Origin of the sequence: Chromobacterium subtsugae (genome assembly GCF_001676875.1) — a bacterium.
GTDB lineage: Bacteria > Pseudomonadota > Gammaproteobacteria > Burkholderiales > Chromobacteriaceae > Chromobacterium > Chromobacterium subtsugae.
In genome coordinates this window covers 111,911-166,927 of sequence record NZ_JYKA01000001.1, presented here as the reverse complement: position 1 = coordinate 166,927, position 55,017 = coordinate 111,911, and the positions used below count along the sequence as shown (strand labels likewise).

Sequence of the window (55,017 nt, the reverse complement as noted above, 5' to 3'; positions counted from 1 at the left end):
CGGCCGCCGTGGTTTCGACAGCCTGATCCAGATGAGCAGCGGCATTGCCGACGCCGGCATGCGCGCCAGCGGCGCCGAGCGTCCGCTGCCCTTGCCGAACCAGGCGCTAGACCATGCCACCGGCTATTTGCTGGCGGCGGCGGCGATCCGCGGACTGAGCGGGCGGCTGGCAAGCGGCGAAGGCTGCAGCGCCCAGGCCTCGCTGGCGCGCACCGCCCGGCTGTTGACGGCGCATGCCAACCCCGGCGATGCCGGCCCGCTGTCGCCGGAGCGGCCGGAGGATCTGGCTGGCGCTGTGGAAAGCACGTCGTGGGGCGCGGCGCGGCGCATCCTGCCGCCGCTGGCCATCGCCGGCGCGCCCATGCATTGGGCGCATCCGGCCGGAGCGCTGGGGCTGGCCGCCGCCGAGTGGCAATAAGCCTGAGCTGTTGGCGAGGGGCTCCGCGTTCGCGGCGGACGCCGCCCGGTTTCCCTTGCCTGCGGCGGCGGTCTGGCGGTTGCGGGACAGGCGAAAGGCAAGCTGGGCATCCGGGGGAAAACAGGGCAGCCGCGGCGGAATGGAGCGGAACGGCGTCTTCAGGTGAAGGCGTTGGCTTTGCTTAAGGCGGTGTTCAGGTCGGAGTGGTCCAACACCTGGTAGGCCAGGCTGATGGCGATCAGGTCTATCAGGTATTCGCGGTTGAAAATCGGCGAACCTTCCCATTCCGAGTCTTTCTCGCCCAGGATCACGGGCCGGGTGATGATCACGGAGTCGCCCTGGATGCTGTCGACGGCGAAGTCGTCGTCTTCTATTTTCTTGACTAGGTTTTTCAGTTCCATGCTTTGCACCTCAAGCCTGTAGAAGCGCCGGAATTCCCATGCTTTTGTTATTGTCGAGACGGTTTGAAAAAGTGTTGCCCCCATGCCGGCCAAGCAGGCCGAAAGCCATGTGCTGATGGCATGCGGGAAGATACCGTATCCGCCGGGCGGCGGTAAGTACAGAAATCTGTAGTAGATTTCCGGCGGCCGAAACGGACGATAGCCATCGCAAGGATGGCTATCGCGGGCATGCCGGGCTGGCGTCTGCGCTTCAGCGCGCGGCGGCGGGCGCCGGCAGCGGCGCCGGCTTGTTTTCCAGGTACAGGCCGTAGGCGAAGATCGCCACGAAGCTGGCCAGCGGCAGCAGGTAGGCGTGGGCGATGGGCTGCCGGTCGGCGATATAGCCCATCAGGTACGGATAGAGCGCGCCGCCGCTGACCGCCATGGTCAGGATGGAGCCGGCCTGTTTGGTCTTCGCTCCCACGTCCTTGATCGCGAGCGAGAATATCGTCGGATACATGATGGACATGAAGAAAAACAAGCCCATCAGGGCGAAGACCGCCAGCCGGCCGCCGGCGAAGACGACGACCAGCGACAGGACGATGCTGGCGAGCGCATAGCCGGTCAGCAGCCTTTGCGAAGGCAGGCGGGCGATGGCGTAGGTGCCGGCGAAGCGGCCGGCCATGAACAGCAGCATCGCCGCCGACAGCAGCCAGGCGGCGTCCTTGGCGGACAGCGAGGCCTGGTTTTCCATCGCGTAGTTGATGAAGAAGGCGCCGATGCCGACCTGGGCCGCCACATAGAAGAATTGCGCGGCCACCCCGCCGATGAAGCGGCCGTTGCCGAGCAGGGACGCGCCCGGGTCGGAGGCGCGCTCGCTTGCCTGCTCCGCCGCCGGCATGTCGGTGCGGGCGATCACCGCGGCCAGCAGCACCACGAAGGCGGAAATCCACACGTAAACCTGCATCACCGCGCCGTGCTGCGCTTGCGCGTCGCTGCCGCCGATCCTGAAGAAGAGCGCGCCGCCGATCAGCGGGCCGACTATGGTGCCGAGGCCGCAGAACGACTGGGCCAGGTTCAGCCGCTTTTCCGAGCCGCGCGGGTCGCCCAGCAGCGTCATGTAAGGATTGGCGGTGGCCTCCAGCACGCCCAGGCCGCAAGCGAGGATGAACAGCGCGCAAATGAAGCCGGCGAAGCTGCCTTCGCGCAGCGAGGGGATGAACAGCAGCGCGCCGGCGGAAAACAGCAGCAGGCCCGCGATCAGTCCCTTTTTATAGCCGTAGCGCTTGTTGATGGCCGCCGCGGGCAGCGCGATGACGAAGTAGGCGGAAAAGTAAGACAGCTGCAGCAGGCCGGATTGCGCCTTGCCGATGTGCATGGATTCCTGGAAGTGCTTGTTCAGCACGTCGAGCAAGCCGTAGGACATGCCCCACAGGAAGAAGGTGCAGGTCACCAGGAAGATGGTTTTCCTCAGCGCGGGGTCGGGACGGTTCATAGGCGGGCTTCCTTGGCGGCCGGAACGTGAAACAGGCTGGAGCCGGAGGTGAACTTGCTTGCCGCCCATGCCGCGTCGAATTTGGCCAGGCTGTCGTCGATATCGTGGTTGGAGGCGAACAGGCCGCGGTAGATGTCGGACGGCAGGGTGGCGGCGCCGATTCCCAACTGCGCGCAGCGCACGCATTGTTCGACCGATTTGATGGCGGCGGCCATGATGATGGTCTTGTAGCGGTAGCGTTCGAGGATGGCCTGCGATTCGCTGAGGATGGCGAAGGCGTTGCCGGTGGATTGTTCGATGCGGTTCACATAGGGGGCGGCGTAGCTGGCGCCCACCATGCCGGCCATCAGGATCTGCCGGGTTTCGAAGATGGTGGTGGCCAGGGTGGCGATGCCTTCCTTTTCCAAGGTGGCGATCGCCTGGAAGCCGTGGCGGATCGCCGGGATCTTGATCACCATCCGCGGGCTGATTCGCGCTAGCGCGCGCGCCTGGGCCAGCATGCCCGGCAAGTCGTCACGGGTGACCTGGGCCGCCACCTGGCCATCCTGGATGTCCAGCAGGGTTTCGATGACGGTTTGCGCCGGCAGGTCGGCCGCGGCCAGTATCGCCGGATTGGTGGTTACCCCGGCGAGAACGCCCAGCGCTTGCGCATTGCGGATGATGTCGAAATCTATCGTGTCCAGCCAAATCTTCATTCTCAACTCCTGTCGCCTATTAAAAACGGATAGATGTTTTTCGAGCTCAGCTTGCCCATCACGAAGCCAAGCTGGCAAAGCGTGCGGCAATTCAGCTTGTCCTTGATGTTCTTGATGTGCTTGTTGACCGCGTCGCTGGAAATACCCAGATTGAGCGAGGCTTCCTGGCATGAATTGCCGCTGGTCAGCTCCTTCATCAGCTCTACCTCTTTCTTGGTCAGATAGGCGTTGTTGTATTCCTCGCCCAGGTAGATCCGGGAAACATCGCGCCGATTGATCAGCTTGTAAAAATCCAGCCCGACGATTTCATTGTTGACTTCGCCTTCCTGTATCGAAGCCAGGCTTTTCTTGAAATCCGGAACATAGATTCTTTTCTTGCCGGCATCGCTGATCATGTCCTGCATTTTGTATTTGAACAGGGAAATGAACTGGTGCAGGATTCCCATTTTGCTCATGATGTAGTTGTTGTTCACGCTGTTGTCATTGATTGAGCCGAAATGAAAGAAATCGGTGTAGTCGATGTGCTTCTCGATCATGGTGATGCCGTTGTCTATGCCGAATTGGCTGGCGGCGGAATAGATAGGTTCGCGGTTGAGCCAGTTCCAGAAGACATGGCCATCGGAGAAACTCAGCGGATTGTTCTCGAAAATGGCGTGCTGGTACATGTCGTTGCGCCAGTAGTGGGTGATCCAGTCTATCGAATTGGTCAGCACCACTCTGGAGTTGTCTTTGAAGTGCCGATCAAACGTGAAGTAATCTATTTTCAGGATTTTCAGCGGTTTGGTGAATTCAATAATATGATTGGTGGCAGTGAATGACGGATTGGTGGCGTAGAAGGCATCGCTTTGAAAATTGATGTTTTCCATGGAAATCCCATTTCATCAGTGTGCGCGAATAGCTTGTTTGGATAGCTGGTTTTCCGCGGCAAAAGCCGAATCATGAGCCGGGAGGCGGCAAGCGTTGCGCAGGCGATCTACAGTGCGCGCGGCGCCGAATAAAGTACTTTTAAGTATTATTTTTGTAATGAATTTCAACTTGGCCTGAATGAAGGTTCAGAACCGGTATATTAACATTAAAATGATAAATGCATCGGCAGGCGTTTCGGGCGGCCGGCCATGGCGGGAGGGGCGACCGGGCTGCCGATGCGCCGCCGTCAGTGTTGGTCGGCAGGGCTAGCGGGCCTGAGGAGGGCAGGGCGCCGGGCGCGCCGCGGCGTATTGTCGGCGTTGCTCGCTTGTCAGCAGCGCGCGGGCTTTGGCATCCAGCTCGGCCTGCATCAGAAACAGCCTGGCCATCGCCTGGGCGTGCACTTCCGCCAGCGCGCGCACCCGCGCTTCGTCGAAAGGCTCGGTTTCGGCGGCGCGGCGCAGGTCTTCATGCGAGCGCGCCGCTTGCTTGGCCAGCGCGCGCCGCGCCGGCGCTTGCGCCTGCGACAACTCGAATAGCTTGTCCTCTTGCGCCTCGGTCAGCTTGATGCCGCGCAGCGCCGCCTGCGGCAGTCCTGGGACGGCCAGCCAGCCGGCGCCGTGCAGCGGCGGCAGAGGCGGGCATTCGGCAGGCTGCTCGTCGCCGGCCGGTTCATGCGCCATCACCCCGGCGGCCAGCGCCGCCGCCGCCATTCCCGCCGCCAGGCGGATGGTCCATCGTTTCTTCGCGGTCTGCATTTGCATTCCCTCCAGTCTGGCCGGCCTGCCGAAGAAGCCGGCCGCGCCATGGAAGCCATTGTTTCCCGCGCCGGCGTTAAACGGCGTTAGCGCCGGTGTAAATCGGGGTAAAGGATTGCCGCCGCCGCGGGGGCGTGCCTTAATATCCGCAGCATTGCGATCATGAGGCGCGGTTTGACATGAATGTGCTGCTGGTGGACGACGACATCGAATTGCTGGAGCTGCTGCGCGACTACCTGGCGCGCGAAGGCTTCGCCGTGTCCTGCGCCCACGACGGCCCGGCCGGCGTGGCCGCGGCCTTGTCGGGGCGGCATGACATCGCGGTGCTGGACGTGATGATGCCGGGCATGGACGGCATAGCGGCGTTGTCCCGCATCCGCGCCGCGAGCGCGATGCCGGTGATCATGCTGACCGCGCGCGGCGACGATGCCGACCGCATCGCCGGGCTGGAGCTGGGCGCCGACGACTATGTGCCCAAGCCATGCACGCCGCGCGAACTGGCGGCGCGCATCCGCGCCATTCTGAAGCGTGTGGCAGGCGCGGCGCAGCTTCCGGCGGCGCCGGCCATCGTGGCCGGGGCGCTGACGGTGTGGCCGGCGCTGCGGCGGGTGGAGCGCGGCGGGCAAGCGGTGGAGCTGACCAGCACCGAATACAATCTGGTGGAGGCGCTGGCGCGCCACGCCGGCATGCCGGTGTCCAAGGCCGAATTGTCGCAACAAGCGCTGGGCCGGCCCTTGGCCCGCTTCGACCGCAGCATAGACGTGCATATCAGCAGCATCCGCCACAAGCTGGGGCCGCTGGCGGACGGCAGCCCGCGGATCCAGACCGTGATCCGCAAGGGTTACCAATTGATAGCCGGTTGACGCGATGGGCCGCCTGTTCTGGAAGTTCTTCCTGTTTTTGTGGCTGGCGCAGCTGCTCACCATGGGCGGCGTGGCCACCGCGGTGTGGCTGGGCCATCCTGATCGGCCCCGGCCGGCGCTGGCCGCCGGAGAGGGGCCGCCGCCGGATGCCGGCCCCCCGGCGCACGGCCCGCCGCGGCCGCCGCGCCATGGTCCGCCGCCTGCCGGCCTGTCCATGCTGTTGCTGCCCTTGCTGGCCGGCAGCATCGCCAGCTTGCTGTTCGCCGCCTTGTTGGCCTGGTATTTCGCCAAACCCATCCGGACTATGCGGGCCGCGTTCGACGCGGCGGCGACAGGACGGCTGGATGTCCGCGCCGGCGCCGCGATGGCGGGGCGCAACGATGAGCTGGCCGATCTGGGCGACGATTTCGACCGCATGGCCGAGCGGCTGCAAAAACTGTTGGACGCGCAGCGCCGGCTGCTGCACGACGTGTCGCACGAACTGCGTTCGCCGCTGGCGCGGCTGCAGGCGGCGGCCGACCTGACGCGGCAGCAGCCGGAGCGCGCGGCGGAGTTCATCGACCGCATCGAGCGCGACACGGCGCGGATGGATGCGCTGGTGGGCGAGTTGCTGACCCTGGCGCGGCTGGACGCCGGCATCGCCGACGGCGTGGAAGAGACGTTCGATCTGGCCGAGATGCTGGCCGATATCGCCGCCGACGCCGGTTTGGAGGCGGAGGCCAAGGCCTGCGCCATCAGCGTGGATTGCGCCGGGCATCTGAGCGCGCGCGGCAGCCGCGAGCTGCTGCACCGCGCCATCGAGAATGTGGCGCGCAACGCGGTGCGCCATGCCGAGGACGGCAGCCGGGTGGAGATCGCCGCCCGCGCCGACGCCGGCCGGCTGCGCGTCAGCGTGTCCGATCGGGGGCCTGGCGTGTTCGACGGCGACCTCGCCGCCATTTTCGAGCCCTTTTTCCGCAGCGGTTCGCGCCCTCCCGCCGCCGGCTACGGCCTGGGCCTCGCCATCACCCGCCGCGTGATCCTGGCTCATGGAGGCAGCGTGATGGCGGCCAACCGCGTCGGCGGCGGCTTGACGGTCACCATCGACCTGCCGTCGGCCGGCTAGCCGGCTCTCGCCCGGCTGGATTTTCTCCAATCCGGTCCGGCGAAATGTTTATCCTCATCCTCTCACTTTTTTCGTTTTCTTTATGCGGAACGCGGTTTACTGCATCAGTGGCCGGCGCGCGGCAGCAGGGCGGGCGCCGGCATCGACAAACGATAATAAGGCGCGGGGAGCGGCCGATGCGCGGCGTCCGGGCGCCGAAAGGGGGTGGGCATGGGAGTGGCGGCCTTTTTCCGGATGTTGGCTCGGCGCGGCGGCGCGGCCCCGCGCGAACGCGCCGCGCTAGGCTTCAAATTGACCCTGACCTGCGCGGCGGCGGAGTTGACCAGCCTGCGCAGGCAGGTGATGCGCGAGCTGCGAAGCCGGGGCCTGTGCGCGTGCCGCATCGTCAGCATGCCGGCCTGCGCCAACGACCGCGCCTGCCTGCAGATCGTGCTGAGCGGCTCGGCGCTGGGGCCGCAGGCCTGCAATGAGCTGGCGCTCAGCATCAGCAAGCTGCCGGAGATAGACCGCATCCACTGGGGCCGCGCCGCGCTGCGGCCGCATTGACGCGGCCAGTCTGGCGCGCGGCTAAGGATGGGCGGCTGCGGGCAGGCGCGCTGGGGCGCCAGTGGCGCAATCAAGCCGTCTTGCGGCCATGCTATGCTGTCCAGGCTGCGGCGGCATGCCGCAGCCCGCGACCGTGCCCGCGCAACCGGCACTCGTGTTCTGGATACACCGCATGAGCAAAAGCATCATTTCCGACATGGATGGCGTGATCTATCGGGGCAAGCAGCTGATCCCCGGCGCGCGCGAATTCATCCAGCGCCTGATCGACACCCGAACCCCTTTCCTGTTTCTGACCAACAACGCCGAGCAGACGCCGCTGGATTTGCGGCTGAAGCTGGAGAGCCTGGGCATAGGCGGCCTGACCGAAGACAACTTCATCACCAGCGCGATGGCGACGGCGATGTTCCTGAGAAGCCAGACCCGCAAGGCGATGCCCACCGCCTACGTGGTGGGCGGGGCCGGCCTGATCAACGAGCTGTACAACGTCGGCTTCTCCATTTCCGAATCCCATCCGGACTACGTGGTGGTGGCCAAGTCGCAGACTTTCAGCTTCGAGCAGATCAAGAAGGCGGTGCGCTTCATCGACCAGGGCGCCAAGTTCATCGGCACCAACCCGGACATGATCGACCCGATCGAAGGCGGCGGCTACGAGCCGGCCGCCGGCACGCTCTTGGCGGCGATAGAGGCCGCCACCGGCAAGAAGCCCTACATCGTCGGCAAGCCCAATTCGCTGATGATGATGCTGGCCACCCGCAAGCTGGGCGTGCATCCGGAAGAGGCGGTGATGATAGGCGACCGGATGGACACCGACATCGTCGGCGGCCTGGAGGCCGGCATGAGCACCGCGCTGGTGCTGTCCGGCGTCTCCAGCCGCGAATCGATGGAGCAATTCCCCTATCAGCCGGACTACGTGTTCGACAGCGTCGCCGACATCGACCCGCAAGCCTTGTGACGGCGCGGTTTCGGATGGCTGCGCTGGCCGCTGGGTTCCGGGGCGGCACCGACAATATCGGGAAGCCCAGGCCGATGCCGGGACGGCCAGCGTACACCCCGCCACCCGCCATGCCGGATGCCGCGCCAGGCTTGTGGTCGCCAGCGCGGCGTTCTGGCCGCAGGCCATGCCGCCGGGTCTGGGTGGCGCTGCCGGCGCTCGACTCCTGCGGGAGCATCTGTAAGCCGCGGGCGCTATTCGTACCAGGCCGACACCCGGTTCAGTTCCGCCAGGACGCGGGGAGCGATCTTCAGCGTTCTGAGCGGATCGCCGGCGCCGCCGTAGACGAAGTCGTGGGCCAACAGCAGGCGGTCCATCACGCAGGGCAGGCCCAGGCCCAGGCCCAGCGGCGGCACCGCGCCGGCGTCGCAACCGGTGATATCGCGGACGCGGCGGCGGTCAAGCAGGCGAACATGGGCGCGGTCCAGCAGCCGCGCTAGCTTGTCCCAGTCCACGCCGTTGCGGCCGCCAGACAGGATGCAGGCGAAGATGTCGCCGTCGGCCTCCACAATCAGCGTGGGCGCGGTCTGCGCCATGGCGATGCCGAAGTGGGCGGCACCCTCGCGGGCCGAGCGCAGCGGCGCGTCGTGCTCCAGCAATTCGCCGCCGTGGCGCGCGGCCAGCGCGGCGAAAGTTTGCGGATTCCATTTCATGGCATGTTCCCGCATCGTCACACCATCAGGATGCGCAGACCCAGCAGCAGCATCAGCGCGCCGCCGCAGCCGTCTATCCATCTGGCCTTGCGGTGCAGGCCGCCCAGGACGGCGGGCTGGGAGATCAGCAGCGCCAGCAGCGCGTACCAGCCAAAATCCAGCCCCATCGCGGTGACGATCAGCAGCGCCTGGCCGCTGGCTGGCATATCGACGGTGACGAACTGGCTGAGCAGGGCGACGAACATCACCGCCAGATGCGGATTGGACAGCGACACGGCCAGGCCGGTGCGGGCGGCTTTCCAGGCGGACGTCGGCGCGGCGGCGGCGGTGGTCGCGCCGGCGGCCGCGCGCGGACGGGCCGCCGCGCGCAGGCCCTGCACGCCCAGCCACACCAGATAGGCGGCGCCCAGACCAGCGATGATTCGGAACAACAGCGGGTGCGCCGCCATCAGCAGCGCCAGGCCCTGGGCCGCGGCGAGCGCGTACAGGCCCACGCCCAGCGCGTGTCCCGACGCGGCGGCCAGGCCGCTGCTTCGTCCGCCGCGGGTCGTCTGCTGCAGCACCATCGCCAGGCTGGGGCCGGGGGACATCGCGCCCAGCATGCACACGCCGGCGAATTGCAGCCAGATCGTCCAGGTCATAACTTTCTCCTTGTTTGATGACAGTCAGGACAAAGTCTATGGCGTGGACGCGGCGGGCAGAACCGCCATGGCCTGATAGCCGCTATGCGTCTCCCGCATAGTTGCTGACGCCGTGGATGGAGTGGTGCAGCGCGTCGAAAACGTGGCCGCGGAACCAGCGGTGCGCCGGGTCCTTGTCCGCGCGGCCATGCCACAGCAGCCAGTAGCGGTAGGTGTAATCGATGAAGGGCATCGGCTTGGCGCATACCGGGAATTGGCGCTGGAAGCGGACGGCCAAGTGCTCGGGCAGCGTCAGCAGCATCTGGCTGCGGGAGACGATGCTCAGCGCCGACACGAAATAGGGGGTGGCGATGCGCACCTGGCGGGCCAGACCGTTTTGCGCCAGCTGCACGTCGACGAAGCCGTCCTTGTCGCTGGCCGAACTGACGCGCGCGTGCGGCCAGGCCAGGTAGTCGTCCTGTTTCAGCGCGGACTTGCCGCGCAAGGGGTGGTCATTCGCCATCACGCACAGCGGCTGATCCTGGCCCAGCGACTTGCCGTAGATGTTGTCCGGGATTTCGTCGGCGATGGTGGAAACCAGGTCCGCGCTGCCATCCACCAGCATGTCGAAACGCCCGGCCTGCCAGGGCAGGAATTTCAGGCGCATGTTCGGCGCCTGCGGCAGCACCTGGTCCAGGATGTCCGGCAGCATGTATTCGGCCAGGTAGTCGGAGCCGGCGAAGGAGAACTCCCGCTCGCAGACGGCCGGATCGAACTGCGGCGGCTGGTATAGCCGCTCCACCTGCTCCAGCACCGTTTTCAGTCCCAGCCGCAGCTCTTCCGCCCGCTCGGTCAGCACGAAGCGCTGTCCCTCGCGCAGCAGCAGCGGGTCGTGGAACTGCGCCCGCAACTGCACCAGGTGGCGGCTCATCGCCGATTGGGTCAGCCCCAGCTTGTCTGCGGAGCGGGTGAGGTTGCGGGTTTCCAGCAGCGCTTCCAGCGAACGCAGCAGGTTCAGATTCAGAGGCAGTGGCATGGGGCATCCGTCAGGCATGGGCACGCCGTGGCGGCGGGCCCGGTTTGTAGGCCGAGCCCCTGGATTGTCGGATGAGAGCAGGATTTTGGGAATAGCCGGCGCGGCGGCGCGCCGGCCTGGAGAGGGGCTCAGCCGAAGATCAGCCGCCCGGCCATCGCCACGAACATGCCGCCCAGCAGGCCTTTTTGCAGCTTCGCCGTCGAGCGGCTGGTTTTCAGGCGGCGTGCGATGCCGCTGGCGGCGAAGGCGTAGGCGGTATCGAAGCACAGCCCGACCGCGACCAGGATGGCCGCGAGCAATGCGAACTGCGGCAGCGCCGCGCCATACGCCGGCGACACGAATTGCGGCAGGAACAAGGCGCAGAACATCAAGGCCTTGGGATTGAGCAGATTGGTCAGAAAACCGCGCGCGATCGCGGCGCGGCCCGATTCCGCCACTTGAGGCGCGTTTTCAGCCGCAGGCTTGGCGCTCACGACTTTCCACGCCAGCCACAGCAAGTAGCCCGCGCCTATCCAGCGCACGGCGTTGAACAGCAGCGGGTGGGTGGCCATCAGCGCGGCGAGGCCCAGGCCCGACATCATCACGTGCAGGAAGCGCGATGCGGCGATGCCCAACGCGGTCATGAGGCCGGCGCCGGCGCCGCGGCTGGCGGAGGTGGCCATCACCAGCGCCATGTCCGGCCCCGGCAAGACATAGACGGCGACCAGGGCGGCTAGGTATAGCGACAGCAGGGAGAGTGGCAGCATGGCGGGTTCCGGCATCAATGGCGATAGGCTTAGTTTGCCCGCGGCATGCTGAAATTGCTTTGCTTTCCCTTGCGCTGTCACGCTAAATTTAGAAAGACTCTTTCTAAATTTTGGTTTTATGTAAATGAATCTTCCAAAATCAGAGCTTGATGATGTGGATCGCGCCATGATGGCGCTGCTGCAGCGGGACGGCAGGCTGTCCAATGCGAAGCTGGCCGAGCAAGTGGCGTTGAGCGAAACGCCGTGCTGGCGCCGGCTGAAGCGGCTGGAGGCCGACGGCTATATCGAGGGCTATCAGGCGGTGCTGAACCGCAAGAAGCTGGGCTACGGGGTGCTCGCCTTCGTGCAGGTCGGTTTCGGCAGCCATACCGGCGATGCGCCGCTGCGTTTCGAGGCGCAACTGCAGGCGATTCCGGAGGTGTTGTCCTGCCACAACCTGACCGGCGAGTGCGATTACCTGCTGCAGGTGGTCGCCGAGGATCTGGAAGCGTTCGGCGTTTTCGTGCGCGACGTGCTGCGCGAGCTGCCCGGGGTATCGTCGATCCGCTCCAGCTTGTCGCTGCGCGAGGTGAAAATGTCGGGCCGGCTGCCGGTAGCGGCGGATCGGCGCGGATGAGGGCATTGGGCCATGCGCCGGGCGGCAGGGCCGTGACTGGCGGGCGTTAGCCTGGCCTGTTTTAAGCTTGCGCCTAAGGCGCGGGCATCACCGCGTAGCCTGGCTTTTCCGCGCCGACGCGGATGTTGGCGATCACCAGCTGCACATTGGGGGTGCGCTTGATGAAAGACTCTATCCCGGCCACCGCGCGGCGCGCGCGGGCGCAGCCTTCCACGTAGACGAAGCGGCGCTGCACGGTGAGCCATAGGCTGGCGTCGGCGAAACGGCGGCTTTGAGAAAAACGGCGCCGCAAATCGGCGGCGATGTCGGCGTCGTACATGTAGGCGTTGGGCTTGGCGCATTGTTTGGCCAGCCAGCAGCTGGTGCCGCGCTCGATGCGCGAATGCGCTTGCTGTTTCATTTCCGCCTCGGTGGCGAACGGGCCCTGCGGCAGCGGGCAAGCGGCTATCCGGCCGCGCGCCTGGAAGAAGGGGTCGTCGAACCAGTTTTTCAGCGGCGGCGAGGCGAGAGCGGCGGAGGTCGCCGCAAGCAGGCCGCCGGCCAGGCCCAAAACGAGGGCGCGTAGAGAAGCGGCGTCAGCGAAAAAGCTCCTGGGGCTTTTGCCGCTTTTGTTAGCATTCCTGGCGAGAAACATCATGGGGCGCAATGCCAAAGTACCGGATTTCAGCCGTGTCAGTGGAAAGCATAGCCTGGTTAGCGCCGGGCCGCTTCCTTGTCCCGCGCATGATCGCGCGTGGGAGGGCGGAGCCGCGGCCGCTTTCGCCTGCTGGCGGTAGGTCGTCTGAGTTGTCTTTTGGGATAGATGCAAGATGGCTGCTTTCCCCTTGAGCGCGGCTGCCAAAGCCCCTTGTCCGCGCCGTGGCGCATTGTGTTTATGACGCTAAGTTTCTTCTAAGCCGCTCTGGTTATGCTTCGGAGCAGAGTTTGGCCGCTGCCGCGCAGGCGCGGCCGATGTCTTTGCGATCGTCGTCAGGAGGGGAGCGATATGTTTTCACTGGATATGCCAGGGCGGTGGGCTCAGGCGGCAGGCGCGGCGGTTCTGATGTTGGCGCTGACTGTGCCGGCGCAGGCTGGCGAGCTGAAAAGCTTGATGAAGGATATGAAAACCGCGATGAACGGCGCGATGGGCAGCGCCGACGTCAACGAGTTTTCCAATTGTCTGCAGCGCTTGCGCCTGGATGTGGACCGCGCCGCGAAACTGCCTTATCCCGATAATCCAACCGATTATCGGGAGGGCATGCGCACTTTGAGCGTCGATTTGAACAAGGCGGAACAGTTCGCCCGAGCGGGCAACCTTGCGGCGGCGAAGCAATCGCTGCAAGCCGCCAATCAGACCAAGAAGCGCTATCACCATTTGCTCAACTGAAACGGGGGGACATCATGTCGGACAATGCTCGCTATCCGCTTTCCGTCAGCTTGTTGCACTGGTTATTGGCCTTGCTGGTGTTTTTAAATTTCGCGCTCGGTTACTTGCTCGATGACGAAGAGTCGCTGCTGGCCGCGCATAAATTGATCGGGGCCTGGATTTTATTGCTGGCGTTGGCGCGGGCCGCGAACAAGATGCGCTTGCGCAAGCGCTTGCCGGCCTCGCTCAATCCGCCCGGCTCCTGGCCGTATCTGGCGGAAAAGTGGGCGCATGGCTTGCTGTATCTGTGCATGCTGGGAGTGCCGCTCTTGGGGTGGCTGAAAACCAATGCTGCGGGTCACGCCGTGACGTTGTTCCCCGGCTTGGATTTGCCGGCGCTGGCGGCGACAAACCGCACTCTGTCGCACTGGTTCGGCGGCATGCACGAAAGCTTGGCCGCCTTGTTTGCTTTGTTGATCGGGCTGCATGTCGCGGCGGCGCTGTGGCATCGCATCAGCCATCCCGGCTTGGGGCAGGCGCGGATGCTGCCCATGCGCGGCGTGAAACGCTGAAGCGGAACGCGTTGTCATGGATGATGTCAATTACACGCTTTTTGAATGGCTCAACGCGCCGGCTTTGCCATCTGGTTGCTTGTTGGCGCTGGCCAAATTTTTAGGCGAATACTTGATTGCGCTGATGCCGCTGCTGTTGGCCGGCTGTTGGCTCTGGGGAGGGGCCCGGCAGCGCAAGGCGGCTTTGGAGGCCCTGGCGGCGGCCTTGTCGGCGCTGGGGCTTAATCAGCTGATCGCCTGGCTGTGGCCGCAGCCTCGGCCTTTCATGCTGGGGCTGGGACATTGCTTTCTCAATCATGCCGCCGATGCCTCGTTCCCGAGCGACCATCTGACCTTGTGGTGGTCCGTCGCCGCCAGCTTCTGGTTGGGGAGGGCGATGCGAAACTGCGGATACGGTTTGCTGGCGGCCGGCTTGCCTATGGCTTGGGCCAGAATCTATCTGGGCGTGCACTTTCCGCTCGATATGCTGGGCGCGGCGGCGGTGGCCTGGTTCAGCGCCTGGGTTGCGTATCGATTGGCCTGGCGGTATTTGCCGCCTGTTTATTGCGCGGCATTGGCGATGGAGCGTCAGCTGTCCAGCTATTTTTCCTCCCATTCCGGGAGTGTTAAATAATCTTTGGCCAACTAAGCCGCCGCTAAGTCTGCGTGGCTAATCTGAAAACAGCCCCAACGGCTTGGGCCGGCTGGTCCGGCAGAACGATGCAGTTTAAATGGAGAAAACCATGTCTATCGCTCCCATCGCGGCAACGGGGCCGCAAGCTTTGTCTCCCGTGACGTTCCGCGGCGCAAACGCAGCCGCGGCCTATCAGCCTGCCGCTGCCAATGGCGCGCCGGCGCAGGATCAGGTCCGCATCAGCAGCGCGGGCCGCGCCAAACAACAGGAAGAAGCCGCCGAGTCCGCCGCCCAAGCCGCGCAAGAGGCGGCGAGCGGACAAAGCTGATCGCCGGCTCGGCGGGCGCGGAGGTGTCGTCATCGTCCGCCGCCCCGCCTGCGCTGCTTGCGAATGATCGACATGTTCTTGTCGCACGCACTGGCGCTGTTTGAAGCGCATCCTCCGTTTTTGCTTCTGTTCGCGCGATGCGCTTGGCGCGGCCATGGGGCGCATCTTATTTTTTTACCCTTGTTTCTGTTGTCGCTGGCGGTTGCCTGTTCCGGCTGCGCGGCGTGGATTGCGCAGCGGTGGAGAAAAGGGCATGTGCCGCGCCGGGAGACTGAGCGTGGCAGAACGCGCAAGCGCTGAATCCCGGATCCCGTTTATGCGATGGCGCAATGACGCTATATGCTGAAAGAATCCAGCGGCCTGCTGTGAAATCAATGTGCAAGCTGGGGCGCCGCGCAACTGTCGAAAGGGGACGCATGAGGGTTTTGTTGATAGAAGACGATCCCATGGTGGGCGAGGCTGTCGTGTCGGCATTGCGGGACGCCAGCTACGCGGCGGACTGGGTGCGGGACGGCAAGCGCGCGCTGTTGGCTTTGGAAAATCATGTTTATGACTTGTTATTGCTGGATCTGGGTCTGCCTGGCCGAGATGGCATGGATGTGCTGGCTGCCGTGCGCCGAGGCGGCAATCCGGTCCCCGTGCTGATCGTCAGTGCCCGCGACAGCCTGGACGACAGACTGAAAGGCTTGGATGGCGGCGCGGACGATTACTTGCTCAAGCCCTTCGACATGGCTGAGCTGCTGGCGCGGATGCGCGCGGTGGCCAGAAGAAAAAGCGGCCACGCGGCCGCCTGTCTGGGGAACGGCGTGGTAACGCTGGACCCGGCCACTCGCGAGGCAAGCGCCGCCGGCGCCGATCCCGTTTTGCTGTCCAATCGAGAATTTTCGCTGTTGCAGGCGTTGTTGGCGCGGCCTGGCGCCATTCTGTCGCGCGGAGAATTGGAAGAGCGCATCTATGGCTGGGGCGAAGAGGTGGAAAGCAATGCGGTGGAGTTTCTGATTCATTCCCTGCGCCGCAAGCTGGGCAGCGCCGTGATCAAGAATGTCAGGGGAATGGGATGGATGGTGTCCAAAAGCGCCTGAGAGATTCGCTGCAGCTGCGGCTGCTGGTTTCACTGATCGCAATGATCCTGCTGTTGACGCTGGCGGTGGGCGGCGTGTCTTATTGGTCGGCTTTCAAAGAAGCCAACGACATGCAGGACGGCATGCTGAATCAGGCGGCATGGCTGCTGGACCAAGAGCGGGTGCCGCCTATCGAGACCACGGCCATGCACCCGGTGGTGTTGGAAAACGAGTCTAGGGTGCTGATTCAATTTTTAGCCGCGCATCAAGCCGTGCCGGGCCGGCTGCCGCTCCCAGCCGATCTGCCGAATGGATTGCAGACCTTGCAATTGAACGGCGAGCCTTATCGCGTGCTGGTGAAAACGCTATTCAACGGGGTTCGCGTGGCGGTGGCGCAGGAGCGGCATATTCGAGACGACATCGCGGCGGACGTGGCGATGCGTACCGCCTTGCCGCCTTTTTTGTTGCTGCCCTTCATGATCTGGCTGGTCGCGCGCCTGATCAAAAACATGTTGCGGCCCATAACGGAATTATCTCGGGAAATCGATCTGCGCCAGGTAACGGAGTTGCACTCCGTCGAGGAGGAGCGTTTGCCATTGGAAATCCGTCCCTTCGCGGTGGCGATCAATCGCCTGCTGGACCGAGTGTCGCAGAGCGTGGACAGTCAGCGGCGCTTTCTGGCCGATGCCGCGCACGAGCTGCGTTCGCCGATGACCGCCTTGTCCTTGCAGGCGGAGCGCTTGGCCGCGATAGATCTGCCGGACAATGCCCGGGAACGCATGGCGACTTTGCGTTGCGGCATTGAGCGCAGCCGCCGCTTGTTGAACCAGCTGCTGACAATGGCGCGGGTGCAGACTACGGCCGCTCCGCAAGCCGGCATGGCTGCGCCGGTGTCCATCCAGGCGGTGTTTCGCAGCGTGTTGGAGGACTTGATGCCCTTGGCGGAAGCCAAGGGCATTGATATCGGGGTGGAGGATGGGACGGATGTCGCGGTGAAGGCTTCCGAACTGGACCTGGCCACGGTGGTGAAAAACTTGGTGGACAACGCCATCCGCTATACGCCATCTGGCGGCAAGGTGGATTTATCCGCCGGCGTCCTGCCCGATGGCGTTTTTTTGGTGGTGGCCGACAATGGCCCCGGCATTCCGGAGCCCGAGCGCGAACGGGTATTCGATCCGTTTTACCGAATGCTGGGGACTGAGCAGCAGGGGTCCGGGCTGGGCTTGGCTATCGCGCGCGAGGTGGCTGGCAGGCTGGGCGGCAGCATCGCCCTCAACTGGAGCGAAGAGGCTGAACGGTTGGGTTTGAAAGTGGTGGTGAAATTGCGGGCTGATTGACTGAGCCGGAGGCCGGCGGCGCGGCTTGATATTCCCCGCATCCGCCAAGCCCGGTCAGCGTTTGGCGGGGGTGGTGTTTACCCTAGTGCCGACGCCACTGTAGGGCGGCAAAATCAGTGAAAAAAGAGCCTTGCCACTCAAGGCTCTTTGCATTTGCGCGGCCATGCTGAGCAAGGACTGCGGAGCATCGTGACTGCAAAAATTTTTGGATAAGCCGGCGAGCGTTAGTCCATCCAGTTCGAATAAAATGTTAGGCGCGCAGCCAATAGCAAAGCTTAGCAACTGACTTTTCATGCTGTGGGTGTGACATATCTGACTCATGGTTTGGTAGCTCAACTCTCCTAACCCAAAGTGGAAACCACAATAGGTCTCTGCTGTCTGCTTTCGTCGCTATGCGTACATTTTTTTTCATACTGTGGTCACAGGCACCGAACTGAATGAAGTTTACTTGCGATTCAATTAGAGAGCATTTATTTGGGCCGCCTGATTGGCTTGGATAGTAAAGCTGAAAGACATCATTCTCCCAAAAACAGATGGGACAAATATCGTAGGAACCAGGTGGCCCTGCGAAAACCTCGTAGCCACAGCATGGGCAAGTGAACATTCAACATCCAATAAAATCTTAACAACAAACTAGAGGGGCCGATTTCCCGCTGCGGGCAGTGGAGGTTGTAGGAGGCCAGGTTCTGGCCGATGGGTGCCATCGACCGGTTGTGTCCAATCGACTGTTTCCAGATGGATCGGAATGGGCCGTCACGTTATCGTGGCTGCCCGTTTGTTACTTCAGTCATTTGTTGTAGCACTCGCCCATTGAGCGAGAAAGCTATCAATCTTTTCTTCGATGTGGCTTTCTACGGTGCGCAGGCGCAGGATGGGAATATTGCTCTTCGTCAGGATGCTGTTCTTCAAGGCATCGCGCATTGCCTGCTCAGGCCGGTCGTGAGAGCCGCCATCCACTTCAATCACCCCCAGCGGGGTTTTGCCCACTTTGAAATACACTACGAAATCACAGCTGGCGCGGTTGCGCATGAACGCCAGCTCGCGCTCCGTTAAAGCCGGATTGAGTGAAGAGGCGACCTGGTTCAGCCGGATCTGGGCGTGGCATGTCAATGTCCGGTATGGCTCCTTGGACAGAGCTTCACGCAACAGTTGCGCCACGATTTGCTCGGATTGGAAGCGCGAGTCTTCGGGGCGTAGCCTGGTCTGGAGTCGTGCCAGTGACTGGTCAAATTCCCGGTACAGCAGATCAAACGCTGATACCACCGGGGCCCGCGCAATTTGTCCGTCCTCCGCGTAATACTCCACATAGCGAATCAAGGCCGCGATATGGCCGTTGTTTGCGGTAAAAACCTCATCGCCGGTCACCAGGGTGAATCGGCTCTTGGCCCGCGACACCGCCACATTGACCATGCGCGGATCATCGACAAAATCCAGTCGTTCCTGATTGTGGCGCTTCTTGTCCAGCACGGTGGAGAAGACGATTTCGTCACACTCCCTACCCTGGAATTTGTGAACGGTATCTTTGACGAAATCCCCGGGCAGGCAGGTACTGGAGAGCTTGACCTGTGCTCTGAAGGGGGAAATGAAACCGCGGCCGTCCTGGTCCCATTCGATGGACTCGCCTTTGCCGTCCAACACCTTGAGCAAGGAGTCCAGTTCTCGCTGATTGGTGTTTTCCCGGGTGTGGTTGCCCTTGGCGGTCAGCACCAGCCGCAGGGGTGCCTCGCCCTTGTCCTGGGTCATTGGGATCAACTCATTGCCATAGAATTGCCAGTTGCAGAACTGGATGATCCTGGGATGGCAGCGGTAGTGCTCTTTTAGCAAAGTCCTGGGTACGGCATCCTTGAACACGGCGATGCAGGAGTCCAGCAGGCTGTATCGCTCGCAATCATAGGCGTCGGCGGGGGCCGGCAGGTCCAGCTTCACGGGAATGTGCGCCAGCTGTCGACTGTCGCCGACGATGATCAGGTTCTTTGCACAACCCAGCGCCAGAATGCCAGGCACGATGTCCTGCTGAGAGGCCTCGTCGATGATCACGTAATCGAGGATCGTTCCTGGCGCGATTGAGTTGACGATGGAGTGCGTGCTGCTGCCGACAATTGGAAAGCGCTTCACGAAGTCATCGAAATGATTGCGGTATGTTTTTGCGTCGAAGGTATCTGATCCTCGATCTTGAGTATGCAGATGTTGCTTCAGATAGTGCATTGAACTTATCGTCAATTCTTGCAACAGGGCAGTGAAATTCCCGCGCGCCAGCGATTCGCGACAAGTCTGCAGAGCCGCTTCCTTGTCTTTTAGCGCCTTGTCGTAGTAATGCATCTGCAGGGCATGGAAGAAGGACAGGCGATCATCGAGCTGGGCGAAAGGCTTGGTACGGAAAATCTTGAAGTTGAATAGCAATTCAAAGCGGTCTCTGAGCCGGACGCGCTGTTCGCCAAGATGGGATAGATAAGCCATCAGGTCCGCCGTTTTGCGCGGGGACAAGCCGTATTTGTCCAGGGGAACGGATACGTATACTCCGCTGTCTTTCTGCCAGTGTTGCAGATAGCGCCGCTCGATGTTCAGCTCGTCGATTTCCGCCTGTAGCTGGGCCGCTCGGTTGTGATCGTGCAGGTGCTGTTTCAACCGCGCCAGCATCTCCTGGATCTCGGCCATTTCCGGTGCAGCTTCGGGTTCAGCTGATGGCCAGGGAGGCTGGTTGGCGAAGAAGTTGTCCCGATTCTCCTGGCTGCCGAGCTTGGCGACCAGGTGGTCAAGGCTAAACCTTTCCAGCTTGTCGTAGACGTTTTCCACCGCCGCATTGTTGTTGGACAGCACTGCAACTGTTTTCCCACGCAGCAGGATATTGGCCAGAATGTTGAGGATGGTTTGTGTCTTGCCGGTGCCCGGTGGACCCTCAATCACACTGATTTGCGCGCTGAAGGCCTGCTCAACAGCCGCCAGCTGGCTTTCATTGACACCAAACGGATAGATCAGTGCTTCTCCCGGCGCTTGCCTTCCGTTCTGACCCGTGCAATAGGCGTGCAAAGCGGTATCGGCGCAGGAAGGGAGTTTTTCCAGTTGGCGAATGACATTGGCTGCGATGGTTTGTTGGTCCGATGAGCTGGCGCGGTCCCGCCGGGCATGCGCAACGTTTGCAAAGTAGCGAAAGACCGAGCTTTCCTTCAGCGCGGTCTGTGCGACGAAGCTGATGCTGTCCAACTTGTGCAGATAGGGCTTGGCTGTGCCCGGATAGTAGACAAGGGCATAGCGCTCGCCGTAGACCATCGCTTTTTCTATAGGCTTGACGACGCTACTGTTGCGCTTCTTCAGCAGCATCTCGCCCAGCTCCCGGGTAGGCACTATGCGGCAATCGCTGAGCGGGCGCGTGTAGGTTTTCTTGGATGGAAAATGGCAGGTCAACTTCAGAGCTTCGTCTTTTTTACTCCAGGCAATTGTCCAGTCGCTGATTTGAGCGGTCTTGTCTTCGCCATCTACATGGATAGAAACCATACGTCCCTTATTCGTCCACGAGCGGCATCCGAATGCGTCTTCGCGCCAAGCATCGAATGTCGTGATTTCTTTATAAGGGCGCTATCATGCCACCATTTAAATTCAGACGACATGGATTTGTTGTCGGCAGGATGCAATAAGTGTTGCAGGATTGCTTTGGTGGGCTTCTTGTTGGCTGGGGAAGGTTGGCTCCATGCCTGTTTGGTGTAGTCCGCTAGCTGACGAAAATTCGCTAGGTTTATTTCGGTTGACTCATATCTAGACAGGCAGAAGGCGATTCAATTTCAAAATTAATGGTGATTGGAAGGGGCTGAGAGGGGGCGTTGAGATAGGGATAGGCAAGGGCGTAACCATCAATGGCTACGCCCCCGAGTCGGTGTTTTTTCAATTATGCGCACAGAGTTTTTACTAACTCTGAAAACTGTAGGGAAGCAAAGTTAGTGAAAAAAGCCTTCCTTGTCTGGTAAGGCTTTTTTCACTTGCATGAACACTTGTGGCAGAGGTTCGTGTGCAGATTTAGTGGAAAAATCCTACTTTTCCGCGAAGATCCTGGAAAATACGTAATATATTCGCCACGAGCGAATCCATGTGTTGTTAGCCCCAAGCGATGGCACCCGGTTCGGGGCAAGTCCACGAAGCTTGGAGTCTAGCTCGGATGTCCGCCAGCGACTGTGTGATCAGCAACTCGCCATCGCGGAATACCGTTTGCAGCGCGCCACTATCAAATTGCTCCAAGGTTTGCTGTTCGTAGAGGACATACTGGTTTCCTTCTTGCTCTACCCGCAGCAGGCCCTTGGCCGACTTCTTGGTGCCATCGTCTGTAGCCGGGTCTTTGTAAATGTCCACGCACTCGCCGTCTACTTCGGCATAGATGGCCTTCATCGCGTAGCCAAAAGTATCGCGGGACAGCATGTTGTAGGTGAAAGAGCCGATGCCGAAGACGACATTGCAAGAGGCGAAGCCTTTGTCCGCCAGGCGCAGCATGATGTCGCGGCCGCGCTGCAGGGTAATGGAGTCGCCATAGATCAGTCCGACATGCGAATCCAGCACCTTGTAGCCGCGTTCGGTGACCGTGCCGCCGTAAATGTCCCACAGGCATTCCACTGCGCCCTTGCGTTCCGCATCGGTAATGCGTTGTCCAGTGGCGATCACCTCATACCCGCCAGCTTCGGCATCTGCTCGAACCTCATCGTCGGCATAACCGGTCAGGATGCGTACCGGGTCGCCGGAGTCGGGTCGGAACACCACTTTGCACATGCCCAGCGCGTTGGCTTGTCGAGCCAAAATGTCGGATTTCAGTTCCTTGGCGATGACGGTGATGACATTCCAGAAATCGAAGGTGTCGCTGACTAAGGAGACCATGCCGACAGGATAGTCCTGGGTCACGAACTCGCGAATCACCTCGCGTTCCGCCAGGCGGCGCAAGGATTTGGCGTCCAGGTGGGCATGTGCCGGATCGCGAGCCAGCCGCTGCTGGGTCAGCAGGATGCGCAGCGCCATCACGCTGTGCTCCGATGCCGGGATGGAGCCGCCAACCAGCTCTTGATCGGCATTGGCGCCGTAGAAGTCTTCCAGATAGTCGATGGCCGGAATGGTGTCTGTTCCGGTGAAGGACAGCAAGTGGCCGGCGCCGCTGCGCATGGCGTCGTGCACGCCGCTCATGCCGCGCATGGAAAAGTCGTGTCCTTGCCAGTCGACAAATTCTTGCGGCGCGCCGGTCAGTTTGGCGAAATAGCTCAACAGTTTGCGGAATTCGAAAGCGATGGTGGCGACAGTGGAGGGCTTCCACGATTCGCAGCTGAACAAGGTTTCGAAATACGTGGCTACCCAGGGAAAGCTGGGGTGAGTGTTGATGAAGACAATAGGGGGCACCTTGATGTCTACGCGAACACCCTCCGGCAAAGAGCGGATTTCCAGCGGCAGATAGCCTAAGTCATGCAAGGCTTCCAGCCGGTTGACGGGCACCGCCTCAGGGCCTAGGGCCGTATCCATGCGGCGCTGAAACTTTCGTACGGCGGCAGTTTTGGGTTTGGCGAAAAACTCCTTCTGAAACAGCTCTTGCAGGTATTCCTTGATAAAACCCTGCAGGCCGAACCACACCACTTTGTTGTCGAACAGTTCCGGCAGCACCGGCGCGTACTTGGCGGAGCGCGGCGTGAAATTGGCCACTAGCTTGGTGGTTTCTTGCGGGTACATGGCGGGGTGGCCGGTTTTGTAGAAGTCGGCAAGATTGAATGGAACCAGGGCGTTTTTTTCAGCGATAGGGGTGTTTGTGTTCATCTCAGTTTCCAATATCAGGTTTCAAACCAGCTGGCAGCGGTTGTCTTGGGTCCAGTTGTTGCGCGTGAAGATGCCGTGGTAGCAGGACAGCAGAGGCTCCAGGCCCTTGCTGAAAATGCCGTGCGTCACAAAGAGATAAAGCGGATGGTCTTGGTTCTGCGTTTGCTGTTGCGTGGCCAGGGCCGCGGCCAACTCGGTGAAGGTGCGGCCTCCATCGCAGATATCGTCCACCACCAGTAGGGGGAGATCAGGCAGCGGGGAGGCGATTTGGGTGCCGGTGATGGCGCCGGTGCGGGTATCGCGGATTTTGTCGGCGAAGACCACGTCCAGCGCCAATGATTTGGCCAGCTTCAGCACACGCTTGCGCGCGCCGGCATCGGGCGCCACCAGGGCGACAGGGCCGATTTGCTGGATGACCTCACGCAGCGCGGGCAGAGGATCTTCGATTTCGACGCGGTCCAGCAGCGCCGACACCACATCGCTGTGCGGGTCTTGAATCACTACGCGCTGGTATTGCTGGCTATTGATCAGCTGACAAAACACTTTGGCGCTGAGCGCTTCGCCCGGATTGGCCACCCGGTCCTGGCGCGCATAGGGCACATAGGGCAGACGCAGGGTGATCGGCGTGCCGGGATAAGCGTGGTGCAACGCGTCGGTTACTAGCAGCAGGGTCATGATGGCTGCCGAATCCGGGAGGTGGGCATCAATCAGCAAGGCTTCGCCGGGGACATCGGTTTCGACCGTGACGTGTACTTCGCCTCCGGGAAAGACCAGGCTTTGCAGCGATACCGGCAGCCTGTGACTGCCGTTTGCAATCTTGAATATTTTCACTTCACGCTCCACTTAGTTGTTTTTATCGACTAACTAGGTTGCAGTGTACTTCTTCTTAGTTGAAAATAGCAACTATGTGTGAAAGAATTTTGGCACTGCCGCAACAAGCAGGGACATATGCCGCTATGGCTCCATATCAGAAACCCGATGTCAGCGTGGATATCGTGCTGCTTACCCTGTTCGACAACAAACTGCAGGTCGCCTTGCACCGTCGGAACAGTGCGCCATTTCAGGATCGTCTGGCGCTGCCGGGAGGGTATATCCATGTGGATGAGGACCTCACTCTTGAAGAGGCGGCTATTCGCACGCTGCGGCAGAAAACGGGGCTCAGTCCCCGTTATCTGGAACAGCTGCGCACCTTTGCGGGGCGGGACCGCGATCCTCGCGGCTGGTCCGTCGCCATTTCCTATGTGGCGCTGATGCCGGTAGAGGAGCTGCAATCGGCAGGAGAGGGAGTGTTCCACTTCTATGAGGTGGACCAGCTCCCCGATTTGGCATTCGACCACGCGCAGCAGGTGGCTGAGGCAGTGCAGAGGGTGCGCAACAAGGCCAGCTACTCCACGCTACCGTGCTGGCTGCTGCCAGAGACATTTACGCTGACTCAACTGCAGCGTGTATATGAGCAGATTTTCGGCGAAACCGTATCACGCGGCACCTTCCGTTCCCGGCTGGGGATCAGGGTTGGCGAGGTGCAGGCCGGTGAAGCTGCCGATGACGCAAACATACTGGTGGCTACGGAGGATTTCTTGGGCGGGAGCCAACGGCCTGCTCGCTTGTTCAGGGTGAATCAGCTGAGCCTGTTCCGGCGGGCTTGGTGGTAGTCCGGAAGTGCTTTCTGAATCGCCTCCGTTTTCTAGATTTTGCATAAGGCAGGAATGCCTACACCTGTAGGGAAGCAAAGTTAGTGAAAAAAGCCTTCCTTGCCAGATAAGGCTTTTTGCACTTTCTTGTCAGCGTAGCAAGACTGATCAGGTGCAGAGTTCCTGAAAAAAACCAACTTTTCTGCGTAGTTGTTGAAAAAATCTGTTGGTCAAGGTGTCCCGAATCCTGAAATGGGTGCTTTGAACAGGATTTTTCCGTTGAAAGCACCCTTCATCTGGCGGTACGCGTCATGCTGTCGCGAGGTTTGCTGAAACGGTTGGGTTGTTTGGGGAGCAGATCAGTGGGTAGATCAGCCTAACCTCACTCTCACGTGGGGCGGTGATGTGCTGTCGTGTGATGCCTACTTGGGGAGTCGGTTGCTGCGGATCTTGATCGTGCAACTGGATTCAGGTTAAATCGCATCATGAAAAGACGAATGAGATGCCAAGAGGGGCTCGTATGAACAAGAAGACGAAAAATTTGCGAGCAATAGACTTATATTCGGGTGTCGGTGGATGGGCGCTTGGATTGAGACTAGCCGGCATCGAGATAGTTGCATCATATGAGCGCAGGGGTGTCGCTAACGAGACAAATTTCAAGAATAACCGGCATCAGGCCCAGACTGTCGATATCCGGCGTCTCGACCTCAATGAGCTGCCTAAGAATATTGACATTGTCGTCGGTAGTCCTCCTTGCACTCAATTCTCTTTTTCCAATCGTGGTGGCAATGGCGACATTGAGGATGGTCTTCAGGATATCATCAAGTTCCTCGAAATCGTTGATCATGTGAAGCCTAAGATGTGGGCAATGGAGAACGTGCCCCGTGTTGCCAAGATTATCGAAACTGAGCTCCTACCTAAGGGACGTCTTCACCGCTTCAAGCATCTAAATATTGTTCCGCACACAATCAATATGGCGGATTTCGGCGTTCCTCAGAAGCGCTTGCGCTGCATTGCGGGCAATTTCGATTTCAATCTGTTGTCATCATATGTGCCAGAAGTACCGAAAAAGACGTTTGGGCAAGTCATCAGGGCACTGGCTTCCGATTCGATCGTCGATCCTGTTTATGGTCTGCAGCTCAACAGGCAGCATCTCCGTGACCATGTTGCAGAAGAGGTGTTGAGTGCTGAGGAAGTGCGCATAAACAAGGCAGCAAAGGTGACTCACCCAGTGTACAACTGCATGTCTTTTCCAGATCGGCTAGACCGACCGGTACGCACGATCACCGCCACATGCACACGTGTTTCCCGGGAGAGCATTGTCATTGAGGATCCCAACAGAGCTGGTGCATATCGCCGGTTGACCATCAGGGAGCGTGCATGTCTACAGGGGTTTCCTGTCACATTTCAATTTTATGGGGAGACTTATGGACAGCGCCAACAGATGGTGGGCAATGCTATTCCGCCTGTCTTCACTTTTTATCTTGCGCAGGCACTCAAGAATGTAAGTGCTGATAAGCTTACGAAGCTGTCAGATGCTGCTACTGGCTTGGAATGCCCAATCCCCCTGCCCGTAGATGCAAAGCCAGATAGGTCAGGGGTCAAGTATCCTGAGAAGCGGAAATTCCGATTTGCGATCCCTAGTCTTCGACTAAAGAGCGGTGTTCGCTTCGAAATGATCAACACGTTCGAGGGCAGCCAGCCGGTGTGGAAAGTTGATTTCTATTTTGGCACTTCGAAGTCTATTCAGTCTTTGCGACTCGACAATACGCTACACACATTCCTCATTGGTAAATTGCCGAAAACGCTTAGGTCCAAGGTCGAGGAAAAGCTTGCATCGCTATTGAATTTCATCCGCAATGCAGACGTTGCTCATATGCAGCGCATATGGAGCCATAAGGGGGTCGGATGTACGACCCCATTCATGCTGCTAGATAGACTCGATGAGTCCGGTACGGATATGGTTAAGCTGTTGGGTGGAGACGAACTCCTTGCGCAGGTGTTGGTTAGCGATGCGATTATGGCCGAGTATGGTCAGGCTGCGGGTGGCCTTCCTGGTTTAGCAAAGCTGGCACGGAACGCACCCTTGATCTTGGCTGGTCTTCTGATTGGATCGTTGGCCAACATGGAGTTGTCAGGTCACGTCGATATGGTGCCGAGAGCACAAAAAAACAAGTGGTGGGTTGAGCTGCGCGAGAGTGGGCGCTCTTGTTTCCATAAACGGTAGCCGGGGAAGTTTTGCCTTGCTGATGTTGAGGGATTGTAAATTTGTGCTATAAAATGATATTTGGGTAATTTTGCGACCGCTGCGCCTTCCTCTGCGATGGCTTGAAGAGCGGTGATCCCAATGATGGAACACTAGCGGCAGGAAGAATGGAAATGGAATTCATTGGTCCGATGCAGACGGATGAGAGCAAGTATCAAGCAGCCGAGCGGTTTGTTAACTGGTTGCAAAAACGTGTTCTCATTGAGGCGCGTGGTGATGACGAGACTACTTCTCCGGTTGACCCAACTGGCCGCTACTGGTTGGGACGACTAGGTCCTAAGGACTTCGTAACACGCCCTGATTTACGGGGGGACCGTCTTGAACCCTGCGCTATCGGCTTGCGCCTTCGCCCTGCAGAGAGTGGTCCATGGGCATTCCTGGTTACCGTCCGATTTTCCCTTTGGCTCCGCCGTCGTTCGACAGAAGAGAAAGGGTTACGTTGGGCTTACGACAAGACGCCATATATTGAAGTTCAAGTGCCAGTAACTGTAGAAGAGCGTACCGGAGACCAAATATTTGGTGAAGTCGCTTTCAGTGAGGCTTTTAGCACTTGGAATGCGAATAATCTCTCAGCTGAAGTACGGGTGCGCTTAACAGGGCGAACGGCAAGCTCCCGGGCAATCGAGGTTACGTTCGTGAATACGAGCCGTGAAGATGTCGATCTGGCGGATGGTCGATTCTTCGAAGCCTCATTGTCGGTAACGGGATTAAAATGCGTTCCTTTCGATCTCGAAAGCCTTCCTGACAGCTTTAGATTCAATCGGAAAGTGCCAGCCTATGGTATTAACTGTGGTGTTGAGATCGATGGTGAAGCATACCGCACTAGTGACGGACCCAACGCAACAAGATTTCGCCCAAATTTTTCGGCATCGTCTGAGAAGAAGGTAGATGTTAGTTTTGATGGGCTTGCACATGATCCGTGTGCAAGTGCGACAGATTTGGTTGGCATATTTGAGCTTTGGGCCTCTGATGTCTGGTCTGAGGAGACTCTGGCGCAGCGTGCCAAAGATGAAAGTTGGTCGGCAGGCATGCGAGAAGAAGCAGCTGCTGCACGGCAGGAATTCCAGGACGAGTTGAGACGCATAAAGCGTGGTGCCGAGCTTCTTGCTACCAACCCGAATCTTCGGCTGGCATTCCAGCGGATGAATCGTTCAATGACGATATCGGCGAGAGGTCGGTACAAAAAGTGGCGCCCTTTTCAATTTGCGTTTCTCCTCGCAAACCTCGAATGCCTCGTTAATCATGAATCTGAGAGTGATATTGTCGATATCGTATGGTTCGCGACAGGTGGTGGAAAGACTGAGACTTATCTCGGGCTTATTCTCACTGCGGCCTTCCTTGACCGTATGCGCGGAAAGATATCCGGTGTTACCGCGTGGTCACGTTTCCCACTTCGGATGCTTTCGCTTCAGCAGACGCAGCGCTTTGCAAACGCGCTGGCGGCGGCCGAACTGATTCGCCGCGAAGCAAAAATTGAAGGTGATCAGTTCTCGCTGGGGTTCCTGGTCGGCGGCTCGTCAACTCCTAATCGCATAAAGAAAGAGAGCGATAAGGCGAATGAGGACGTCGACAAAATCGAAGAGCGAACAAATCCATTCAAGCTGCTTGATCGATGCCCATTCTGTCGTGAGCGTGATGTATCTACCTCATTCGATCGCGTGTATTGGCGCCTGAATCATCTGTGTTCAAACGGTGATTGCCCGAGTCAGGGAGGGCCGCTGCCAATTTATGTTGTTGATGATGAGATTTGGCGGTTTTTGCCAACCGTTGTGATTGGCACGCTTGATAAGGCTGCGAATATCGCTAGGCAAACAGGCATGCGTGGTCTGCTTGGCAGCCCAAAGGGGAAATGTACTAAGCCTGGGCACGGCTACACATATGCTACTAGAAGTGATTTTCCCAATGGTTGTTTAGTTCCGGATTGTCGAGGGGGGGCTCCTGAGGGGCTCCCTATGGCAGAGGAGCTATACCCTGCAATGTTCCGGCTTCAGGACGAACTCCATCTCCTGCGAGATAGTCTCGGTGCTGTAGACGCGCACTACGAATGCGCTATGGACGGAATTCAGGAAAGGATCGCTGGCAGCAAACCAAAAATTCTGGCTTCCTCTGCGACGCTTACGGGGTACAAAAAGCAGGTGGATGTACTTTATAGGCGTAAGGCTCGCGTTTTCCCATTGCCCCCGCCTGTGGATGGACAGGGATTCTGGGCCACTGATTCAGATAAGTTGATGCGTCGCTATGTAGCGCTGGCGCCGCGCCGACTCACAGTCGAATTCGTTGTTGATAAGCTGATTGTAACGCTCCAGAACGCAATACGTAGTCTCCTTAACACTCCTGGTAAAATTTGTAGCGAACTTAATATCGATCCATCTTATGCATCGTTACTGGTGGATTTGTATGGCACCAATGTTGTCTATGGAAACACGCTGCAGGACATCGATGCCGTGGTGCGTTCGTCAGAGACTCAGTATGCTGAGCTTGTACCCCCACCAAATGTGGCGACCCTTACTGGTCGTACGAATTTCGAAGAAGTGCGGCAGACTTTAGATCGCTTAGAGTCGCCAGAGCCTGAATTTGATAAACGCCTTCATATTATCGCGGCATCATCCATGATGTCCCATGGTGTGGATATTGACCGACTGAACATCATGATTATGTTAGCCTTTCCACTTGGGGTTGCTGAATTTATTCAGGCTACGGCACGCGTAGGACGCTTCTGGCCGTCACTAGTACTTGTCATCCCAAAGATGACACGTGAACGAGATGCAAGTGTTTATCGTGCATTTCCAGAATTCGTTACTCATGGTGATCGATTCGTTGAACCAATTCCTATCACCAGGAAAAGCCGCCGTGTTTTGGAGCGTACAATCTCTGGCCTTGAGCTTGCGAGGATTTCCATGATCCATGAGCCTTCCTCAGCAGCCCCTATCACGACGATCAGATCCCTGAATGCCTTTGTATCTGCGAATCAGGGCGTCCTTGCCAATGATGAACAGTCGATTGCAGAGGATTTGGGGCTTGCGGATGAGGATGAGTTCATGCGTAAGCAGCTAAGTCAATGGTTCACCGATTTTTCTCGGAATCTGCGCGAACCACCAAGTGACTCAAAATTTCTTTCAGACCTTTGCCCAACTGGGAATGCAATGACCTCACTACGGGACGTTGAAGAGCAAGTGCCAATTAAAGGGGATAGTACGCGATGAAGGAAAAGAGGAGTGGGTCGCAAATCCTGTTTGGTCATCTTCCCGAACAAACCATAGATGCAGATGGTGGTATTTGGAAAGTTAAACGCTGGAACGACCCCAAGACTGAGTCTGCAATAGATGTTGCTGCATTACGTGAAGAGATCATTCGTGCAGCATATCCATGGAAGGAGGAAAAATGCGACGGTGGTCTTGTTGATGATCTCTATGCCCAACGTACTGTCAGGGTGAGATCATTGAACCGTGAGGAGGGGATATGGTGTGAGCCATTTCCCCGTCTATACCTTTGCCAAATATGTAAGCGGCTTCATGATGAACCTCTGGGGCTTTGTGAATGTGGTTCTCGCCGGCGTAGAGGTCAGCTTCCTTTTGTTGGATACCATGATGCCTGCGGATCCATCAAGACCCCATACGTAAAAAAGTGCCGTACACATGGGCAGCGGGCTGTCCGCTTCCCAGGCACCGCATCGGCTGCAGAATTAATTTTCTACTGTCCAGAATGCAACGATATCATTCAGCGGGGGTTTGGTGCTGCTTGCGACTGTGATCAAGGTGGAACATTGGCCTTTACTGTCCATCGCTCCGGAACGGTTTTCAAGCCTCGCGGCATCAGCATGATCAACCCTCCTCGGCGAGAAATTCTAAACACTATCGAGCAGGCTGGTGGTGGCGAACGTGCCCTCGAATGGATTCTCGATGGAATGGCAGGGAAGCGTGTCACTGACTCTGCACCCGCTCGCAATTCAGAATCAATTAAGAAACTGCTTGAGGGACGGGGATTCGATACTGCGACCATCGACGCCATGATTGCTGCAATGCCTCCGGCGGGACAAGGAAATACCCGTTCGCCAATGGCAATTGATCCACAATTACGGACAGATGCTGAAAGACAGGCAAAGCAGATAGCATTGGCCACGTTTGAGAGTCGTATAACGCTGTCTGATTTGCTCGCCCAGTCAGAAGGATTTGTGACCAGACAGTTGTATAAGGATGACTATCCTCTAGCCCTGGCACGCGCGGGTGTGGAGCGAGTCGAACTTATCGATCGTTTTCCTGTACTGACGGCTCAATTTGGTTACACCCGGGGGGGCTCCGAGCCAGGGAAAAGCCGTCTTCGTACTTATCGTGACAAGAATGGGGACTATAGCATTTATGGTGAACTAGCACAGACTGAAGCACTTTTGATACGTCTCGACCCAATGATGCTCCATAGGTGGTTGGTAAGGGTGGGGCAGGCAGTAGGACCTGCAACCGATAAAAGGGGGGCCGCTGAGGCCATTCTATCGGCTATGTCTCCCATGGACCGGCCAAACGAGGTGACTCGCAGGGTGACCGAACTTGTCCATTCGTTCTCGCATGCCTTTATCAAGCGTGCAGCAGTGTACTCCGGAATTGATCGAAATGGCTTGTCTGAACTAATTTTGCCGACGGCATTCTCGTTCTTTGTCTACGCAGCGGCTCGAGGTAGTTTTGTGCTTGGCGGGTTGCAGGCTCTTTTGGAATCGGAGCTTCATATACTCCTTGATGGATTAGTCGACGATGAGCATCGCTGTGCGTTAGACCCCGGCTGTGAGGATAACGGTGCTGCCTGTGCGGTATGCCTGCATCTTGGCGAACCCTCATGCCAGATGTTCAATGCGGCGCTTACACGCAGAGCCCTCGCCGGAGGCGATGGGTATTTCGATGTAACTACAGCGGCTCAGGCCAATTAAGTAGGCGGCGATCAGAGTCTCGTCCAATGACAACAAGCATTGAACGTGCACGGCTCATACCAACATAGGCTTCGATTCGATCATTGGCTGTGGTGATCGAGGGGAGTGCTAGGATGATCGCCTGTGCTTCTAAACCTTTAAAGCGGGCAATTGTTTCGGTAGCAATTCCGCGACTTCCCCACTTACCAAAGGAATAAGGGCCAACTGAACGCTCGTGTAGTCGTGTAATTAGGCCCGCTGATCCGCAAAGCACGACTAGGTTAGATGGCCCGAAACCCTCTTCAAGAAGACCTTCAACCGCAGATATCACGTCCTTTTCACTCGGTACTCCCTCTGAAATCTTCCAGGTTGGTTTTGGCCCAGGGATTCCCCTGCCTCTGCATTCCATATTCAGGGTGGCCACAACACAAGTTGCTATCGGCTGGGTATTCCTCATGTTTCGCGTTAACTCCCAGGCAAAGGAATAATCCATGTCTCGGAGCCAATCCCGTTTCCACATATCTTGCAGGGGGTCCGCAAACGTGAAGAAAGGCGCGTCAGGGTGAGTGGATACTAAACAGCGAAGTGAATTAAACCAGAGTGGTGAGAAATCCTGTCCCTCATCGATAATCACTGCATCGTACAACGTCCCATTAATTGCACAAGCTTCAATTAACAGGTTGGGGGCCTCTTTTTCCCACCAATGTGAAGGTTTGTGTCCTGGTATGTCGAGTGCTGCTCGGTGAGCTTCTCGAAGGCATAGTGAATGGTATGTGCACGCGGTAAGGTTTGGAAGATTCTCCGTGCGTGCCAACAAATCCCGACCTAATAATTCATTGTAACAAACCAAGAGAGTGCGAAAGCCGTCTCTTGCAAGCTGTTGGGCCCGCGCGATTGCGAGAACTGTTTTGCCTGTCCCGGCTCCACCTAAGATTAAACCTCCACGGCTAGCCCGTAAGCCCGAGAATGCCTCAATCTGTTCTGTGGTAAACATAAGGATTTCGGTTTCGGCCTCAGAGCTTTGGCTTGAAAGCTTTGGGAGCATGGAAACGGTCGGCGCAAGCAATGCGACAAGCTTGTCAGCTTCCTCTTGCGAGATCCCCGCTTCAAGTTCCCAGTGCTCGAAACAATTCGTGATTGCAGAGCAGATATTCTCTAGTTGCGGCTTGGCTAGACTGATCTCAGCGGTGGCCGCAGGCCCCGAAAATGGAAGGCTATCCATATGCGGGAAGGCCACGGCGTGGCCAACACGTACCCTTGCTCCCAGTCCATGCTCGCGCAGCCAGCCAACTAGAGCGTGCTTTGAGATAATAGCCTGCTCATAGGGATTCTTGATTGAGTGGCGTTTGCCGTACCGATCAGTTGTAAACCATCGACCGGCCTCGATATCGATGCCACCACCCTTTACTTCAATGACGAGCATGCCTTTGTTAGGGTGGAGGACGATAAAATCGGCTTCCCCGTCCCCCTGTCGTCCACCGCGCTTAGACTGCCAGCTCACATGGTGAAGAATCCTCCAGCCATCTGGCAGACGCTTCAGGGCATTAGCTACCCGTCGTTCGGAGTCCTCAATAGGCATATCTGCCCCTAATCCTATGTATGTCGCCATATTATAAGTCTATGAAGTCGCTTAATTGATCTTTGCGGATAGGATGGCATAATTTCTTAAGGGCCTTGGCTTCAACCTGTCTAATTCGCTCGCGGGTCACGTTATAATCTTTGCCCAAGCTCTCAAGTGTGTACTCTCGATCCACATCAATGCCGAACCTCATCCGTACTATGTGTGCTTCCTGAGGCGTGAGTGTGGCCAAGACATGGCGAAACCGCTCCTTCAATTCTTGATGCACAATTGTGTCAAAAACTGATTCTGCCGAATCTGCAACGAAGGAAAGTAAGCTGGAGTCTTCCCGGATGACAACATCTCCTTCGGCACAGTCTGTGGTCTCCACGTGCCAGAGAAGCTTCATCAATTTCTCTTGCTCCATCCCGACGGCGATCGCTAGTTCCTCCAAAGTCGGCGGGCGGCCACAAGTTAGTGTCAGCTTCTTTTTGGCTTTCTTTATCTGGGCCATCTTCTGTTGAACGTGGATTGGAAGCCTAATGGTCCGATCGCAGTTGCCAATGGCGCGCCGCATCCGCTGCTCGATCCACCACGCGGCATACGTCTTGAAGCGGAAGCCACGCTCCGGGTTGTATAGATCGGCTGCGTGGAGTAGGCCAAGAACACCTTCTTGTATTACATCTTCTAAGGACAAATGCTGATGCTCTCCGAAACGCCGTGCAAGCTGTTCAACGAATCGGATGTTGCTGACAACGAATGCAGCTTTAGCTCGCTCCGCATCCCCGAGTATGCGATCGACGTAGGTCGGATCTAGGCCACTTGTGTCTTTGGGAATACGCAACGCAAGCTGAATTTGACGCCCGAAATCCTTTTCCTCAACTTCTGTCAAATAGTGATATGTTTTTGAACCAGTTATCCCTTCACCATCTGTTTCATCTTCATCGAGAACTTGGTAACCTGCGGCGAGAATTCTGTCCTCAACTGCCATGCATTCAGCGATCGAAAGATTCTTGCGTAAGTAAGCACGATTAACATCGCTCCTTTGGAGCTGACTATCACCACGTTGAGCATCGGCCGAGAGTGCCTTAAACACCTTTTCAACGACTTCCGGCCTGATAGAGTCTAGGTCGTCTAAGTCATCCACAGACGTTGGCTCACTTAGCACTTCATCCTCGTCTTCAAAGGGCTGGTCATCATTGCCTTCGCCGTTCTCCCTTCGATTCATGCAATTCCCCCGTTTTTTTCACGACCGTTAATGCACGGAAACATCGACCGTCAAACCGTGCATTGGCGAAAACAGTCTCTGCTCCAGACCTCGTTGATCGTACTTCTAGACCAAGCGGCTAATGCAAGTTTCAATTTTGGTTGGGCCGGAATTCTGGGGAGTGGCTCACGTATACCGTATGAAAAGGTGTACTTGAGCATTGACTCGCAGCTCTACTTGCTTGGCAATGCCGATCTAATGCACGAATGACGATAGGGTATCATGCGGAGGGATGTCCAACGCACGACTTTCAGAGGTCCTCCTAGCTTGATAGCATTTCACAGTTCAGGTCGTCGGATCGACTACTCACGTATAAGGTTTACTAGAATCAAAACAGACCAGTCATGGCTAGGAGCCTTCAGGATGAGCCCTATGTATAACCCTGCACACCCAGGTGAGGTGCTGCAAGAATGGCTGGAAGGCATCAGTGTGACGGAAGCTGCCCGTAAGTTGGGGGTGACTAGGGCTGCCTTGTCGCGGATTCTGCACGGCCACGCTGGCATTAGCGCAGATATGGCGTTGCGCCTAGCCGAGTCCCTGGAGACGAGTCCGGAGTTGTGGCTCGGCATGCAGACGGCTTGGGAGCTTTGGCAGGCCAAGCAGAAGCCGAGGCCGCATGTCGAAAAGCTCTTGTCAGCCTGACCCATCTCCAGCGCGATGGCGGTACCTTACTTGGCCGCCTTAGACCGGCAAGCCATGCTCAATGGACGCGAGGACTCGGCGAGCCATTCCGCCTCCTAATTCCGTATCCATCAGCGAAAGCGGGGATGCGCTCAGCGTGATGTTGTGTTGCAGGAGCCAGGTTCCGGCCAGTTTCTTGTTTCCCAGAATGCCTTCAGCTACGCGGGCAATCCTCATGATGCGAAGCAGTTTTTCGCTGGCCGGCGAGTCTAGCAGGCGCTGCTGGCTGATGCGGTGCGAGGTTAGCCGTGGCGAAGGACCAAGTACCAAGTATAGATACTCAAGGGGAGTGCCAAACTCTTGGCTGACGGCGTGACTAGCTGTGGCAGGTAGTCCTTGGAGGATCATCTCGATTTGGGTGTTCGTGGGAAGATCCAGCTACTTAGTGGTTGCCGGCCAGCTGGTGCTACAACGCTCGATCTATAAGTTTATCTTTTTCTGATAAACCACACATACTTCGCTAAATATGCTTTATATCCAGGCCAGTTCAGTCGAACTCGTATTATCGCGTGTCGATGGAAAATTATGGGAATCCCATAATTATTGGTTTCCCATAATTTGCATAATCCACTCAAGTTAGGCTTGCAGCTACATCCGCGCGCCAAAACACATACTCGTCCCCGCAATTCTCCATTGGCCCATAGAGGGGACATAGTCCTTGTTTAACCAAGTGTCTGGCGGCCTGTCGCACCGGTTTGTTGACCATTTCCGCCAAGTGTTCGCCCCAGATGTAGTTGTTGGTCAACCGTTCCAGCTCCTTGGCCTCGATACCCAGCAGCATCCGCTTCTCATAGCCATACTGCTGCTGGCTAGCGTGGGCATGTCCGGCGCCAATCAGGTGATAGAGCAAGTTGACGTCCATCTGGATGGCGGCTGCCGCCTCCCTGACCGTGAAGAAGCCGCGGGAGCGGCGGTATTGCTCATGCCAGAGCGTGAATTGCTGTCGGGAAACCAGCAGCGCGCGGAGGCCATGGTCGGCCGGGGTGCGGCCTACAACCTCCAGCGAGCCATCTTGCAGGGCGCGGACCACCGCCAAGAAGGGCTGGCTGCCTTGCATCCACCGCTTAGTGATTTCCCACACCGATAGCAGTTCTGGATTGTTCGGTTCTGGGCTGATCTGGCTATGGTTCAACTGCTCCAGGAAGGCGTTGATGGTTTCCAGTTGAAAGCACCATCGAGTACGTTTTTTATCGTGGGGCAGGGGTTGCAGCAAACCACTTTCGATCAGCAAACGGATCCGTTTTGGGGTGATGCGCAGCATGCGTTCCACCTCCGAAATGGTCAGCGTGCCGTGCTCATTGCGGGCGTAGGCATCCAGCGAGCTTCGCTCCACCATCCAAGTGGCTTTCCCTTTAGCCGATGAGGATTGGCAGCCTTTGATGGCGCCGCTTTCGATCAGCTTGTGTACAGCTCCTCTTGAGAGATTGAGCTGTTCCGCTGCCTTGGCCAAGCTGATGATGGGATGGGCCTGGCGCAGGTCCTGCTGCAGGATCAGTTTGTCCGGCCAGCGTGCATGGACATAACGCTCGAATTCTTCCCGTACAAATAGCAGTTCTGGATGGATCAGCAGCCGGTAGAGGGCCTGATGTATTTCCCGCAAGTACACTCGCAGTGATGCCGTGTTCCCGGGTATGGGCAGCGTGTACTCCTCCAGCAGCTGATGGAAGCGTTGCGGCCAATGCTGAGCGATCTGCATGGCCAGCTGCAGATAGGGCTGAATGATTTCGATCCGGCCATGATCGGCTATTTTTTGTGGTCGGGTATTGGGCCGATGCGAGGCATAGGCGCCAAAGAACCAGAGCAGGTCGCATAGCTGTGCCGGGTGCAGATGATCTAACTCCGGCGGCGTGGGGATATTGCTGACAGCGAGGTCGGGTAAACCAATCAGTGGCCGGATGGCCTGGGCAATCAGTTTGGCGAGTGCCAGCTCGGCTGCGGTGCCTGGACGTGTGGCGGCATGGCGCAAGTCGGCGCCGCAGCTGCAAGTAAACATGGTGCCTTGATGCCAGCGGATGAGTTGGTTGCAGCCGGGGCATTTTTCTCGTAGCAACAGGCGATGAATCGGGCAGGCTATTTGCAGGGTCAGCAGCCATTCCGTTTGCCAGATGCCGTGCTCGGCCAGACAGACGGGGCACCAGCGGCGGTGGTGGTGGTTCCAGTACGTCACCTTGAGACCGAATCGATGGTGGCTGTGGCGGCCCAGGCTGGCTGGTGCAGGGCCTGTCAGGCATTCCAAACCTGTCTGATCATGGCCGGTGAGCAGGGTCAGATTCTGCTTGGCGGCGTCGTGCTTTTTGACGAATAACGGTAGCCAAGTCTGTCCGGGGTAGCCGTTGGCGTGTCCCAGACGTAGGCAATAGCCCAGCAGACTTTCACCCGCCTGCGGCTTGGGGCGGATCTGCAGTAGTGGGGAGGTCATGGTGTGTTCCGTTGGAGGATCGCCTGGGTGGCGATCCTCATGGGGTTACAACGCGGGGATGGCGGCTTTTGGAGCATTCCTCCGGGAGAACCGTGTCGGCTCGAATGGCTCGTCAGGCTGATTTAGGCGTCGGAATACAAAGTTGGCATCGAAGGGATTCAGCTCAGGCGGGCTGTCTCGCCAGATATAGTTGGAGAAAGCCATAGCCAAGACGCTTTGGTCGAGATCTTGCTGCTCCTGTTCGATCAAACATTCCAATGCCCCCAGAATTACCTTGGAGAGATAGCCGAGCAGGCCATTGCTGGCATAGTGCAGGCGCCTGACGCAGTCCCACTCGGCGAGTCCCCAGATTGGACGCCCCTGATTGATCTGCGTGTCCCAGGCATGGACAACGTCGCGGAACAAGGACTTGTCCTCGTTGCAGGAGAAACCGATCGGCGTCAGCGCCACGCGGGCGGCGAAGCGACGGCGCAACTGCTCGTTGGAGCGCAGGATCCACTCGCACTCTGGCAGGCCGGACAGTACCGTGGGAATGGCGATCTGATCGATCAGGGCCTTCAGCCACTCGGTGACCTCCTCGAAGGTTCTACGGCCGGCGTCGACGAAGTGATGGAACTCATCCAGCAGCAAGGCTTCGGTTTTACCGCCGCGGATTAGCTGCACGATCTGGTTGGTCTTCTCCGCGGTGCTGCCCCGGAGCTGAACGCCGGCCCCTAGCGCGATCAGAATGGCCTCTGCCAGACCACGGATGGTGGGGTGGGCGGGCACTTGGACATAGACCACTGGGCGTATCGTCGCCTCCTCCGTTTCGTAGCTGGGGTGCTGTTTGGCAAAGCTGAGCAGCACAGAGGTCTTGCCTGTACCGGATGCGCCAACCAGCAGCAGATGCCTGGCCGCGGCGCCTTGGCGCGACAGAGCATGGCTGTGCGACAGTCTTTCCAACGCTGTGCTGAATTGTGGATGCAGGATCTGGATCCGTTCCGCCCGTCGAAGATCCGCCAATGTGTAGCGCTCACTCATGGCCATCTCCTTCTAGATCGTGGGCGAGTACGGGCAACGTGCTGGGCGGTGACCAGCTGTCTGTCGGGGGGAGTTCTGCGTCCTCTGAAATCGTAGGAGGCAGTTTGCCGGTGGTCATCACCTTGCTTGAGTGCGCGCCTTTGGCCCGCGCGGCGCGTTTGCGGTCGGCCAGTTTGCGGCTTTGCAGCAATTGGCCGACCACCTCCTGCATGCGTACCTTGGCCCGAGCCAGCGATAGCGGATCGGCGGATGCCAGGCCCTCCTTGCGCAGCGATGCCTGAATCAACTTGTGCTGGTGCAGTTGCAGTCCTTCGGCGTAGTCCGGGGTGAGGCAGGGCACGGGCATAGCTTCTTTGGTCTGCGGGTGGAGGGCGAATATCGAGCCCAGGTTGTCTGGATCGAAACGGACCTGCACTTTGATGCGATCGCCGAGCTGTTTACGCCAAGGGAGCAGATCTTTGCAGTTGTAACGCAAGCCATGTAGCTCAATGCCGGCATGACCCAGCACACGTTCAGCCTGCTTGGAGAGCACCAGTCGTAAGCGATCAGGATCGATGGTGCGAGGCGTGACGATTTCCGCCGCGCGTTGCCAGGCGGCATACGGCGTCTGCTTCAGGCCTCGATGGTAAGCCTGGGAGTAGATGTCGATGATCCAGATGTGCAGGGCGTGGACCAGCTCTGACAGGGTGACGATCGACTCTTTCAGTGGGTCGTAGCCGTAGCGGTCGAACCAGTTGGCAAAGCTGGTGCCGGGCAACTGGTGGGCGAACTGTTCCGCCAGCGTCCGCAGTGATCGCTCGACCATGGGTTTGAACCACGGCGTGCGGGGCGGGCAGAACTGATAGTTGATGCCCAGTTCGAAAGTAGCACGCAGCAGGTCCTGGGAGTGAAACTCCAATCCGTTGTCGACGACAGCAGTGGTGGGGATGCCAAGGCATGGCCAGTCATGCTGGATGTCGGGATACCGCTCTTTCACATAGTCCTTGCTGCTGATGGCGTGCTGCAAGCAACGCAGCACCGCCTCGATGCTGGGTGGCGAGAACGACAAGTAGAAGCCCAGGATCATGCGGGTGTGGCAATCGATGATCACCGTGATGTACGGGCGCCCCAGCACCAGCATAGACTCCTCATCGATGACGAAGATGTTGAATGGCGTATGGTCAATCTCGATGCGTTCCAGCAGGTACATCGTGGTGGGTGTGATGCTGCTGTGCCGGTACTTTTTGCGGGCGTACTCGCGCCCGTAGCGGGCAAGATCTACCTCATACTGAGGTTGATTGCGAACCAACCGTCGGAAGGTGTCGTAGCAGGGGACTTTGAGTTGTTTATCCGCAGGCGCTTGATCGTTGTGAGCAGCAATCTGGATAAGCAGCTTTTCGTAGGTGAGTCGGATGGATGGGCGCTTCAAGGTCAAGTAGGTTGTTTGAATTGCGGCCTCTGCCAAGAGGAGCAACTCGCCTTCCATCCGCGGGCCTTTCCCTCCGCGGCGGTCAAAGTTAGGCACGAGCACCAAGGGGTTGCCTCCGCTGCTTTGCAGGCGCGTATGCCATCGATATAGCGTACTGCTAGAGGGTGGGTTGCTATCCCCGATGCGTTGGGCAATGTCTTGGATGAACGCTTCCAGCTTATGTTTGGTGTAGCAAGGGCTACGCTGGGCATTGAAGGCGTCAGTATAGGCCTGCCGCCGTAAAGCCGCGGTTTGAGCAAGAGAGGAGTGGCTGTCGAATGGACGCTGTTTAGCACTGGCCAGTGGTTCTTGGCCGGAAAGCCCTTCCGGGCTTTCCAGAATGATCTGGAGTGACATGATCATATCCTCCGGATCAAGGTACTGGGACGAAGTGGCTGGTAGAGGCTGACTGCTAGCCATTCCTGGCCAATGGCGGCATAGACCAGTCGGACATCTCCTGCAGCGCTACTGAGGGCTTCCAGTGAGGCAGAGCCCTCTCTGAGGGTTTGAAGCATTGCAGTCTTGGCTGTTAGTGGGATATGTCGATGACGCTGGCCTTCAACCAAGCCAAGGTTGTGCAGCAAGACCTTGTCTCGCAGCGTTTTTTCGGTCAAGACCGCGAAAAGCCCACCTGCGGATTCGATCAGTGGCGCGATCACTTGGAAACGGCGCTGGTTCTCAGGGGTGTCAGCTTCCTCCTGATACTTGATCTCTACAACGGCGCGTCGACCGTCGCGTAGGTGCAACAAAAAATCTGGCGTATAGCTATGGGCCTCACCGTCGAGCTCGTAGTCCAGAACGAACGGCTCCGGGATGATGAGCATGACCTCAGGAGCCAAGTTGTAAAGTCGGATCGCGTCGCGTGCTAGCCCGGATTCATAGGGGATGCAGCCGTCAATCCCTTTGTTTGATGGACACATCCCGCGATAAGAACCATTTCCGTGCTTGTGGAATGCATCACGGACAGGGCGTTTGGAATTAAGTAATTCTCGAATTGTGGCAAGTAAAGCTGCATAGATTTGACTGGTCATGTCGATCTCCTAAGATTTTTAGGGCGCACGTTTCCATCTCGAGGCTCGAGACAGGGAAAAAAGACGTGCGGGGAGCTTGACCAGTGCGAGACGTTAGACGATACTGAACTTGCTTAGGGTTATTAATACCGTCTGGTCTTTATCGCACGGGCAATAGGGCACTTCTCTACATTTAGGGGGTGTCCTTTTTTGCTATGTAGCCATAGGTGTTCCTTTCACGTTTTCTCGTGATGTTCTCGTTGCATTTCCTCTAAATTCTAGCTGTCGACTGCTTGATGCGACAGCAATTTTTCTGCGTAACATGCTGTTTTTTCGTAGAAACTATATTCTACGAAAAATTATGACATTGGAATTTTGTGGATGAATGATAAAGCTAGCTCCGAGGATGAACTTAAGCCAATTTTTGTCGTGGATGCTTCTTTGGATCCCGGGATTTTTATCCGAAGGAGATTCCGGATTTGCGAAGGAATAATGGGTAATTTTCAATGAGTTACTGAGGTGTAAGTCGGGGATTGGATATTGGGGGAGTTGGCAGGCTTTGCTTTTTATCCTGCAGTGAACTGAAATGAAAAACACAGAACAGATGAAATCTATTCTGTGTTGTAATTTTGATACGACATGCTATTGAATTTGCCGTTGGGGTTTTGATGGAAGGCTTTTTTTATCGACTTGGAGTGAGTTGCAATTTATTTGCCTTGAGCTGTCAATAACCTTGCCTCCCTACAACACCTCCCTACATGTTATTTCGCTTTGAAATCCAGGCACACCGAGTTGATGCAATATCTTTCCCCGCTTGGCTCCGGGCCATCTTCAAAAACATGGCCCAGGTGGGCATCGCATTGAGAGCAGCGCACTTCCACGCGCACCATGCCGTGGCTGGTGTCGGTGATGCGCTGGATGTTGGCTCCGGCGGCCTCTGCCCAGAAGCTGGGCCAGCCGCAGCCGGCGTCGAATTTGGTGTCGCTGTGGAACAGCAACGCGCCGCAGCAGACGCAGAAGTAGTCGCCCTGCTTGTGGTGAAAGTAGTGTTCGCCGCTGAACGGACGCTCGGTGCCGGATTGTCGGGCCACGCGGTATTGCTCCGGCGTCAGTTGGGCGCGCCATTCGGCGTCGGTTTTCTCTATGGTCATGGCGGGTGTCCTTGTGTCGTCCCGCCCGGCGGGCCGGGCGCTTGATGGTGGGTCGCCGCGCGGGCGGCTTTCTTACCGGAGGCTAACAAAAATCCTGCCGCGGCGGCGGATTCACTGGATTTCATCCAGCGCGCCGGAGAGGTGCGATTCATCGGCCCAGCGCCGCAGCGTCCAGCTTCCATCCTGATAATCCAGCCAGTTCAGCGCGGCGTTGGGAATGGGGAAGTCGCGCTTGTCTTCCAGCGGCTTGGCGGTGGCGGCGCGGTACATGATGTCCAGCACTCCGCCGTGGGTGACGATCAGCACGTCTTCGCCGGGATGCAGCGCGGCGATGCTGGCCATGCCATCCAGGACGCGGGCGCGGAAGCGGCGCAGGCTTTCGCCTCCCTCCAAGTCATAGTCGGGGTCGCGCGTTTGCTGGCGTTGGTAAATGTCCGGAATGCGTTGCGCCGCCTCGGCATAGGTGAGGCCCTGCAGCGCTCCCATATGGCGCTCGCGCAGCTGCGGCGTGTCGAGGGCTGCCAGTCGCAGCTTGTCTGCCAGGGGCGCGGCGGTCTGGCGGGTGCGGGTGAGGTCGCTGACGTAGAGCGCGTCGAAACGGTGCTGGCCGGGCGAGAAGGCGCGGGCCAGCTGGATCGCCTGTTCCAGGCCGGTGTCGTTGAGGGGGATGTCGGTGTGGCCTTGCAGCCGGTATTCGCGGTTCCAGTCGGTTTCGCCGTGGCGAACCAGGCAGAAGCGGGTCACGGGCTGAGTCATTGTCGCCTTTCTCTGAGCATTACAGGATGCCGACGCCGGACAGCTCGCGCGCCAGGTTGGCGGCGTAGTTGTCGGTCATGGCGCCGACGAAGTCCAGCACCTTCATATAGGCCTGATACAGGCTGTCGCCAGTTTGAATATGGCCGTCCAACAGGCCCATCGCCAGGTGTTCGCGCGGGGTCAGATCCTTGCTGTCCTTGGTGATGAAGGCGTGCACCGCCGGCACCAGCACATTGAGGATGGTGGCGATGCAGGGGTAGGAGGCCAGTTCGGTCACCAGCTTGGTGCGGTGGCGGTATACCTTGTGGCTGGCCAGGTCTTTGGCTTGCAGCAGCGCGTCCTGCACCGCCGGCTCGCAAAGGTTGATCAGATCCTTGGCCGGAAACTCGCCGCGCAGCAGCGAGGAGTGGTGCATCATGAATTTTTCCGCGACCTCGGTCACGCAGCGGCCGATGGCCACGCCGCGCAGCGTGCCGCATTTCTGGCGGACGTCGTGCACGCCCCAGACGCGCTCGTGTTCGGCAAAGCCGGAGAACAGCGTTTCGAACTCCTTGAAGTCAAGGATGCCGATTTCCACCGCGTCTTCCAGGTCGAGTATCGCGTAGCAGATGTCGTCGGCAGCTTCCATCAGGTATGACAGCGGGTGGCGGCTCCATTGCAGCGGGCTGTGCCTGAGCAGGCCCAACTCTTCCGCCACGCGTTCGAAATAGGGCAGCTCGGTGCGGTAGAGGTTGAACTTGTCGCGCTCGCGGGCGAGCGGCGCGTCGGAGGTCCATGGATATTTGATCAGCGTGCCCAGCGCGGCGGAGGTGAGGCGCATGCCGCCCTCGCCGCTGTACATTTCCAGCGAGGCCAGCATGCGCAGGCCATGGGCATTGCCTTCATAGGTTTGCACATCGCGGATTTCCGCCGCCGACAGGCCGTTTAGCCAATGCGCGTTGCTGTCGTCGCGGAACCAGTCGCGCAGCGCGTACTCGCCGGTATGGCCGAACGGCGGGTTGCCGATGTCGTGCGCGAGGCAGGCCACCTGCACCACGGCGCCGATGTCGTGCGGGGTGTAGCCGGGCGGCAGCAGGCCGTCGTGCTCCAGCATCACGCCGACGCGATTGCCCAGGCTGCGGCCGACGCTGGCCACTTCCACGCTGTGGGTGAGGCGGTTGTGGGTGTGGTCGTGCCGCGCCAGCGGGTGCACCTGGGTTTTGCGGCCCAGGCGGCGGAAGGCGCTGGAAAACACCACGCGGTCGTGGTCGATGTGGAAATCGGTGCGCAGCCCGGAGCCGCCTTCCTGTGTGGCCGGAGTGCGGGTTTCTTTCACTTCGCCCTGGATGATCTTGAAGCGGCGGGTGGAGAGCAGTCGCTCCCAGTTCATGCTTGGATTCATGGCGTGGCCCAGGTTGGATTCCTTATCGATGATATGGGCGAAGGCCGCAAAACAAAAGAGCCGGCATGGAGCCGGCCCGGTTTGGCGCTTGATTTAGTGCCGGCCGGTCTGGTGGCCGATCACGCCGCCGACGGCGGCGCCGCCTATGGTGCCGATGGCGTCGCCGCCGGTCAGCACCGATCCCAGCACCGCGCCGGCGGCTGCGCCGATGGCGGTGTTTTGCTGGCGATGAGACATATTGGCGCAGCCGGACAACAGGCTGATGGCGATGAGCGCGGCGGCGGCCAGCCTGATGCGGGGTTGGGCTATGGTCGTGTTCATATTGTCCTACCATTAAACGAGTGGTTTACACTGGCTTTGGCTGCGCGTAGGGGCAGTGGTTCCGGTGTTTGTGTTACTGATTGTTATGCCGGGATAGGCATCGGCCCGTACGATTGGCGGGCTGGAGTCGCGGCGTCTTGGGAATTTTCCGGCTGGCGCGGGGCGGGGGGCGATGCCGCCTTTACCGTTATTATTTTATTTAGTACAGTTCAGCGCTTTTCCACGTGTTTGGCGCTTGCCCCGACGCTGGGCGCGCGTCGGTTGCGGAGCCTTGCACGCGGAGCCGCGCCGCTGCTCAGGGCCGTCATGCATTTCACTATTTTCGATACCCCGGTGATCCGGGAACTGTTCCGCTGGCTGTCCCTGCTGCTGTTGAAGCTGAGCGGCTGGAAGCTCAAAGGCGAATTTCCCGCCTTAGACAAATACGTGCTGATAGGCGCCCCGCATACCAGCAACTGGGATTTCCCCATCACGCTGGGCCTGTGTTTCGCCGCCCGCGCCAAGATCTACTGGATGGGCAAGCACACGCTGTTCAAGGGGCCGATGGGGCCGGTGATGCGCTGGCTGGGCGGCATTCCGGTGATGCGCCACCAGAACAACTCCCTGGTGCAGCAGATGGTGGATGTCTACGGGCGCAGCAGCAGGCTGGTGGTGGCCATTCCGCCCGAGGGCACGCGCAAGGCGGTCAAGGAGTGGAAAACCGGCTTCTACCATATCGCCCACGGCGCAGGGGTGCCGATCGCGCTGGCTTATTTGGACTACAGCCGCAAGGAAGGCGGCTTTGGCCCGATGTTTACGCCCAGCGGCGATATCGAGCGCGACATGCCGCTCATTCGCGCTTTTTATGCCGATAAGGTAGGGCGCTATCCGGGCTGAGGGTCGGTTTGGCGGCCATGGCGGCGCAGTCTGTAGACTGCGCCGTTTTTCATGGCGCGCGGATTTCAGTCGGCTTTGTGCTCGAACAGCGTCTTCCAGCCGGCCGCGCCCAGCTGGCGCATGGTTTCGATATTGCGCTCGTAGATGGCTTCGGCTTCCGGAAAGGCGGCCACCGCGCGGTCTATGCTTTCTTCGCGTATCAGGTGCAGGGTGGGGTAGGGCGAACGATTGGTGTAGTTTTCCACGTCGTTTATGCCAGTGCCCTCAAACTGGAATTTGGGGTGGAAGCTAGCGACTTGCAGCACGCCGTCCAGTTCCAGCTCTTCGACGATGGCGTCGGCGATGTCCTGGAAGTCGTTGAAGTCGAGGAAGCGTTGCAGCACCTTGGGATGAACCAGCAGCGTGGTGTCGATTTCCTCCGGGTCGGCCTGAGCCAGCAGCTGCAGCTCGTCGGCCAGCTCTTCGGCCAATTGCTGGGGCGTGCTCGCCTCGCTCACCCGGATGCGCACCTGGTTCTTCACGTACACGGCTTTGGCGAAGGGGCAGAGATTGAGGCCGATGACGGCTTTCTCCAGCCAAGTCTTGGTGGCGGCGATCACGGTTTCATGGTCTGGCATGGTTGGCTCCGGTTGGGGTGGCGCAGCCCGGCGGCGGGCTGGAATGCAAAAAACCCGGACATGTCCGGGTTTTCATCAAGCTGATGATCTCTCGGGGAGATTACATCGGCTGGATGTTGGAGGCTTGCTTGCCCTTCGGGCCGTCGACGATGTCGAAGCTTACGCGCTGGTTTTCAGCCAGGGTGCGGAAGCCTTTGGCATTGATCTGGGAGAAGTGAGCGAACACGTCGTCGCCGCCTTCGTCCGGGGTGATGAAGCCAAAACCTTTGGAGTCGTTAAACCACTTAACGGTACCGGTTGCCATTTTGTTAAATCCTCAAAACGAGCGTTGAATAAAAGGCACGAAGATCAAGGGAAATGGCGACTGAGGTACGGCCTATGCCACTACGACAACTACACATCCACAACTTGAGCATCCTGCGGGAGGCATAGTGCCTCTAGTTGCCGCCCATGGCAAGCGTTTTCTTCAGGAATCGCCTGTTTTTACGAATCTTTAATATGTCTGCCCAGGACATTTACATTTTCTTGCGGCTGGCCGCGCGACGGCGGTTTGTCCTGCGACAGTTTCTGCGTTGCATATACTGAATCATCCACGATCCGGCGGAGAATCTCCTCATGGCCAAGCAGCAGCAGATGCCTGAAATTGTCGATCCGATTGCGTTCCAGGAGTTTCACGACGCCATGCTGGATTACGCGCCGCAGCTTGAGCTTCTGGTGTGCCAGCTGGGCGACGGCTCGGACAATGCCGAAAAGATAGCCCAGCTGTTCCGCATCCTGCACAGCGTCAAAGGCGACGCCAGTCTGTGCCAGGTGCATTTCGTCGAGCCTTATGCCCATGCGCTGGAAACCCTGCTGGACCGCGTCCGGCAGCGCGAGCTGCCATATCTCGAAGTGATAGGCGACGTGCTGCTGCTGGTGATGGACAGGCTGGTGCTGATGGTGGAGGCGGTGTTCAACGGCGAGGCGCTGGACGATTTGCAGCTGCCGACCGTGCTGTCCGCGCTGGAGAAGCTGCCCAAGCTGTCCGCCGACGAAGTGCCGCAGGCCTGCGCCAAGCTGGTGTCCAGCATGATGGGCAAGGTGGCGGCCGCTTCGGCGGCCGACTCAGGGTTGACGAGCGGCACGGGTAGCCGCTCGGAGCGCCGCTTCGCCGACCTGCAGTTTTTCCGCTCGCTCGCCTTGCAGCTGGAACAGCGTCTGCCGCCCTTTTTCGGCCGCACCGAGCGCAATCTGGCGTTGGCGCTGGATACCAATCAGCTGATGGCGCAGCCATTGAACGTGGAGCAATTGGCGGCGGCGGTGTACATGCACGATATCGGCATGATGCTGCTGCCGGAGGCGCTGTGGCTGAAGGTGGGGCGGATGAGCGAGGAGGAGCGGCGGCAGATGAGCGCGCATCCCGGCTGGGCGGCCGGGCTGCTGGAGCGGATGCCGGGCTGGGAGGAGGCTGCCAAGATGGTCAGGCAGCATCATGAGATGCCCGACGGCCACGGCTATCCGGATGGCCTGGCGGGCGGAGACATCTGCGACGGCGCCAGCCTGCTGGCGCTGGTGGACGCGTTCGAATCCGTGATGCTCAAGCATGCGCAGCAGGGCCAGCGCCGTTCCATGCTGCGCGCGGTGGTGGAGCTGAACGCGTCGGAGCGCCAGTTCGACCCGGAGCTGCTGCAGCTGTTCAACCGGGTGATCCGCGCCAGGCTGGAGGCGAGGGCGTCGGTGGGCGGGCGCTGAGCTGATGGCCCCGGCGCCCGGACGGCCAGGCTCAGCGCGCGCCGTGGCGGGCGAACCAATCCAGCATCTTGTGCCAGGCGTCTTCGGCGGCCGCGCGGTTGTAGCCGGGGCGGTAGTCGGCGTTGAAGCCGTGGCCGGCGTCCGGGTACACCACGATATCGTCGTCCTGGCCAGCCTGTTTCAGCGCGGCGCGCATCTTTTCCACCGACGCGAGCGGAATGCTCTGATCCTGGCCGCCGTACAGGCCCAGCACCGGAACCTTCAGCGCCGCGGCGATATCCAGCGGATAACGCGGCATATTGGCGGTGGCCGGCCCTTCCAGCTTGCCGTACCAGGCCGCGGCGGCTTTCAGTTCGGCATTGCGGGCGGCGTACAGCCAGGTTTGGCGGCCGCCCCAGCAAAAGCCGGTCGCCGCGGCGCGCTTCAGGTCGGCGCCGTTGGCGCCGGCCCAGCGCCAGGTGGCGTCCAGGTCGCTCTGCACCTCGCTGTCGGGGACTTTGGCGACGATCTCGCGCAGCAGGGTGTCGGTGTCCGGGGCCAGCGCCGGGTTGCCGTGGCGGAAGTACAGTTCGGGCGCCACTGCGAAATAGCCCAGCTTGGCCAGCCGGCGGCACAGGTCGCGGATGTGCTCGTGCACGCCGAAGATCTCCTGGATCACGATCACCAGCGGCAGCGGGCCGGCGGCGTGCGCGGGTTTGGCGTAATAGCCGGCCATCACACCGTTGCCGGTATCGATGGCCGGCGCGCCGGTCTGCAGCGCCTGGCTGTCCGTCAGGATCGCGCTGGCGGCGATGGGCTGCGCCGCCAGCGCGAAGCCCAGGCTGCCGGCGCCGGCGAGAAAGCTGCGGCGTGGGAGGATGTCGTCCTGCTGGCTCATGTCGTGCTCTCCTTGTGGCGGCGCAGCGAGGGAGCGGCGCGCGCGAAACTTGAATAAAATACTATTGGCTGCGATAAGCAATTTTGAAAGCTCCGCCGGCATGCCGCTGGCGCAACCTCAGCAAGTGGAATATGACGGATTCGTCTCCAAAGGTAAAACTCCCGCGCAATTTTTTGCGCGCGGGACAGCAGACGCCGGTGGACGTGTATGCCAAGAACGGCGTGCTGTTGCTGAAGCGGGGCCATTACGTGCTGACCGAAGAGCAGCGCGACCGCCTGGCCAGGCTGGGCCATGGCGAAAGCGATGAAGTCGAGGCCAGGCTGGAGCGCGAGCGGCTGGAACGCGCCGCGATGCGGGAGAAGGAGGCGGAGCAGCAGCGCAATAGCTCCAATCCGCTGCAGGAAATGGCGTTTCTGCTGCGCCGTGCCGAAGGCGTGCTGCTGCATGGCCTGGCGGTGCGCGACCTGGCCGGCAGTCTGCTGGACATGGCGGACGGCCTGCTCAACATCAGCCGCCGCCATCCCGACGGCGTTCTCGCCAGCGTGTTCCTGCTGCCCTACCAGGACATAGGCAGCGCCCAGAGCGCCCACGTGGCGGCGATATTGGCGGTGCTGGGGCGGCGGCTGGGTTTGTCCGACGCGGAACTGAGGCCGATGCTGGGCGCGGCGCTGAGCATGAACATCGCCATCACCGGCCTGCTCAACCAGCTGGCCAGGCAGGCGGAGCCGATGAACGCCGACCAGCAGGGGCTGATGTTCGCCCATCCGGCGCTGGGGTCGGCGATGCTGCGCGAGGCCGGGGTGGTGGACGAGTGCTGGCACCAGCTGGTGCAGCAGCATCATGAGCAGCTGGACGGCGATGGCTACCCGCTGGGCCTGGCCGGCGACGAGGTGGCGCCGGACGCGCTGCTGTTGCAGATGGTGGACCTGGTGTGCGGCTGCGTGCACCAGCCGCAACCGCAGCTGCCGGCGCTGGTGCTGGGCAGCCTGTTCCGCGGCGAACTGGGGCGGTTTCCACCGCAGCATGTGTCGCTGCTGGTGAAAGAGCTGGGCATCTATCCGCCCGGAAGCTTCGTGTTGCTGGCCAGCAATGAGGTGGCGGTGGTCACCCACCGCGGCGACAAGGCCAATACGCCCAGGGTGGCGGCGCTGCGCAAGCTGGACGGGCCGCCTTACGCCGATCCCTTGCTGCGCGACAGCCGCCAGCCGGCCTACCAGGTGCTGGAGCCGGTCGCGGCGACGGCGGCGGCCACCAAGCCAGCCTACCTCTACAAGCTGTGGTACAAGCCCTGAGCGGCTATGGCCGCGGGCCGGCCAGCCGCAGCGGCCGCACCGCCACCCGGCTTAGATCCGGTATCTTCCAGACCCGGCGCATGTGGCCGAAGTCGCGTTTTTGCTCATCGCCCAGCTTCACTTCCGGCAGGAAGGACATTTCCAGCTGCACCTGGCCCAGGTAAACGGTTTCGCCCGCGTCCAGATGGAAGGGCGCGTCCAGCCGGAACTGTTTCATTTTCAGGTCGGAGCCGAAGACGCCGTCTTCGGACCAGTGCCCCCATACGCCGGCCAGCCGGTAGTCGCCGGGCGGCAGGTCCAGCAGCACCAGCTTGCCTTCCACCGGCGACATGCCTTCCTCGCCGAACACCGTGTCGGTCAGCAGGCTGGCGGCGTCCTCGGCCGCCACCCGCCCTTGCGCGTCGCGGACGCTCATGCCCACGGTGGCGAGGTCGGGGTTGAAGGCCTTGCCGGTGAGGGACAGGATGGCGTAGGCGCGGCCGGGCGGCGGCGTCAGCGAGCCGCGGAGGCGGTCGGCCATCGACGCGCAGCCGGACAGCAGCGCGAACGCGAGGCACAGCAAGGCGGAGCGTAGCATGGGGCGTCCCTTCGGCGGACTAAGCGGCCGCGGCGTCGAAAATCATGCAAGTGGTGGTGGCGTGGGCGTACAGCCGGCCGGCCGCGTCCAGCAGCTTGCCTTCGGCGGTGGCCATGCGGGCGCCAGCGTGGATGACCTGGCCGCGGCAAACCAGCCTGCCGTGGCGCGGCTGCACCGCGCGCACGAAATTCACTTTCAATTCCAGCGTAGTGTAAGCCCTGCCGCTCGGCAGCGTGGAGTGGACGCTGCAGGCCATCGCGGAATCCAGCAGCGTGCTGATCACGCCGCCATGGACGCTGCCTATCGGATTGAAGTGCGATTCGTGCGGGCGGAAGGCGAATTCGACCTCGCCTTCGGCGGCGCGGACGAATTCGAAGCCGAGCAGTTGCATGATGGGCGGCGGCGGGATGCGGCCTTGCTCCATTTCCCGCAGGTATTCCAGGCCGCTGAGGGTGCGGGCGGCGCGGGCGCCTATCATCGGGTCGTCCCACTGGACGATGAGGCTGCGTTCTATGGTGCTGGGGTCTTGCATGGGCGCTCTCCTGGGCGGCAAGGCTTCAAACTTGCCACCGCGGGAGCGCAATCGTCAATGATTATGACGTTTGGGCGGCGCGCATCGCCAGGTGGGGCTCGACGAAGGCCAGCAGCCGTTGCGGCAGCCAGTCTATCCGGCCGGGGAAGGGGCCGGTGGCGAAGCCGACGTGGCCGCCGTCGTCGGGGAAGTCCAGCGTCACCGCCGGCGATACCTGGCTGGCGTCCGGCAGCGCGCTGGCCGGCAGGAAGGGGTCGTTGCGGGCGTTCAGCACCAGCGTCGGGCGGAGGATCTGGCCGAGCCGGGGCTTGCTGCTGGCCTGGCGCCAGTAGTTGAGCGCGGTGCCGAAGCCGTGCAGCGGCGCGGTGACCAGATCGTCGAATTCGATGAAGGTGCGGGCGCGGCTCAGCTTGCCGGCATCGAACAGGCCGGGATGGCGCTGCAGCGATTCCAGCGCCTTGGGCTTGAGCGTGTCCATGAACATGCGGGTGTACAGCAGCTTGCCCAAGCCGCGGTCCAACCGGGTGCTGGCGGCCACCAGGTCCAGCGGCGCGGAGACGGCGGCGGCGGCGCAGGGCAGCGCGGCTTCGCCTTCCTCGGCCAGGTAGTTGAGCAGCATGCTGCCGCCCAGAGACACGCCGACGGCGGCGATGGCGGCGAAGCGCGCCGACAGGCGCTGCAGTATCCAGCGCACTTCGGCGGCGTCGCCGGCGTGGTAGGCGCGCGGCAGCGGGTTGTCCACGCCGCCGCAGCCGCGGAAGTGCGATACCACGCCGTGCCAGCCGCGCGCCGCCAGCGCCTGCATCAGCGCCTTGGCGTAGTGGCTGGCGCTGCTGCCTTCCAGGCCGTGGAACAGCACCACCAGCGGCGCGCCGGGCTTGCCGTCGACGAAATCGAGCGCGATATGGCCGCCGTCCGGCGTGTCCCACAGCTCGCGGCGGTAGGCGGGCGGCGCAACCTTCACGGCCAGCGCCGGCCAGATGGTCTGGGCGTGGCCGCCGCGCAGCCAGCGGGGGGCGCGATAGCTCATGGCGCCGGCTTGATCGCGGACTTGGGGCGGAAAGCCTTGACTACCGTCTCGTGGGTTTCGATGTAGGGCGCGCCTATCAGGTCCAGGCAGTAGGGCACCGCGGCGAAGATGCCGGGCACTTCCACGCTGCCGTCGGCGCGGCGCAGGCCTTCCAGCGTTTCCTGGATGGCCTTGGGCTGGCCGGGCAGGTTCAGGATCAGGCTTTGCTTGCGGATCACCCCGGTCTGGCGCGACAGAATCGCGGTGGGCACGAAGCGCAGGCTGATCTGGCGCATCTGCTCGCCGAAACCAGGCATTTCGCGGTCGGCCACCGCCAACGTGGCGTCCGGCGTCACGTCGCGCGGCGCCGGACCGGTGCCGCCGGTGGTCAGCACCAGCTGGCAGCCCTCGTCGTCGACCAGCGCCTTCAGCGCGGCTTCGATGCCGGGCTGCTCGTCCGGGATCAGCCGGCACACGGTTTCAAACGGGGTGGCCAGCGCGCGCGCCAGCCAGTCCTGCAGCGCCGGCAGGCCCTTGTCCTGGTAGACGCCCTGGCTTGCGCGGTCGGAAATGGAAACCAGGCCTATCTTCAGCATCACTCGTCGTCCTCTGCCTCGTCCTTTTGCCAGATGCGCGGCTTGCCCGGCTCGGGGATCTGCTCCTTGATCAGCTGGTACAGCTGGCGGAAGGCCTTGGGCGGCTTGTTGTCCTGCTTTTCCTTGCGCGACTGGCGCACCAGCGAGTGCAGCTGCTTGGGGTCGGTTTCCGGGAAGCTTTGCAGGAACAGCGGCTGGTTGGCGTCGTCTGCCATCAGCTTGTCGCGCCAGCGCTCCAGCAGCTTCTGCCAGGAGATGTGCTCGGAGGATTCGCCTTTCAGGATCTGCAGGTATTGCTGGATCGGCTCGGGATCGACATTGCGCATCAGCTTGCCGATGTACTGCAGCTGGCGGCGGATGGCGCCGTGGGCGGTGAGGCGCTTGTGTTCCAGCAGCGCGGAGAGCAAATCTTCCGGCAGCGCCATTTTCTTCAGCGTATCCTTGGACAGCTCGACCAGTTCGCTACCCAGATCCTGCAGCGCGTCCATGTCGCGCTTGCGCTGGGATTTGCTGACAAAGCCGTCATCCTGGCCGTCGTTCTGGTAGTCGCTCATTGTTGCTAGGTCTCAACTCGGTTTTCAAGGCTGGTATGATACCGGAAAAGGCCGCGGGCCGTTTCCACCATTCCGAAAGATACTATGGCAGATAAGACATTCAGTTTCAGTGCCGACGCGCTGAGCGGCATCGCCGGCCGCGTGCTCGAACTGGCCGGCAAGCTGGGCGCCAGCGCCGCCGAGGCCGATGTTTCCGAAGGCGTCGGCCAGTCGGTCAGCGTGCGCCTGGGCCAAGTGGAAACCATAGAATACAACCAGGACAAGGGCGTCAGCGTCACCGTCTATCTGGGCCAGAAAAAAGGCCACGCCAATACCTCCGATTTTTCCGACCAGGCGCTGGCCGATACCGTGCGCGCGGCGCTGGACATCGCCCGCTACACCGCCGAGGACGACTGCGCCGGCCTGGCCGATCCGCAGCTGCTGGCGGACGAGCTGCCCGACCTCGACCTGTTCCACCCGTGGCAGCTGCCGGTGGAGCAGGCGATCGAGCTGGCGCGCCGCTGCGAGGACAGCGCCCGCGCGGTGGATGCCCGCATCAGCAATTCCGAAGGGGCCAGCGTGTCGGTGCAGGCCAACCAGTTCGTCTACGCCAACAGCAACGGCTTCAACGGCGGTTTCGCCAGCAGCCGCCACAGCCTGTCGGCGGCGGTGGTGGCCGAGCAGGGCGGCGTGATGCAGCGCGACTACTGGTACTCCGCCGCCCGCCACCGCGACGATCTGGCGCAGGTGGAGGAGATCGGCCGCATCGCCGGCGAGCGCGCGGTGCGCCGCCTGGGCGGACGCCGGCTGAAGACCGGCCAGTATCCGGTTTTGTTCGAGGCGCCGGTGGCGATGTCGCTGGTCGGCCATCTGATCGCCGCCATCAGCGGCGGCAGCTTGTACCGCAAGTCGTCGTTCCTGCTGGATTCGCTGGGCAAGCCGGTGATGTCGAAGCAAATGGTGATAGACGAGGACCCGTTCCTGCTGCGCGGCCTGGCCAGCAGCCCGTTCGACAACGAGGGCGTGGCGACGCAGTCGCGCCGGCTGGTCGACGACGGCGTGCTGCAGGGCTATCTGCTGGGCAGCTATTCCGCGCGCAAGCTGGGCATGCAGACCACCGGCAATGCCGGCGGCTCGCACAATCTGGTGGTGCATTCCACCGGCGAAAGCTTCGCCGAGCTGCTCGGCCAGATGGGCAGCGGCCTGTTGGTGACCGAGCTGCTGGGCCAGGGCGTCAATACCGTCACCGGCGATTATTCGCGCGGCGCGGCCGGCTTCTGGGTGGAGAACGGCGTGATCGCCTACCCGGTGGAGGAAATCACCATCGCCGGCAATCTGCGCGACATGTTCCTCAATATCGAAGCAGTCGGCACCGATGTGCTGGACCGCGGCGGCCGCCGCATGGGCTCGGTGCTGATCGGCGGCATGATGGTGGCCGGCGAGGAGTGAGCGCCAGCCTGTTCGCGCCGCAGGGCGAGCCCTGGGCCGAGCGGCTGTCGGCCGGCGCGGTGCTGCTGCATGGCTGGGCGCTGCCCCAGGATGCCGAATTGTGCGCCGAGGTCGACGCCGTCATCGGCCAGGCCCCGCTGCGCGGCATGGAGACGCCGGGCGGCCAGAGCATGTCGGTGGCCACCAGCAGCTGCGGCGATTGGGGCTGGGTGTCCGACCGCGGCGGTTACCGCTATTCCGCCAGCGATCCGCAAACCGGGCAAGCCTGGC

57 protein-coding genes (2 of these 57 only partly in view) are annotated in these 55,017 nt (G+C 60.0%); 23 read left to right on the top strand and 34 right to left on the bottom strand.

Annotated features, from left to right (window positions below):
- A protein-coding gene (locus MY55_RS00825; protein WP_047237228.1) for a CoA transferase crosses the window boundary here: on the top strand, positions 1-418 show its 3' end. Its footprint begins 989 nt before the window's first position; 418 of the gene's 1,407 nt are visible here — the last part of the coding sequence; its start codon lies off the left edge, out of view; it ends in the stop codon at positions 416-418.
- Positions 419-576: 158 nt separating this feature from the next.
- On the opposite strand, the gene MY55_RS00820 is transcribed toward MY55_RS00825, so the two are convergent.
- The 5 genes from MY55_RS00820 to MY55_RS00800 all read right to left on the bottom strand — a co-directional run bounded on the left by MY55_RS00820 (position 577) and on the right by MY55_RS00800 (position 4,652).
- A complete protein-coding gene (locus MY55_RS00820) occupies positions 577-819 on the bottom strand; it encodes a hypothetical protein (protein ID WP_043574636.1) in 243 nt (80 codons plus the stop codon).
- Between the two features lie 250 nt (positions 820-1,069).
- Positions 1,070-2,293, bottom strand: coding sequence for a sugar MFS transporter (locus MY55_RS00815; RefSeq protein ID WP_043574637.1), 1,224 nt, complete (start codon positions 2,291-2,293; stop codon positions 1,070-1,072).
- Positions 2,290-2,988 carry a transaldolase family protein gene (locus tag MY55_RS00810; protein WP_047238001.1) on the bottom strand — a complete coding sequence of 233 codons (699 nt, stop codon included), beginning with the start codon at positions 2,986-2,988 and terminating at the stop codon, positions 2,290-2,292. The genes MY55_RS00815 and MY55_RS00810 overlap by 4 nt, the downstream gene beginning before the upstream one ends.
- Positions 2,989-2,990: 2 nt before the next feature.
- Positions 2,991-3,854, bottom strand: coding sequence for a helix-turn-helix transcriptional regulator (locus MY55_RS00805; RefSeq protein WP_047238002.1), 864 nt, complete (start codon positions 3,852-3,854; stop codon positions 2,991-2,993).
- 306 nt (positions 3,855-4,160) lie between these two features.
- The gene (locus MY55_RS00800) at positions 4,161-4,652 is read right to left on the bottom strand and encodes a Spy/CpxP family protein refolding chaperone (protein ID WP_053006816.1); all 492 of its coding nucleotides are present in this window, start codon (positions 4,650-4,652) and stop codon (positions 4,161-4,163) included.
- A 179-nt stretch (positions 4,653-4,831) separates the two neighbouring features.
- Here MY55_RS00800 and MY55_RS00795 point away from each other — a divergent pair, with 179 nt between their 5' ends.
- From MY55_RS00795 to MY55_RS00780, 4 genes are all read left to right on the top strand, one after another.
- Positions 4,832-5,515, top strand: coding sequence for a response regulator transcription factor (locus tag MY55_RS00795; RefSeq protein WP_043574643.1), 684 nt, complete (start codon positions 4,832-4,834; stop codon positions 5,513-5,515).
- 4 nt (positions 5,516-5,519) lie between these two features.
- Complete coding sequence (locus MY55_RS00790; RefSeq protein WP_047258232.1) at positions 5,520-6,620, top strand: HAMP domain-containing sensor histidine kinase; 1,101 nt, start codon at positions 5,520-5,522, stop codon at positions 6,618-6,620.
- 210 nt (positions 6,621-6,830) lie between these two features.
- Entirely contained in the window at positions 6,831-7,166 is a 336-nt protein-coding gene (locus tag MY55_RS00785; RefSeq protein ID WP_043574647.1) for a hypothetical protein, read from the top strand.
- A gap of 172 nt (positions 7,167-7,338) precedes the next feature.
- Positions 7,339-8,118: an HAD-IIA family hydrolase gene (locus MY55_RS00780; RefSeq protein ID WP_047238003.1), complete on the top strand. Its 780-nt coding sequence runs from the start codon at positions 7,339-7,341 to the stop codon at positions 8,116-8,118.
- Between the two features lie 233 nt (positions 8,119-8,351).
- Here the strand turns inward: MY55_RS00780 and MY55_RS00775 are convergent, their stop codons facing one another.
- From MY55_RS00775 to MY55_RS00760, 4 genes are all read right to left on the bottom strand, one after another.
- Entirely contained in the window at positions 8,352-8,810 is a 459-nt protein-coding gene (locus tag MY55_RS00775) for an aminoacyl-tRNA deacylase (protein WP_065201903.1), read from the bottom strand.
- Positions 8,811-8,827: 17 nt separating this feature from the next.
- Positions 8,828-9,451 (bottom strand): LysE family translocator, encoded by a 624-nt coding sequence (locus tag MY55_RS00770; RefSeq protein ID WP_065201844.1) that lies wholly within the window; start codon positions 9,449-9,451, stop codon positions 8,828-8,830.
- An 82-nt stretch (positions 9,452-9,533) separates the two neighbouring features.
- Positions 9,534-10,466: a LysR family transcriptional regulator gene (locus tag MY55_RS00765; protein ID WP_043574654.1), complete on the bottom strand. Its 933-nt coding sequence runs from the start codon at positions 10,464-10,466 to the stop codon at positions 9,534-9,536.
- A 128-nt stretch (positions 10,467-10,594) separates the two neighbouring features.
- On the bottom strand, positions 10,595-11,212 hold the full coding sequence (locus MY55_RS00760; protein WP_043574656.1) for a LysE family translocator: 618 nt from the start codon (positions 11,210-11,212) through the stop codon (positions 10,595-10,597).
- Between the two features lie 124 nt (positions 11,213-11,336).
- Here MY55_RS00760 and MY55_RS00755 point away from each other — a divergent pair, with 124 nt between their 5' ends.
- Positions 11,337-11,828, top strand: coding sequence for an Lrp/AsnC family transcriptional regulator (locus tag MY55_RS00755; protein ID WP_043574659.1), 492 nt, complete (start codon positions 11,337-11,339; stop codon positions 11,826-11,828).
- A 73-nt stretch (positions 11,829-11,901) separates the two neighbouring features.
- Here the strand turns inward: MY55_RS00755 and MY55_RS00750 are convergent, their stop codons facing one another.
- Complete coding sequence (locus tag MY55_RS00750; protein WP_043574819.1) at positions 11,902-12,378, bottom strand: BON domain-containing protein; 477 nt, start codon at positions 12,376-12,378, stop codon at positions 11,902-11,904.
- 357 nt (positions 12,379-12,735) lie between these two features.
- On the opposite strand from MY55_RS00750, the gene MY55_RS00745 reads away from it, so the two are divergent.
- From MY55_RS00745 to MY55_RS00725, 7 genes are all read left to right on the top strand, one after another.
- Positions 12,736-13,194: a cytochrome b562 gene (locus MY55_RS00745; RefSeq protein ID WP_080509345.1), complete on the top strand. Its 459-nt coding sequence runs from the start codon at positions 12,736-12,738 to the stop codon at positions 13,192-13,194.
- 14 nt (positions 13,195-13,208) lie between these two features.
- Positions 13,209-13,745: a cytochrome b gene (locus tag MY55_RS00740; protein WP_047238004.1), complete on the top strand. Its 537-nt coding sequence runs from the start codon at positions 13,209-13,211 to the stop codon at positions 13,743-13,745.
- 16 nt (positions 13,746-13,761) lie between these two features.
- Positions 13,762-14,358 carry an undecaprenyl-diphosphatase gene (locus MY55_RS00735; protein ID WP_043574666.1) on the top strand — a complete coding sequence of 199 codons (597 nt, stop codon included), beginning with the start codon at positions 13,762-13,764 and terminating at the stop codon, positions 14,356-14,358.
- Positions 14,359-14,467: 109 nt separating this feature from the next.
- On the top strand, positions 14,468-14,686 hold the full coding sequence (locus tag MY55_RS23220; RefSeq protein WP_146008351.1) for a hypothetical protein: 219 nt from the start codon (positions 14,468-14,470) through the stop codon (positions 14,684-14,686).
- A 63-nt stretch (positions 14,687-14,749) separates the two neighbouring features.
- Positions 14,750-14,986, top strand: coding sequence for a hypothetical protein (locus tag MY55_RS23215; RefSeq protein ID WP_152680437.1), 237 nt, complete (start codon positions 14,750-14,752; stop codon positions 14,984-14,986).
- Positions 14,987-15,102: 116 nt separating this feature from the next.
- Positions 15,103-15,768 carry a response regulator transcription factor gene (locus tag MY55_RS00730; protein ID WP_043574668.1) on the top strand — a complete coding sequence of 222 codons (666 nt, stop codon included), beginning with the start codon at positions 15,103-15,105 and terminating at the stop codon, positions 15,766-15,768.
- Positions 15,744-17,084, top strand: coding sequence for an ATP-binding protein (locus MY55_RS00725; RefSeq protein ID WP_047258230.1), 1,341 nt, complete (start codon positions 15,744-15,746; stop codon positions 17,082-17,084). Before MY55_RS00730 ends, MY55_RS00725 begins: the two co-directional genes overlap by 25 nt.
- 54 nt (positions 17,085-17,138) lie before the next feature.
- On the opposite strand, the gene MY55_RS23975 is transcribed toward MY55_RS00725, so the two are convergent.
- From MY55_RS23975 to prs, 5 genes are all read right to left on the bottom strand, one after another.
- On the bottom strand, positions 17,139-17,420 hold the full coding sequence (locus MY55_RS23975; RefSeq protein ID WP_167595283.1) for a hypothetical protein: 282 nt from the start codon (positions 17,418-17,420) through the stop codon (positions 17,139-17,141).
- The gene (locus tag MY55_RS24565) at positions 17,335-17,688 is read right to left on the bottom strand and encodes a CPCC family cysteine-rich protein (protein ID WP_076097972.1); all 354 of its coding nucleotides are present in this window, start codon (positions 17,686-17,688) and stop codon (positions 17,335-17,337) included. The genes MY55_RS23975 and MY55_RS24565 overlap by 86 nt, the downstream gene beginning before the upstream one ends.
- Positions 17,689-17,867: 179 nt before the next feature.
- Positions 17,868-20,576, bottom strand: a complete 2,709-nt coding sequence (locus MY55_RS00720; protein ID WP_047258229.1) for an AAA domain-containing protein — start codon at positions 20,574-20,576, stop codon at positions 17,868-17,870.
- A 594-nt stretch (positions 20,577-21,170) separates the two neighbouring features.
- A complete protein-coding gene (locus MY55_RS00715; RefSeq protein WP_047237901.1) occupies positions 21,171-22,856 on the bottom strand; it encodes a nicotinate phosphoribosyltransferase in 1,686 nt (561 codons plus the stop codon).
- A gap of 21 nt (positions 22,857-22,877) precedes the next feature.
- Complete coding sequence (prs, locus tag MY55_RS00710; RefSeq protein WP_052941696.1) at positions 22,878-23,687, bottom strand: ribose-phosphate diphosphokinase; 810 nt, start codon at positions 23,685-23,687, stop codon at positions 22,878-22,880.
- Between the two features lie 155 nt (positions 23,688-23,842).
- Between prs and MY55_RS00705 the strand changes: the two genes are divergently transcribed.
- From MY55_RS00705 to MY55_RS00675, 4 genes are all read left to right on the top strand, one after another.
- Positions 23,843-24,508: an NUDIX hydrolase gene (locus MY55_RS00705; RefSeq protein WP_244270641.1), complete on the top strand. Its 666-nt coding sequence runs from the start codon at positions 23,843-23,845 to the stop codon at positions 24,506-24,508.
- Positions 24,509-25,007: 499 nt separating this feature from the next.
- Positions 25,008-26,714, top strand: coding sequence for a DNA cytosine methyltransferase (locus MY55_RS22400; protein ID WP_081284601.1), 1,707 nt, complete (start codon positions 25,008-25,010; stop codon positions 26,712-26,714).
- A gap of 152 nt (positions 26,715-26,866) precedes the next feature.
- Positions 26,867-29,956: a helicase C-terminal domain-containing protein gene (locus MY55_RS00685; RefSeq protein WP_047237905.1), complete on the top strand. Its 3,090-nt coding sequence runs from the start codon at positions 26,867-26,869 to the stop codon at positions 29,954-29,956.
- The gene (locus MY55_RS00675; protein WP_172670422.1) at positions 29,953-31,668 is read left to right on the top strand and encodes a hypothetical protein; all 1,716 of its coding nucleotides are present in this window, start codon (positions 29,953-29,955) and stop codon (positions 31,666-31,668) included. The genes MY55_RS00685 and MY55_RS00675 overlap by 4 nt, the downstream gene beginning before the upstream one ends.
- On the opposite strand, the gene MY55_RS00670 is transcribed toward MY55_RS00675, so the two are convergent.
- On the bottom strand, positions 31,646-33,226 hold the full coding sequence (locus MY55_RS00670; RefSeq protein WP_208856008.1) for a nuclease-related domain-containing DEAD/DEAH box helicase: 1,581 nt from the start codon (positions 33,224-33,226) through the stop codon (positions 31,646-31,648). The genes MY55_RS00675 and MY55_RS00670 overlap by 23 nt on opposite strands.
- A gap of 31 nt (positions 33,227-33,257) precedes the next feature.
- On the bottom strand, positions 33,258-34,433 hold the full coding sequence (locus MY55_RS00665; RefSeq protein ID WP_080509347.1) for a sigma-70 family RNA polymerase sigma factor: 1,176 nt from the start codon (positions 34,431-34,433) through the stop codon (positions 33,258-33,260).
- 261 nt (positions 34,434-34,694) lie between these two features.
- Between MY55_RS00665 and MY55_RS24525 the strand changes: the two genes are divergently transcribed.
- Positions 34,695-35,114: a HigA family addiction module antitoxin gene (locus MY55_RS24525; RefSeq protein WP_341864700.1), complete on the top strand. Its 420-nt coding sequence runs from the start codon at positions 34,695-34,697 to the stop codon at positions 35,112-35,114.
- A gap of 39 nt (positions 35,115-35,153) precedes the next feature.
- Here the strand turns inward: MY55_RS24525 and MY55_RS24560 are convergent, their stop codons facing one another.
- From MY55_RS24560 to MY55_RS00610, 9 genes are all read right to left on the bottom strand, one after another.
- Complete coding sequence (locus MY55_RS24560) at positions 35,154-35,330, bottom strand: antitoxin Xre/MbcA/ParS toxin-binding domain-containing protein (protein ID WP_425266085.1); 177 nt, start codon at positions 35,328-35,330, stop codon at positions 35,154-35,156.
- Between the two features lie 394 nt (positions 35,331-35,724).
- On the bottom strand, positions 35,725-37,572 hold the full coding sequence (locus MY55_RS00650) for a helix-turn-helix domain-containing protein (protein ID WP_081284600.1): 1,848 nt from the start codon (positions 37,570-37,572) through the stop codon (positions 35,725-35,727).
- Positions 37,573-37,617: 45 nt separating this feature from the next.
- On the bottom strand, positions 37,618-38,592 hold the full coding sequence (locus MY55_RS00640; protein WP_065201837.1) for a TniB family NTP-binding protein: 975 nt from the start codon (positions 38,590-38,592) through the stop codon (positions 37,618-37,620).
- Entirely contained in the window at positions 38,585-40,396 is a 1,812-nt protein-coding gene (locus tag MY55_RS00635; RefSeq protein WP_065201836.1) for a DDE-type integrase/transposase/recombinase, read from the bottom strand. The genes MY55_RS00640 and MY55_RS00635 overlap by 8 nt, the downstream gene beginning before the upstream one ends.
- A gap of 2 nt (positions 40,397-40,398) precedes the next feature.
- Positions 40,399-41,070 carry a TnsA endonuclease N-terminal domain-containing protein gene (locus tag MY55_RS00630; RefSeq protein WP_081284597.1) on the bottom strand — a complete coding sequence of 224 codons (672 nt, stop codon included), beginning with the start codon at positions 41,068-41,070 and terminating at the stop codon, positions 40,399-40,401.
- Between the two features lie 740 nt (positions 41,071-41,810).
- Positions 41,811-42,200: a peptide-methionine (R)-S-oxide reductase MsrB gene (gene msrB / locus MY55_RS00625; protein WP_043574680.1), complete on the bottom strand. Its 390-nt coding sequence runs from the start codon at positions 42,198-42,200 to the stop codon at positions 41,811-41,813.
- 111 nt (positions 42,201-42,311) lie between these two features.
- On the bottom strand, positions 42,312-42,956 hold the full coding sequence (locus MY55_RS00620; RefSeq protein WP_043574683.1) for a histidine phosphatase family protein: 645 nt from the start codon (positions 42,954-42,956) through the stop codon (positions 42,312-42,314).
- A 19-nt stretch (positions 42,957-42,975) separates the two neighbouring features.
- Positions 42,976-44,325: a deoxyguanosinetriphosphate triphosphohydrolase gene (locus MY55_RS00615; RefSeq protein WP_043574685.1), complete on the bottom strand. Its 1,350-nt coding sequence runs from the start codon at positions 44,323-44,325 to the stop codon at positions 42,976-42,978.
- A gap of 105 nt (positions 44,326-44,430) precedes the next feature.
- Entirely contained in the window at positions 44,431-44,658 is a 228-nt protein-coding gene (locus MY55_RS00610) for a glycine zipper 2TM domain-containing protein (RefSeq protein ID WP_047239142.1), read from the bottom strand.
- A 306-nt stretch (positions 44,659-44,964) separates the two neighbouring features.
- Between MY55_RS00610 and MY55_RS00605 the strand changes: the two genes are divergently transcribed.
- A complete protein-coding gene (locus tag MY55_RS00605) occupies positions 44,965-45,534 on the top strand; it encodes a lysophospholipid acyltransferase family protein (protein WP_043574690.1) in 570 nt (189 codons plus the stop codon).
- 65 nt (positions 45,535-45,599) lie between these two features.
- Here the strand turns inward: MY55_RS00605 and MY55_RS00600 are convergent, their stop codons facing one another.
- Together MY55_RS00600 and MY55_RS00595 are read right to left on the bottom strand one after the other, a co-directional pair.
- On the bottom strand, positions 45,600-46,151 hold the full coding sequence (locus MY55_RS00600; RefSeq protein WP_043574693.1) for a DUF1415 domain-containing protein: 552 nt from the start codon (positions 46,149-46,151) through the stop codon (positions 45,600-45,602).
- 100 nt (positions 46,152-46,251) lie between these two features.
- On the bottom strand, positions 46,252-46,455 hold the full coding sequence (locus MY55_RS00595) for a cold-shock protein (protein ID WP_043574695.1): 204 nt from the start codon (positions 46,453-46,455) through the stop codon (positions 46,252-46,254).
- A 311-nt stretch (positions 46,456-46,766) separates the two neighbouring features.
- Here MY55_RS00595 and MY55_RS00590 point away from each other — a divergent pair, with 311 nt between their 5' ends.
- Positions 46,767-47,882 carry an HD domain-containing phosphohydrolase gene (locus MY55_RS00590; RefSeq protein ID WP_047238613.1) on the top strand — a complete coding sequence of 372 codons (1,116 nt, stop codon included), beginning with the start codon at positions 46,767-46,769 and terminating at the stop codon, positions 47,880-47,882.
- 31 nt (positions 47,883-47,913) lie between these two features.
- Here MY55_RS00590 and MY55_RS00585 read toward each other — a convergent pair whose 3' ends face one another.
- Entirely contained in the window at positions 47,914-48,759 is an 846-nt protein-coding gene (locus MY55_RS00585) for a dienelactone hydrolase family protein (protein WP_047238612.1), read from the bottom strand.
- Between the two features lie 197 nt (positions 48,760-48,956).
- Between MY55_RS00585 and MY55_RS24365 the strand changes: the two genes are divergently transcribed.
- A complete protein-coding gene (locus tag MY55_RS24365) occupies positions 48,957-50,051 on the top strand; it encodes an HD-GYP domain-containing protein (protein ID WP_268988525.1) in 1,095 nt (364 codons plus the stop codon).
- Positions 50,052-50,055: 4 nt separating this feature from the next.
- On the opposite strand, the gene MY55_RS00575 is transcribed toward MY55_RS24365, so the two are convergent.
- From MY55_RS00575 to yjgA, 5 genes are all read right to left on the bottom strand, one after another.
- Positions 50,056-50,628 carry a hypothetical protein gene (locus MY55_RS00575; RefSeq protein WP_047244577.1) on the bottom strand — a complete coding sequence of 191 codons (573 nt, stop codon included), beginning with the start codon at positions 50,626-50,628 and terminating at the stop codon, positions 50,056-50,058.
- A gap of 19 nt (positions 50,629-50,647) precedes the next feature.
- Positions 50,648-51,160, bottom strand: coding sequence for a PaaI family thioesterase (locus MY55_RS00570; RefSeq protein WP_047238611.1), 513 nt, complete (start codon positions 51,158-51,160; stop codon positions 50,648-50,650).
- Between the two features lie 61 nt (positions 51,161-51,221).
- Positions 51,222-52,190 carry a YheT family hydrolase gene (locus MY55_RS00565; RefSeq protein WP_043574709.1) on the bottom strand — a complete coding sequence of 323 codons (969 nt, stop codon included), beginning with the start codon at positions 52,188-52,190 and terminating at the stop codon, positions 51,222-51,224.
- Entirely contained in the window at positions 52,187-52,765 is a 579-nt protein-coding gene (gene mog, locus MY55_RS00560; RefSeq protein WP_043574711.1) for a molybdopterin adenylyltransferase, read from the bottom strand. Before mog ends, MY55_RS00565 begins: the two co-directional genes overlap by 4 nt.
- Positions 52,765-53,319 (bottom strand): ribosome biogenesis factor YjgA, encoded by a 555-nt coding sequence (gene yjgA / locus MY55_RS00555; protein WP_043574712.1) that lies wholly within the window; start codon positions 53,317-53,319, stop codon positions 52,765-52,767. Before yjgA ends, mog begins: the two co-directional genes overlap by 1 nt.
- A gap of 84 nt (positions 53,320-53,403) precedes the next feature.
- Here yjgA and pmbA point away from each other — a divergent pair, with 84 nt between their 5' ends.
- Together pmbA and alkB are read left to right on the top strand one after the other, a co-directional pair.
- The gene (pmbA, locus tag MY55_RS00550; protein ID WP_047244581.1) at positions 53,404-54,747 is read left to right on the top strand and encodes a metalloprotease PmbA; all 1,344 of its coding nucleotides are present in this window, start codon (positions 53,404-53,406) and stop codon (positions 54,745-54,747) included.
- On the top strand, positions 54,744-55,017 hold the 5' portion of the coding sequence (gene alkB, locus MY55_RS00545; RefSeq protein ID WP_047238662.1) for a DNA oxidative demethylase AlkB. Its footprint extends 374 nt past the window's final position; the window shows 274 of its 648 coding nt (coding positions 1-274); the start codon lies at positions 54,744-54,746; its stop codon lies off the right edge, out of view. Before pmbA ends, alkB begins: the two co-directional genes overlap by 4 nt.

Bases quoted from the DNA above. Each gene is read 5' to 3' on its own strand.
- MY55_RS00640 (WP_065201837.1), bottom strand. From the start codon at position 38,592: ATGAGTGAGCGCTACACATTGGCGGATCTTCGACGGGCGGAACGGATC.
- yjgA (WP_043574712.1), bottom strand. From the start codon at position 53,319: ATGAGCGACTACCAGAACGACGGCCAGGATGACGGCTTTGTCAGCAAA.
- MY55_RS00765 (WP_043574654.1), bottom strand. From the start codon at position 10,466: ATGCCACTGCCTCTGAATCTGAACCTGCTGCGTTCGCTGGAAGCGCTG.
- MY55_RS24525 (WP_341864700.1), top strand. From the start codon at position 34,695: ATGCGGAGGGATGTCCAACGCACGACTTTCAGAGGTCCTCCTAGCTTG.
- MY55_RS22400 (WP_081284601.1), top strand. From the start codon at position 25,008: ATGAACAAGAAGACGAAAAATTTGCGAGCAATAGACTTATATTCGGGT.
- MY55_RS00800 (WP_053006816.1), bottom strand. From the start codon at position 4,652: ATGCAGACCGCGAAGAAACGATGGACCATCCGCCTGGCGGCGGGAATG.
- MY55_RS00755 (WP_043574659.1), top strand. From the start codon at position 11,337: ATGAATCTTCCAAAATCAGAGCTTGATGATGTGGATCGCGCCATGATG.
- MY55_RS00635 (WP_065201836.1), bottom strand. From the start codon at position 40,396: ATGTCACTCCAGATCATTCTGGAAAGCCCGGAAGGGCTTTCCGGCCAA.
- MY55_RS23215 (WP_152680437.1), top strand. From the start codon at position 14,750: ATGATCGACATGTTCTTGTCGCACGCACTGGCGCTGTTTGAAGCGCAT.
- MY55_RS00610 (WP_047239142.1), bottom strand. From the start codon at position 44,658: ATGAACACGACCATAGCCCAACCCCGCATCAGGCTGGCCGCCGCCGCG.
- MY55_RS00775 (WP_065201903.1), bottom strand. From the start codon at position 8,810: ATGAAATGGAATCCGCAAACTTTCGCCGCGCTGGCCGCGCGCCACGGC.
- MY55_RS00820 (WP_043574636.1), bottom strand. From the start codon at position 819: ATGGAACTGAAAAACCTAGTCAAGAAAATAGAAGACGACGACTTCGCC.
- MY55_RS00745 (WP_080509345.1), top strand. From the start codon at position 12,736: ATGCTTCGGAGCAGAGTTTGGCCGCTGCCGCGCAGGCGCGGCCGATGT.
- MY55_RS00630 (WP_081284597.1), bottom strand. From the start codon at position 41,070: ATGACCAGTCAAATCTATGCAGCTTTACTTGCCACAATTCGAGAATTA.
- MY55_RS00785 (WP_043574647.1), top strand. From the start codon at position 6,831: ATGGGAGTGGCGGCCTTTTTCCGGATGTTGGCTCGGCGCGGCGGCGCG.
- MY55_RS00620 (WP_043574683.1), bottom strand. From the start codon at position 42,956: ATGACTCAGCCCGTGACCCGCTTCTGCCTGGTTCGCCACGGCGAAACC.
- MY55_RS00565 (WP_043574709.1), bottom strand. From the start codon at position 52,190: ATGAGCTATCGCGCCCCCCGCTGGCTGCGCGGCGGCCACGCCCAGACC.
- MY55_RS00770 (WP_065201844.1), bottom strand. From the start codon at position 9,451: ATGACCTGGACGATCTGGCTGCAATTCGCCGGCGTGTGCATGCTGGGC.
- MY55_RS00600 (WP_043574693.1), bottom strand. From the start codon at position 46,151: ATGCCAGACCATGAAACCGTGATCGCCGCCACCAAGACTTGGCTGGAG.
- MY55_RS00605 (WP_043574690.1), top strand. From the start codon at position 44,965: ATGCATTTCACTATTTTCGATACCCCGGTGATCCGGGAACTGTTCCGC.
- MY55_RS00790 (WP_047258232.1), top strand. From the start codon at position 5,520: ATGGGCCGCCTGTTCTGGAAGTTCTTCCTGTTTTTGTGGCTGGCGCAG.
- MY55_RS00670 (WP_208856008.1), bottom strand. From the start codon at position 33,226: ATGCCTATTGAGGACTCCGAACGACGGGTAGCTAATGCCCTGAAGCGT.
- MY55_RS00795 (WP_043574643.1), top strand. From the start codon at position 4,832: ATGAATGTGCTGCTGGTGGACGACGACATCGAATTGCTGGAGCTGCTG.
- MY55_RS00735 (WP_043574666.1), top strand. From the start codon at position 13,762: ATGGATGATGTCAATTACACGCTTTTTGAATGGCTCAACGCGCCGGCT.
- MY55_RS00665 (WP_080509347.1), bottom strand. From the start codon at position 34,433: ATGAATCGAAGGGAGAACGGCGAAGGCAATGATGACCAGCCCTTTGAA.
- MY55_RS00615 (WP_043574685.1), bottom strand. From the start codon at position 44,325: ATGAACTGGGAGCGACTGCTCTCCACCCGCCGCTTCAAGATCATCCAG.
- MY55_RS00720 (WP_047258229.1), bottom strand. From the start codon at position 20,576: ATGGTTTCTATCCATGTAGATGGCGAAGACAAGACCGCTCAAATCAGC.
- MY55_RS23220 (WP_146008351.1), top strand. From the start codon at position 14,468: ATGTCTATCGCTCCCATCGCGGCAACGGGGCCGCAAGCTTTGTCTCCC.
- pmbA (WP_047244581.1), top strand. From the start codon at position 53,404: ATGGCAGATAAGACATTCAGTTTCAGTGCCGACGCGCTGAGCGGCATC.
- MY55_RS00715 (WP_047237901.1), bottom strand. From the start codon at position 22,856: ATGAACACAAACACCCCTATCGCTGAAAAAAACGCCCTGGTTCCATTC.
- MY55_RS00585 (WP_047238612.1), bottom strand. From the start codon at position 48,759: ATGAGCCAGCAGGACGACATCCTCCCACGCCGCAGCTTTCTCGCCGGC.
- MY55_RS24560 (WP_425266085.1), bottom strand. From the start codon at position 35,330: ATGAGGATTGCCCGCGTAGCTGAAGGCATTCTGGGAAACAAGAAACTG.
- MY55_RS00815 (WP_043574637.1), bottom strand. From the start codon at position 2,293: ATGAACCGTCCCGACCCCGCGCTGAGGAAAACCATCTTCCTGGTGACC.
- MY55_RS00575 (WP_047244577.1), bottom strand. From the start codon at position 50,628: ATGCTACGCTCCGCCTTGCTGTGCCTCGCGTTCGCGCTGCTGTCCGGC.
- MY55_RS00650 (WP_081284600.1), bottom strand. From the start codon at position 37,572: ATGACCTCCCCACTACTGCAGATCCGCCCCAAGCCGCAGGCGGGTGAA.
- mog (WP_043574711.1), bottom strand. From the start codon at position 52,765: ATGCTGAAGATAGGCCTGGTTTCCATTTCCGACCGCGCAAGCCAGGGC.
- MY55_RS00675 (WP_172670422.1), top strand. From the start codon at position 29,953: ATGAAGGAAAAGAGGAGTGGGTCGCAAATCCTGTTTGGTCATCTTCCC.
- MY55_RS00730 (WP_043574668.1), top strand. From the start codon at position 15,103: ATGAGGGTTTTGTTGATAGAAGACGATCCCATGGTGGGCGAGGCTGTC.
- MY55_RS00810 (WP_047238001.1), bottom strand. From the start codon at position 2,988: ATGAAGATTTGGCTGGACACGATAGATTTCGACATCATCCGCAATGCG.
- MY55_RS00780 (WP_047238003.1), top strand. From the start codon at position 7,339: ATGAGCAAAAGCATCATTTCCGACATGGATGGCGTGATCTATCGGGGC.
- MY55_RS00740 (WP_047238004.1), top strand. From the start codon at position 13,209: ATGTCGGACAATGCTCGCTATCCGCTTTCCGTCAGCTTGTTGCACTGG.
- MY55_RS00590 (WP_047238613.1), top strand. From the start codon at position 46,767: ATGGCCAAGCAGCAGCAGATGCCTGAAATTGTCGATCCGATTGCGTTC.
- MY55_RS00685 (WP_047237905.1), top strand. From the start codon at position 26,867: ATGGAATTCATTGGTCCGATGCAGACGGATGAGAGCAAGTATCAAGCA.
- msrB (WP_043574680.1), bottom strand. From the start codon at position 42,200: ATGACCATAGAGAAAACCGACGCCGAATGGCGCGCCCAACTGACGCCG.
- MY55_RS00595 (WP_043574695.1), bottom strand. From the start codon at position 46,455: ATGGCAACCGGTACCGTTAAGTGGTTTAACGACTCCAAAGGTTTTGGC.
- MY55_RS00725 (WP_047258230.1), top strand. From the start codon at position 15,744: ATGGATGGTGTCCAAAAGCGCCTGAGAGATTCGCTGCAGCTGCGGCTG.
- MY55_RS00805 (WP_047238002.1), bottom strand. From the start codon at position 3,854: ATGGAAAACATCAATTTTCAAAGCGATGCCTTCTACGCCACCAATCCG.
- MY55_RS00570 (WP_047238611.1), bottom strand. From the start codon at position 51,160: ATGCAAGACCCCAGCACCATAGAACGCAGCCTCATCGTCCAGTGGGAC.
- MY55_RS24565 (WP_076097972.1), bottom strand. From the start codon at position 17,688: ATGTTCACTTGCCCATGCTGTGGCTACGAGGTTTTCGCAGGGCCACCT.
- MY55_RS00760 (WP_043574656.1), bottom strand. From the start codon at position 11,212: ATGCTGCCACTCTCCCTGCTGTCGCTATACCTAGCCGCCCTGGTCGCC.